Source organism: Nonomuraea sp. NPDC001684, assembly GCF_053596515.1.
The window spans coordinates 1-53,776 of the sequence record NZ_JBSFGJ010000004.1; the positions used below are offsets into that span (position 1 = coordinate 1).

Genomic DNA, 53,776 nt, shown 5'->3' on the forward strand with positions numbered 1-53,776 from the left:
GCCCCGCGTACCAACATGGCCACCCCGGTCTTCGACGGCGCGCACGAGGAGGAGATCGTCGGCCTGCTCGGCAACACCATCGCCAACCGTGACGGTGACCGCATGGTGCAGCAGAGCGGCAAGGCGCGGCTGTTCGACGGCCGTTCCGGCGAGCCGTTCCCGTACCCGATCTCGGTCGGCTACATCTACATCCTCAAGCTGCTGCACCTGGTCGACGACAAGATCCACGCCCGGTCGACCGGCCCGTACTCCATGATCACGCAGCAGCCGCTGGGCGGTAAGGCCCAGTTCGGCGGCCAGCGCTTCGGTGAGATGGAGGTGTGGGCGCTGGAGGCCTACGGCGCCGCCTACGCCCTGCAGGAGCTGCTGACCATCAAGTCCGACGACGTGCTGGGCCGGGTGAAGGTCTACGAGGCGATCGTCAAGGGCGAGAACATCCCCGAGCCGGGCATTCCGGAGTCCTTCAAGGTCCTCATCAAGGAAATGCAGTCGCTGTGCCTCAACGTCGAGGTGCTCTCCAGCGACGGTATGTCCATCGAGATGCGCGACACCGACGAGGACGTCTTCCGCGCGGCGGAGGAACTCGGTATCGATCTGTCCCGGCGTGAGCCGAGCAGCGTGGAAGAAGTCTGAGGGGGAGATCGCACACAATGCTAGACGTCAACTTCTTCGACGAGCTCAGGATCGGTCTTGCGACCGCCGACGACATCCGTCAGTGGTCGCACGGCGAGGTCAAGAAGCCCGAGACCATCAACTACCGGACTCTCAAGCCGGAAAAGGACGGACTCTTCTGCGAGAAGATCTTCGGTCCGACCCGCGACTGGGAGTGCTACTGCGGCAAGTACAAGCGCGTCCGGTTCAAGGGCATCATCTGTGAGCGCTGCGGCGTCGAGGTGACCCGGGCCAAGGTGCGTCGTGAGCGGATGGGCCACATCGAGCTGGCCGCGCCCGTCACGCACATCTGGTACTTCAAGGGCGTGCCGTCGCGCCTCGGCTACCTGCTCGACCTGGCCCCGAAGGACCTGGAGAAGGTCATCTACTTCGCGGCCTACATGATCACGCACGTCGACACCGACATGCGTGAGCGTGACCTGCCCTCGCTGGAGGCGAAGATCTCCGTCGAGCGGCAGCACATCGAGCAGCGCCGTGACGCCGACGTCGAGTCCAGGCAGAAGAAGCTCGAGTCCGACCTGGCCGAGCTGGAGGCCGCCGGCGCCAAGGGCGACCAGCGGCGCAAGGTCCGCGAGGGCGCCGAGCGCGAGATGCGCCAGCTCCGCGACCGTGCCCAGCGCGAGCTGGACCGGCTCGACGAGGTCTGGAGCCGCTTCAAGAACCTCAAGGTCCAGGACCTTGAGGGCGACGAGCTGCTCTACCGCGAGATGCGCGACCGCTTCGGCCGCTACTTCAAGGGCGGCATGGGCGCGCAGGCGATCCAGGACCGCCTGATCAGCTTCGACCTCGACGCCGAGGCCGAGAACCTGCGCGAGACCATCCGCAGCGGCAAGGGCCAGAAGAAGGCCCGCGCCCTCAAGCGGCTCAAGGTCGTGTCGGCGTTCCTGAACACCACCAACTCGCCGCGCGGCATGGTGCTCGACTGCATCCCGGTCATCCCGCCGGACCTGCGCCCGATGGTGCAGCTCGACGGTGGCCGGTTCGCGACCTCCGACCTCAACGACCTGTACCGCCGGGTCATCAACCGGAACAACCGCCTCAAGCGTCTGCTCGACCTCGGCGCCCCCGAGATCATCGTGAACAACGAGAAGCGGATGCTCCAGGAGGCCGTCGACGCGCTGTTCGACAACGGCCGTCGCGGTCGCCCGGTGACCGGCCCCGGCAACCGGCCGCTGAAGTCCCTCAGCGACATGCTGAAGGGCAAGCAGGGTCGTTTCCGCCAGAACCTGCTGGGCAAGCGAGTCGACTACTCCGGCCGTTCGGTCATCGTCGTCGGCCCGCAGCTCAAGCTGCACCAGTGCGGTCTGCCCAAGCAGATGGCGCTGGAGCTGTTCAAGCCGTTCGTGATGAAGCGGCTCGTGGACCTCAACCACGCGCAGAACATCAAGTCGGCCAAGCGGATGGTCGAGCGCGCCCGCCCCGTCGTGTGGGACGTGCTCGAAGAGGTCATCACCGAGCACCCGGTGCTGCTCAACCGCGCTCCGACGCTCCACCGTCTGGGCATCCAGGCGTTCGAGCCGCAGCTGGTCGAGGGCAAGGCCATCCAGATCCACCCGCTCGTCTGCACCGCCTTCAACGCGGACTTCGACGGCGACCAGATGGCCGTGCACCTGCCGCTGTCGGCTGAGGCCCAGGCCGAGGCACGCATCCTGATGCTCTCGACCAACAACATCCTCAAGCCGGCCGACGGCAAGCCCGTGACGATGCCCACCCAGGACATGGTCATCGGCCTCTACTGGCTGACCACCCAGAAGGAAGGCGCAACCGGCGAGGGCCGCGTGTTCGGCTCGATCGCCGAGGCACAGATGGCCTTCGACCGCCGCGAGCTGGAGATCCAGGCGAAGATCCAGATCCGGGTCAAGGACGTCCTGCCGCCGCGTGACTGGGTCGCGCCGGAGGGCTGGGAGCAGGGTGACCCGATCCGGCTGGAGACGACGTTCGGGCGGTGCCTGTTCAACCAGACGCTCCCCGAGAGCTACCCGTTCGTCAACTTCCAGGTGGGCAAGAAGCAGCTGTCCACGATCGTGAACGAGCTGGCCGACACCTACCCCAAGGTCGAGGTCGCCAACTCGCTCGACGCGCTCAAGGACGCGGGCTTCCGCTGGGCGACCCGCTCCGGCGTCACGATCTCGATCGAGGACGTCGTCGCGCCGCCGAACAAGACCGACATCATGGAGAACTACGAGCGCCGGGCCGACAAGGTCCAGCGCGAGTACGAGCGTGGTCTGATCACCGACGAGGAGCGCCGTCAGGAGCTCATCGAGATCTGGACCCACGCCACGGCCGACGTCGAGACCGACATGGTCAACGCCTTCCCGGCGACCAACCCGGTCTGGATGATGGTCAACTCGGGCGCCCGTGGTAACAAGATGCAGGTCCGGCAGATCGCCGGTATCCGTGGCCTGGTGTCCAACACCAAGGGTGAGACGATCCCGCGGCCGATCAAGGCCTCCTTCCGCGAGGGCCTGTCGGTGCTGGAGTACTTCATCTCCACCCACGGTCAGCGAAAGGGTCTGGCCGACACCGCCCTGCGGACCGCCGACTCGGGTTACCTGACCCGTCGTCTGGTGGACGTCGCCCAGGACGTCATCGTGCGTGAGATCGACTGCGGCACCGACCGCGCGGTCCCGCTGCACGTCGGCGAGCGCGACGCGTCGGGCAACCTGGTCAAGGCGGAGAACGCCGAGTCCAACGTGCACGGCCGCATCATGGCCGAGGACGTCGAGGTCGACGGCAAGGTCATCGTCCCGGCGGGTGTCGACATCAACGACATCCACGTGACGAAGCTGGTCGAGGCCGGCGTCGAGACCGTCCGCACCCGCAGCGCGCTCGTCTGCGAGGCCAAGATCGGTGTCTGCGCGACCTGCTACGGCCGCTCGCTGGCCACCGGCAAGCTCGTGGACGTCGGCGAGGCGGTCGGCATCATCGCCGCCCAGTCGATCGGTGAGCCCGGCACGCAGCTGACGATGCGTACGTTCCACACCGGTGGTGTGGCCGGCGCCGACATCACCCACGGTCTGCCCCGTGTCACGGAGCTGTTCGAGGCGCGCATCCCCAAGGGTGTCGCCCCGATCTCCGAGGCCGAGGGCCGGGCCCGGATCGACGAGACCGACAAGACCAGGAAGATCGTCATCACCCCCGACGACGGGTCGGAGGAGATCGCCTACCCGGTCTCGATGCGTTCGCGCCTGCTCGTCCAGGACGGTCAGCGCGTGACGGTCGGCCAGCAGCTGATCGCGGGTGCGGTCAACCCCAACGAGGTGCTGCGCATCCTCGGCCCGCGGGCCGTGCAGCTGCACCTGGTGGCCGAGGTCCAGCAGGTCTACCGGTCGCAGGGTGTGTCGATCCACGACAAGCACATCGAGATCATCGTGCGGCAGATGCTCAAGCGCGTGAACGTGCTGGAGTCCGGTGACACCGACCTGCTGCCCGGTGAGCTGGTGGAGCGTCCGCGCTTCGAGCAGATGAACCGCGAGACGGTGGCCGAGAGCGGCTCGCCGGCCGCGGGCCGTCCGGTGCTCATGGGCATCACGAAGGCGTCGCTGGCCACCGAGTCGTGGCTGTCGGCGGCCTCCTTCCAGGAGACGACCAGGGTCCTGACGGACGCGGCGATCCACGCCAAGTCCGACTCGCTCCTGGGCCTGAAGGAGAACGTCATCATCGGTAAGCTCATCCCGGCCGGTACGGGCATGCCCCAGTACCGCAACATCCGGGTCGAGCCGACCGAGGAGGCCAAGGCCGCCATGTACACCGTCGGCGGTTACGACGGTTCCGCGGCCGACTACACCTTCGGCACGGGCAGCGGCGAGGCCGTCCCGCTGGAGGAGTACGACTTCGGTCAGTACAACCGCTAGCAGTTTCGCAGGCGCCGCGCCCGGGTCTCTCTCCGAAGAGGGCCCGGGCGCGGCGCTTTTCCGGCCGTACGCGCTGCCGTAGACGCTCCCAGACGCCCTGTGGGGGTGGGGCGGGCCCGGGGGAGACGGTCCGCCGGCCTGACGGTCTGTGGGCCGATTGGGGGGCTCCCCGGCGAATCGGCACACGTCGGTCCCCAGGCCCGGTATCATTGCCGCGGCGCTTCGGATGGGCTGGATGAGACAGGCCCCGGTGGCACGGAGCGGCGAGGCCGACAGGCGTTGCCGTGCCGTTTTGACGTGTCGGCTGGGCCTGGGTAGTCTTGAGCATCGTGCCCGTCTCTAGCGGGCTTTCGGCTGTGCGCTCATATCCATAGGGAGAGCGTCGGCTGGACTCTCAGGCTCGCAAGTCTCCGTGGCTGTGTCTGTGTGAATAGCGCGACACGCCCGACCGCGGGGGCACCGAGACGAGGAAAACCAGCAGGTCATGACACCGGCAGAACCTGCGAAATGCAAGACCCAATGACGTAACACCGGCCAAGGCACGAAACGGAGTGGCAGTGCCCACTATTCAGCAGTTGGTCCGCAAGGGCCGGCAGGACAAGGTCTCCAAGACCAAGACTCCTGCCCTCAAGGGGAGTCCGCAGCGGCGCGGTGTGTGCCAGCGCGTTTACACCACGACCCCGAAGAAGCCCAACTCGGCACTGCGCAAGGTGGCCCGCGTTCGGCTCACGAACGGCATCGAGGTCACGGCTTACATCCCCGGTGTGGGCCACAACCTGCAGGAGCACTCCATCGTGCTCGTGCGTGGCGGTCGTGTGAAGGACCTGCCTGGTGTTCGCTACAAGATCATCCGCGGTTCGCTCGACACCCAGGGTGTCCGCAACCGCAAGCAGGCCCGCAGCCGCTACGGCGCGAAGAAGGAGAAGAGCTAACAATGCCTCGTAAGGGTTCTCCTGGCCGTCGTCAGCTCATGTCTGACCCGGTTTACAGCTCGCCGCTGGTGACCGCCCTGATCAACAAGGTGCTCCTTGACGGCAAGCGCTCCATCGCGCAGTCGATCGTCTACGGCGCCCTCGAAGGCTGCAGGGAGAAGACGGGCAACGACCCGGTCGTCACCCTCAAGCGCGCGCTTGACAACGTCAAGCCCACCCTCGAGGTCCGCAGCCGTCGTGTCGGTGGCGCGACCTACCAGGTGCCGGTCGAGGTGCGCGCCGCGCGCAGCACCACCCTGGCCCTGCGCTGGCTGGTGCAGTACTCCCGCGCCCGCCGCGAGAAGACCATGACCGAGCGCCTCATGAACGAGCTCCTCGACGCCAGCAACGGCCTCGGGGCGAGTGTCAAGAAGCGCGAGGACACCCACAAGATGGCCGAGTCCAACAAGGCCTTCGCCCACTACCGCTGGTAACCCGGCGGGTTCGACGAGACGACGAGGACGCGAGTTAAAGTGGCCGCTACGACCGCTCTTGACCTGGCCAAGGTCCGCAACATCGGGATCATGGCCCACATCGACGCGGGCAAGACCACCACGACCGAGCGCATCCTGTTCTACACCGGCATCAACTACAAGATCGGTGAAGTCCATGAGGGCGCTGCCACCATGGACTGGATGGAGCAGGAGCAGGAGCGCGGCATCACGATCACGTCTGCCGCGACGACCTGTGAGTGGATCGGTCACACCATCAACATCATCGACACTCCGGGTCACGTCGACTTCACCATCGAAGTGGAGCGCTCGCTCCGCGTCCTCGACGGTGCCGTCGCCGTGTTCGACGGTGTCGCCGGTGTCGAGCCGCAGTCGGAGACGGTGTGGCGGCAGGCTGACCGGTACGAGGTCCCGCGCATCTGCTTCGTGAACAAGATGGACCGTGTCGGCGCGGAGTTCCACCGCTGCGTCGAGATGATGGTCAGCCGCCTGGGCGCGACCCCCGCTGTGATCCAGCTTCCGTGGGGTGTCGAGGCCGACTTCAAGGGCGTCATCGACCTCATCAAGATGAAGGGGCTCATCTGGAGCGCCGACGCGGCCAAGGGCGAGATGTACGACACCGTCGACATCCCGGCCGACCACGCCGACGCCGCCCGCGAGTGGCGTGACCGCCTCATCGAGACGGTCGCCGAGAACGACGACGAGCTGATGGAGCTCTTCCTGGAGGGCACCGAGCCCACCGAGGAGCAGCTGGTCGCGGCCATCCGCCGCGCCACGCTGAGCAGCGCCATCAACCCGGTGCTGTGCGGCACCGCGTTCAAGAACAAGGGCGTCCAGCCCCTGCTCGACGCGATCGTCGCCTACCTCCCCGCCCCGACCGACATCCCGGCGTTCAAGGGTTACGCGGTCGGCAACGAGGAGAAGGTGATCGAGCGTCACGCGGACCCGGCCGAGCCGTTCTCCGCGCTGGCCTTCAAGATCGCCAGCGACCCGCACCTGGGCAAGCTCACCTACATCCGCATCTACTCCGGCACCCTCGACACCGGTTCACAGGTCGTGAACTCGGTGAAGGGCAAGAAGGAGCGGATCGGCAAGATCTACCAGATGCACGCCAACAAGCGCGAAGAGCGCCCGCAGGCGATCGCCGGTCAGATCGTCGCCGTCATGGGTCTGAAGGACACCACGACCGGCGACACCCTTGCCGACCCGGCCAACCCGGTCGTGCTCGAGTCGATGACGTTCCCGGCTCCGGTCATCAACGTCGCCATCGAGCCCAAGACCAAGGGCGACCAGGAGAAGCTGTCCACCGCCATCCAGCGGCTGGCCGAGGAGGACCCGTCCTTCCAGGTCCGTCGTGACGAGGAGACCGGCCAGACGGTCATCTGGGGCATGGGCGAGCTTCACCTGGAGATCCTCGTCGACCGTATGCGTCGCGAGTTCAAGGTCGAGGCCAACGTGGGCCGCCCGCAGGTGGCCTACCGCGAGACCATCCGCCGCAAGGTGGAGAAGGTCGACTACACCCACAAGAAGCAGACCGGTGGTTCCGGTCAGTTCGCGCGGGTGATCATCGACCTGGAGCCGCTGGGCGAGGGCAACGACGGTTACGAGTTCCAGAACAAGGTCTCCGGTGGCCGCGTCCCGAGGGAGTACATCCCCTCGGTCGACGCCGGCGCCCAGGAGGCCGCCGAGTTCGGCGTGCTGGCCGGTTACCCGATGGTGGGCGTGAAGGTTACGCTGACCGACGGTGCCGCCCACGACGTCGACTCCTCGGAAATGGCGTTCAAGATCGCCGGCTCGATGGCCTTCAAGGAGGCCGCGCGCAAGGCGGACGCCGTTCTTCTCGAGCCGATGATGGCCGTCGAGGTCACCACGCCCGAGGACTACATGGGTGACGTCATCGGTGACCTCAACGGTCGCCGCGGGCAGATCCAGGCGATGGACGAGCGGGCCGGCGCCCGTGTCGTCCAGGCGCTCGTGCCGCTGTCTGAGATGTTCGGCTACGTGGGTGACCTGCGTAGCAAGACGCAGGGGCGCGCGAGCTACAGCATGCAGTTCGACTCCTACGCGGAGGTGCCTCCGGGCATCGCCAAGGAGATCGTCGCGAAGGCCCGGGGCGAATAACTTCCCGGTCCCTGGCGGGGTGGTGTGAGCCACCCCGCCGCCTAGGGGTCTGGGATCTCCCGGGCCCGAGTGTGTAGACAAGTCAGTCAGATTCTCAAGGAGAGAACCAGTGGGCAAGGCCAAGTTCGAGCGGACTAAGCCGCACATGAACATCGGCACCATTGGACACATCGACCACGGCAAGACCACGCTGACCGCGGCGATCACCAAGGTGCTTCACGACCGTTTCCCCGAGCTCAACAAGGCGACCCCGTTCGACAAGATCGACAAGGCGCCCGAGGAGAAGGCTCGCGGTATTACGATCTCCATCGCGCACGTCGAGTACCAGACCGAGAAGCGTCACTACGCTCACGTTGACTGCCCCGGTCACGCCGACTACGTGAAGAACATGATCACCGGTGCCGCTCAGATGGACGGCGCGATCCTCGTGGTCGCCGCCACCGACGGCCCGATGCCGCAGACGAAGGAGCACGTCCTCCTGGCCCGCCAGGTCGGCGTCCCCTACATCGTCGTGGCGCTGAACAAGGCCGACATGGTCGACGACGAGGAGATCCTCGAGCTCGTCGAGCTGGAGGTCCGTGAGCTCCTGTCCGCGCAGGAGTTCCCCGGCGACGACCTGCCCGTCGTCCGCGTCTCCGCCCTCAAGGCTCTCGAGGGTGACGAGAAGTGGGCCGACAGCATCATCGAGCTGATGAACGCGGTGGACGAGAACGTCCCCGAGCCTCCCCGTGACACGGAGAAGCCGTTCCTCATGCCCGTCGAGGACGTCTTCTCGATCACCGGTCGCGGCACCGTCGTCACCGGTCGTATCGAGCGCGGCATCGTCAAGGTCAACGAGCAGGTCGACATCATCGGCATCAAGCCGGAGAAGACGACGACCACCGTCACCAGCATCGAGATGTTCAACAAGATGCTCGACGAGGGTCACGCGGGCGACAACGCCGCCCTGCTGCTCCGCGGCATCAAGCGCGACGACGTCGAGCGCGGCCAGTGCATCATCAAGCCGGGCACGACGACCCCGCACACCGAGTTCACCGGCCAGGTCTACATCCTGTCCAAGGACGAGGGCGGCCGCCACACGCCGTTCTTCAACAACTACCGCCCGCAGTTCTACTTCCGTACGACTGACGTGACCGGTGTGGTGAACCTCCCCGAGGGCACCGAGATGGTCATGCCGGGCGACAACACCGAGATGCGCGTTGAGCTGATCCAGCCCATCGCCATGGAGGAAGGCCTCAAGTTCGCGATCCGTGAGGGTGGCCGCACCGTCGGCGCCGGCCGGGTTGTGAAGATCATCAAGTAGCTCGACCGTCGGGGCGGCGGTCGGCCCCACATTCAGGGCCGACCGCCGTACCGCGTCAAGGGCCTCGCGTAAAGCGCCGTGATCCAGCAGTCACTTCGGCCATAGTGACCGAAGTAACTGCCGGATCACGGAAGAAAAGACAGATCAACAGTGTCTGTCTCGTGGGGTCACGCAGGGTCAGACCTGCAGCAACACAGCGGCACAAGGCCGCACGATACTTTTTCAGACGACAGCGAAGGACACCGAGGCCACTATGGCGGGACAGAAGATCCGCATCCGGCTTAAGGCCTATGACCACGAGGTCATCGACAGCTCGGCCAAGAAGATCGTCGAGACGGTGACGCGGACTGGCGCGAAGGTCGCGGGCCCGGTGCCGCTGCCGACCGAGAAGAACGTGTACTGCGTCATCCGCTCGCCGCACAAGTACAAGGACAGCCGCGAGCACTTCGAGATGCGCACGCACAAGCGGCTGATTGACATCATCGACCCGACCCCCAAGACGGTTGACTCGCTCATGCGGCTCGACCTCCCCGCGGGTGTCGACATTTCGATCAAGCTCTGAGGGAACGCACTGACATGGCTAAGACGATCAAGGGCGTCCTGGGCAAGAAGCTCGGCATGACCCAGGTCTTCGACGCGGACAACCGGATGGTTCCGGTGACCGTGGTCGAGGCCGGTCCGTGCGTGGTGACCCGGGTCCGCACCGCAGACAAGGACGGCTACTCCGCCGTTCAGCTCGGCTTCGGGCAGGTCGACCCCCGGAAGGTCAACAAGCCGCTCGGCGACTACCTGCGTAAGCACGACATCACCCCGCGCCGTTACTTCGCGGAGATCCGCACCGACGACGCGAGCGACTACACCCTGGGCCAGGAGCTGCTGGCCGACACCTTCGAGGCCGGCCAGTTCGTCGACGTGACGGGCAAGAGCAAGGGCAAGGGCTTCGCCGGTGTCATGAAGCGGCACGGCTTCGGTGGTCTGGGCGCGTCGCACGGTACGCAGCGCAAGCACCGCTCGCCGGGTTCCATCGGTGGCTGCGCCACCCCGGGCCGCGTATTCAAGGGCCTGCGCATGGCCGGTCGGATGGGTAACGTCCGCACCACTGTGCAGAGCCTCAAGGTTCACTCCGTCGACGCCGAGAACGGTCTCATCCTGATCAAGGGTGCGATCCCCGGCGCGAACGGCAGCCTGGTCCTCGTCCGCACCGCTGCCAAGAAGGGGGCTGCCAAGTGAGCACCACTATTGACGTCCTCGACGCCAGCGGCGCCAAGGCCGGCACCGTCGAACTGCCCGAAGACGTCTTCGGCACGACGGTCAACGTTCCGCTGATCCACCAGGTGGTCGTGGCCCAGCTCGCCGCTCGCCGGCAGGGCACCCACAAGGCCAAGACCCGTGGCGAGGTCAGCGGTGGCGGCAAGAAGCCGTACCGCCAGAAGGGCACCGGCCGCGCCCGTCAGGGCTCGACCCGCGCGCCGCAGTTCACCGGCGGTGGCACCGTCCACGGGCCCGTGCCGCGTGACTACTCGCAGCGCACGCCCAAGAAGATGAAGGCCGCCGCGCTCCGCGGCGCCCTGTCCGACAGGGCCGGTGGCGGTCGCGTCCACGTGGTCAGCACGCTGGTGACGGGGGAGACCCCCAAGACCAAGGCTGCCCTGGACGCCCTGCGCAAGATCACTCAGGCTCCCCGCGTGCTCGTCGTCGTCGACGAGGCCGACGAGCTGACCTGGATGAGCCTGCGTAACGCTCCCGAGGTCCACCTGCTGGACGCCGGGCAGCTCAACACCTACGACGTGCTCGTGCACGACGACGTGGTCTTCACCCAGGAGGCGTACGACCAGGTCGTCGCGCGGCTGAGCCAGGGCGGGAAGGAAGACGCCTGATGGAGAAGATCGCCGACCCGCGCGACATCATCATCAAGCCGGTCGTCTCTGAGAAGAGCTACGGCCTGATCGATGAGAACAACAAGTACACGTTCCTGGTGAAGAAGACCGCGAACAAGACCCAGGTCAAGATCGCCGTTGAGCAGATCTTCGGGGTCAAGGTCACCAGCGTGAACACCATCAACCGGACGGGCAAGCGCAAGCGCACCCGCACCGGTTTCGGCAAGCGTCCCGACACCAAGCGCGCGATCGTGAGCCTGGTCGAGGGCGATCGGATCGACATCTTCGGTCAGATCGGCTAGCAGCGCCATAGATAGGAAGCGGACCGAAAGGTCTGCGAGGGACGAGACCGTCGCATTTCGGTGCGGCGGGCTCGCCCATGTAACCGACGAAGGATGAACGAAAAAGATGGGCATCCGTAAGTACAAGCCGACGACTCCGGGTCGCCGCGGGTCGAGTGTCTCGGACTTCTCCGAGATCACCCGCAGCACTCCCGAGAAGTCGCTGCTTGCGCCCCTTCACAGCAAGGGCGGCCGGAACGTACACGGCCGGGTGACCGCGCGCCACCAGGGCGGCGGACACAAGCGCGCCTACCGGATCATCGACTTCCGTAGGCATGACAAGGACGGCATCCCGGCGAAGGTCGCTCACATCGAGTACGACCCCAACCGCACCGCCAACATCGCTCTGCTCCACTACGCCGACGGTGAGAAGCGCTACATCATCGCGCCGACCGGCCTCAAGCAGGGCGACCGAATCGAGAACGGCCCCGCTGCCGACATCAAGCCGGGCAACTGCCTGCCGCTGCGCAACATCCCGACCGGTACCTTCATCCACGCGGTGGAGCTCCGTCCGGGCGGCGGCGCGAAGCTCGGTCGTTCCGCGGGCGCCCAGATCCAGCTGCTCGCCAAGGAAGGCCAGTACGCCACCCTGCGTATGCCGTCCGGTGAAATGCGCATGGTCGACGTGCGCTGCCGGGCGTCGGTCGGCCAGGTCGGCAACGCCGAGCAGGCCAACATCAACTGGGGCAAGGCCGGCCGTATGCGGTGGAAGGGCAAGCGCCCGACCGTCCGTGGTGTCGCCATGAACCCCGTTGACCACCCGCACGGTGGTGGTGAGGGCAAGACGTCCGGCGGTCGCCACCCGGTGAACCCCAAGGGCAAGCCCGAGGGCCGCACCCGCCAGGCCAACAAGTCCAGCGACCGGCTGATCATCCGTCGTCGGAGCAAGAGGAAGAAGCGGTAGGAGCAGCCGAAATGCCACGTAGCCTTAAGAAGGGTCCCTTCGTGGACGACCACCTTCAGAAGAAGGTGGACGCCCAGAACGAGAAGGGCACCAAGAACGTCATCAAGACGTGGTCGCGGCGCTCCATGATCGTTCCCGACATGCTCGGGCACACGATCGCCGTGCACGACGGCCGCAAGCACGTCCCGGTGTTCGTCACCGAGTCGATGATCGGCCACAAGCTCGGAGAGTTCGCCCCCACGCGGACGTTCCGCAGCCACGTCAAGGAAGACCGGCGCAGCCGGCGATAGACGCCTTCAGAAGCATTTAGAGGAGTAAGCGATGGAAGCCAGGGCTCAGGCGCGGTTCGTCCGTGTCACGCCCCTCAAGGCCCGCCGCGTGGTGGACCTTATTCGCGGGCTGCCCGCTTCGGAGGCGCAGGCCGTGCTGCAGTTCGCTCCCCAGTCGGCGAGCGAGCCGATCTACAAGGTGCTCAGCAGCGCCATGGCGAACGCCGAGCACAACTTCAACCTCGACCCCAGCACGCTCGTCGTGAGCCGCGCCTGGGTCGACGAGGGCCCGACGCTGAAGCGGTTCCGCCCGCGTGCACAGGGTCGCGCCTATCGGATCAACAAGCGGACGAGCCACATCACCGTGATCGTGGAATCCCGCGAGCCGAAGGGAAGGACCCGATAGTGGGCCAGAAGGTTAACCCGCACGGGTTCCGCCTCGGCATCACGACCGACTTCAAGAGCCGGTGGTACGCCGACAAGCTGTACAAGTCGTACGTCGCCGAGGACGTGGCGATCCGCCGCATGCTGCAGAAGGGCATGGAGCGGGCCGGCATCTCCAAGGTCGAGATCGAGCGCACCACGGACCGTGTGCAGGTGGACATCCACACCGCGCGTCCGGGCATCGTGATCGGCCGCCGCGGCGCCGAGGCGGACCGCATCCGCGGTGACCTCGAGAAGCTGACCAAGAAGCAGGTCCAGCTCAACATCCTCGAGGTCAAGAACCCGGAGATCGACGCCCAGCTCGTCGCTCAGGGCGTCGCCGAGCAGCTGTCCAGCCGTGTCTCGTTCCGCCGCGCCATGCGCAAGGCGATGCAGTCGGCCATGAAGTCCGGCGCCAAGGGCATCCGTGTCCAGTGCGCCGGTCGTCTGGGCGGCGCCGAGATGTCGCGGTCGGAGTTCTACCGTGAGGGTCGCGTGCCGCTGCACACCCTCCGCGCGGACATCGACTACGGCTTCTACGAGGCCCGTACCACCTTCGGCCGCATCGGCGTGAAGGTCTGGATCTACAAGGGCGAGGCTCCGACCAGCCGCGCCGAGCGTGAGGCGGCTGCCGCCGGCGCTCGTGCCGGCCAGCGTCGCGAGCGTGACGACCGTCGTGGTGGCGGCGGCGACCGTCCGCGTCGTGGCGGCGGTGACCGTCCGCGTCGTGGCGGCGGCCGTGGCGACCGCGCCCCCCGTACCGAGGCAGCTTCGCAGGCTGCCCCTGAGACCGGCCCGGCTGCGCAGCCGGGTGCTGAAGGGAGCTGACCATGCTGATCCCGCGCAGGGTCAAGCACCGCAAGCAGCACCGGCCTGACCGCAGCGGAGCCGCCAAGGGCGGCACCAGGGTCGTGTTCGGCGAGTTCGGCATTCAGGCTGTTGAGCACTCCTACGTGACCAACCGCCAGATCGAGTCCGCTCGTATCGCCATGACCCGTCACATCCGCCGTGGCGGCAAGGTGTGGATCAACATCTACCCCGACCGTCCGCTCACCAAGAAGCCGGCCGAGACCCGCATGGGTTCCGGTAAGGGTTCGCCGGAGTGGTGGATCGCCAACGTCAAGCCCGGACGCGTGATGTTCGAGCTGTCCGGCGTGGCGGAGTCGGTCGCGCGTGAGGCGCTCACCAGGGCGATCCACAAGCTGCCGATGAAGTGCAAGATCGTTAAGCGTGAAGTGGGTGAGGCGTGATGGCTAAGGGCCTGACCGCCGGCGAGCTGCGAGTGGAGGACCAGGACACCCTGGTCCAGAAGCTCAAGGAAGCCAAGGAGGAGCTGTTCAACCTCCGCTTCCAGGCAGCGACCGGTCAGTTGGAGAGCCACGGGCGGCTGCGCGCCGTCCGCCGCGAGATCGCCCGTATCTACACCGTGATGCGCGAGCGTGAGCTCGGCATCGTCACGGTCGAGAAGGAGACGAGCGATGGCTGAGACCGAGACCACCGGAACCACCGAGGCGAACGACGCGCGGAACTTCCGCAAGGTCCGTGAGGGCCTGGTCGTCAGCGACAAGATGGACAAGACCGTCGTCGTCGCCGTCGAGGACCGCGTCAAGCACCGTCTGTACGGCAAGGTCATCCGCCGTACGACCAAGTACAAGGCACACGACGAGGCCAACGCCTGCGGCGTCGGCGACCGCGTGCTGCTCATGGAGACCCGCCCCCTCTCCGCCACCAAGCGGTGGAGGGTCGTGGAGATCCTCGAGAAGGCCAAGTAAGGCTCTTCTCGGATATACCGCGCCTCGTGGGGGCCTCAGGGCCCCCATGACGGCGTCCAAGGACGCGAGGTCCTCCGGGCCTCGCGTCGCCTGCGGTGCGGCCCCTTCGTGGACTGTGGCCGTGGGAACAAGACAACGACAGGTTCCGCCAGGCTCAGAGATGAGAACCGGCGCGACTAACAGGAGTTCAAGTGATCCAGCAGGAGTCGCGGCTCAAGGTCGCCGACAACACTGGTGCGAAGGAGATCCTTTGCATCCGTGTTCTCGGTGGCTCGGGCCGACGCTACGCCGGTATCGGCGACATCATCGTCGCCACTGTCAAGGACGCGCTGCCGGGCAGCACGGGCGTCAAGAAGGGCGACGTGGTCAAGGCCGTCGTCGTCCGCACGGTCAAGGAGCGCCGCCGGCCCGACGGCTCCTACATCCGCTTCGACGAGAACGCCGCCGTCATCATCAAGGACAGCGGTGACCCTCGTGGCACTCGTATCTTCGGCCCGGTCGGCCGCGAGCTGCGCGACAAGAAGTTCATGCGCATCATCTCGCTCGCCCCGGAGGTGCTGTAATGCCGAAGCTGCATGTGAAGAAGGGTGACCTGGTTCAGGTCATCGCCGGCAAGGACAAGGGTGCCAAGGGTCACGTCATCGCCACGTACCCGCGCGAGGACCGCGTGGTGATCGAGGGCGTCAACATGATCAAGAAGCACACCAAGGAGTCTCTCCAGGGTCCGCGTGGCGCCAAGACCGGCGGCGTGCAGACGATGGAGGGCCCCATCCACGTGTCCAACGTGAAGAAGCTCAAGGACGAGAAGCCCGCCGACAAGAAGGCCGACAAGGCCGAGGAGACGGGTGAGGACAGCTGATGACCGCCACGACCACTGAGACCGAGCGCCCGACGCCGCGACTCAAGACGAAGTACCGCGAGGAGATCGCGGCCCAGCTTCGCGAGCAGTTCGGCATCGAGAACGTCATGCAGATCCCGGCCCTGACCAAGATCAAGGTCAACATGGGTGTCGGTGAGGCGGCTCGCGACTCCAAGCTCATCGAAGGCGCCGTACGCGACCTCACCGCGATCACCGGCCAGAAGCCGGCCGTCGTTCGGGCGCGCAAGTCCATCGCGCAGTTCAAGCTGCGTGAGGGCATGCCGATCGGCGCGCACGTCACGCTGCGCGGCGACCGTATGTGGGAGTTCCTCGACCGCCTGCTGGCGCTGGCGCTGCCCCGTATCCGGGACTTCCGCGGCCTGTCGCCGAAGCAGTTCGACGGCAACGGCAACTACACGTTCGGTCTGACCGAGCAGGTCATGTTCCACGAGGTCGACCAGGACAAGGTCGACCGCCCGCGGGGCATGGACATCACGGTCGTGACCACCGCGACGAACGACGACCAGGGCCGGGCGCTGCTGAAGCTCCTCGGCTTCCCGTTCAAGGAGGCCTGATCCAATGGCGAAGAAGTCGCTGATCGCCAAGGCGGGGCGCAAGCAGAAGTTCGAGGTCCGGGCCTACACCCGGTGCTCGCGTTGCGGTCGTCCGCGCGCGGTGTACCGCAAGTTCGGTCTGTGCCGCGTGTGCTTCCGCGAGATGGCGCACCGGGGCGAGCTGCCCGGCATCACCAAGTCGAGCTGGTAGATACTCTGGGGGGCGGCTCCGCGTCGTCCCCCGGAGTCCATGTTCAGAAGAAGACAGGACGCTTCGCGTCCATGACCGCGCCGAAGGTCCACCGGCAGAGCGCTGCTTGGCCGACTGGAAACCGCGGCGAGGAAGGCCACTGGCCATGACGATGACCGACCCCATCGCAGACATGCTGACGCGTCTGCGCAATGCGAACTCGGCGTACCACGAGAGCGTGTCGATGCCGTATTCGAAGATCAAGGCGCACATCGCCGAGATCCTCCAGCAGGAGGGTTACATCCAGTCCTGGGCCGTCGAAGACGCCAAGGTCGGAAAGAACCTCGTGGTGGAGCTCAAGTTCGGGCCTACCCGTGAGCGTTCGCTCGCGGGCCTGCGCCGGGTTTCCAAGCCCGGTCTGCGGGTTTATGCGAAGAAGGACAACCTGCCTCGAGTTCTGGGCGGGCTGGGCGTCGCGATCATCTCGACGTCCGCCGGTCTCATGACTGACAAGCAGGCCGGCAAGCGTGGCGTGGGCGGCGAAGTCCTCGCCTACGTCTGGTAGAGGGGAGGAATCACAGCATGTCGAGAATCGGACGGCTGCCCATCCCTGTGCCCAGTGGCGTAGACATCACGATCACCGGCCAGGATGTCCAGGTCAAGGGCCCGAAGGGCACGCTTTCTCACACGGTCGCGGACCCGATTACGGTCGGTCGTGACGACGACGGCGCCATCGCCGTCTCCCGGCCCAACGACGAGAACAAGGTCCGTGCGCTGCACGGCCTGTCCCGGACGCTGATCGCCAACATGGTGCAGGGCGTCACCCAGGGGTACACGAAGTCCCTGGAGATCGTCGGCGTCGGTTACCGCGTCCAGGCCAAGGGCCCGACGCAGCTGGAGTTCTCGCTGGGCTTCAGCCACCCGGTCATCGTCGACGCCCCCGAGGGTGTCTCCTTCCGCGTCGAGAAGCCGACCCTGTTCCACGTGGACGGCATCGACAAGCAGAAGGTCGGCGAGGTCGCGGCCAACATCCGCAAGTTGCGCAAGCCTGACCCGTACAAGGGCAAGGGCGTGCGTTACCAGGGCGAACAGATCCGCCGCAAGGTCGGAAAGGCTGGTAAGTAGGCATGGCTCCGAAGACTGCGTTCAGCAAGCACACGGCTGCCCGCACCGTCTCGCGGGCTCGCCGTCACCGCCGCGTCCGCAAGTTCGTCGTCGGTACGGCCGAGCGTCCGCGCCTGGTCGTCAACCGTTCGACCCGTCACATGTTCGTCCAGATCGTGGACGACTCCGTCGGTCACACGCTGGTGAGCGCCTCCACCATGGACGCCTCGCTGCGCACCCTTGAGGCCGACAAGACGGAGAAGGCCAAGAAGGTCGGCGAGCTCCTCGCTCAGCGGGCCAAGGAAGCCGGGATCACCAAGGTCGTCTTCGACCGCGGTGGCAACCGCTACGCCGGTCGCATCGCGGCTCTGGCGGACAGCGCCCGCGAAGGCGGGCTGGAATTCTGATGGCAACTGAGAAGAGGAACCACTGATGGCTGCAGCTCCGCGTCGCGGTGGCGGCACCGGTGGCGAGCGGCGGGACCGTCGTGACGATCGCCGCGGTGGCGCCGCCGACAAGGGCGTCTCGTACATCGAGCGCGTAGTGAAGATCAACCGAGTGGCCAAGGTCGTGAAGGGTGGTCGTCGCTTCAGCTTCACCGCCCTCGTCGTCGTCGGTGACGGCAACGGCCTGGTCGGCGTCGGTTACGGCAAGGCCAAGGAAGTCCCCGCGGCCATCGCCAAGGGCGTCGAAGAGGCCAAGAAGCACTTCTTCAAGGTGCCCCGCATCCAGGGCACCATCCCGCACACCGTGCAGGGCGAGGAGGCGGCCGGTGTCGTCTTCCTGCGTCCGGCGTCGGCCGGTACCGGCGTCATCGCCGGTGGCCCGGTGCGCGCGGTCCTGGAGTGCGCCGGCATCCATGACGTGCTGTCCAAGTCGCTGGGCTCGGACAACCCGATCAACATCGTGCACGCCACCGTGGCGGCTCTGAAGGGCCTTTCCCGCCCCGAGGAGATCGCCGCCCGCCGTGGCCTGCCGATCGAGGACGTGGCTCCGGCCCGCATGCTCAAGGCTCAGCGCGAGGGCATCGCCGAGGCCGCGGCCGCGAAGGCGGTGAGCTAGTCATGGCACGCCTGAAGATCACTCAGGTTCGCTCGAAGATCGGTGGCAAGCAGAACCAGCGTGACTCGCTGCGTTCGCTTGGCCTGAAGCGAATCGGCGATGTCGTCGTCAAGGAGGACCGTCCCGAGATTCGCGGGATGGTGTCCGTGGTGACGCACCTCGTCGAGGTGGAAGAGGTCGACTAGTCATGACTGACAAGGCTCCGCTCAAGATTCACGACCTGCGTCCTGCTCCGGGTGCCAACAAGTCCAAGATCCGCAAGGGTCGGGGCGAGGCGTCCAAGGGCAAGACGGCCGGTCGCGGCACCAAGGGCAGCCACGCCCGTACCACGGTTCCCCTCGGCTTCGAGGGTGGCCAGGTGCCGCTGCAGAGGCGTCTGCCGAAGCTCAAGGGCTTCTCCAACGCCCTGTTCAAGACGACCTACCAGGTCGTCAACCTGGACAGGCTCGGCGAGCTGTTCCCCGAGGGTGGCGACGTCACCGTCGAGGCCCTGGTGGCCAAGGGCGCCGTTCGCAAGAACCAGCTCGTGAAGGTGCTCGGCACCGGCGAGATCTCCGTCGCTGTGAACGTTACGGCTCACGCCTTCTCGTCCGCCGCGAAGGAGAAGATCGCCGCCGCCGGTGGTTCCGTTACCGAGCTGTAGCTCCGCTATGACGAGGCGTGGGGGTTCCGACAATGGGCCCCCACGCCCTTAGTGCGTTAGAGTTCGGCGAGACGGCAGGATTCTGTCCGGCTCGTTTGACTTGAGACTTGACATGGCAGATCCCCGCACCACCGCATACTCACATCGCCATAAAGGCGCGCAGGAGGGACCGTGCTGACCGCGTTTACCCGGGCGTTCCGGACACCGGACCTGCGCAAGAAGTTGCTCTTCACCCTGGGCATCATCGCGCTGTTCCGTCTCGGCTCGGTTCTTCCGACTCCGGGAGTTCACGTCCAGAACCTCGCGGCCTGTTTCGATCAGGCCCGTAACGGAGCCACCGGCAACATCTATGGGATGGTGCAGCTGTTCGGTGGTGGTGCGCTCCTGAAGCTGTCGGTGTTCGCGCTGGGCATTATGCCGTATATCACCGCGAGCATCATTCTTCAGCTGCTCGTCGTGGTGATTCCACGTCTTGAGGCTCTCAAGAAGGAAGGCCAGGCGGGCCAGGCCAAGATCACGCAGTATACGCGTTATCTGACCATCGGCCTCGGCATCCTCCAGTCGACCGCCTTCATCGCGCTCGCGCGGTCCGGCCAGCTCTTCCCCAACTGCCAGCAGGACGTCCTGCTCGACCCCGACAACATCTTCGGCATCGTCACGATGGTCATCATCATGACGGCCGGCACGTCGGTGATCATGTGGCTCGGTGAGCTCATCACCGACCGCGGCGTCGGCAACGGCATGTCCATCCTGATCTTCACCCAGGTCGTCGCGGTCTTCCCGTCCGAGCTGACCAACATCTTCCAGGCGAACAAGTTCACCTTCGCGGTCGTCATGGTCGTCGGTGTCTTCATGATCGCGGCCGTGGTCTTCGTCGAGCAGGCGCAGCGCCGCATCCCGGTCCAGTACGCCAAGCGCATGGTGGGCCGCAGGATGTACGGCGGCACCTCGACGTACATCCCGCTCAAGGTCAACCAGGCCGGCATCATCCCGGTCATCTTCGCCTCGTCGCTGCTCTACCTGCCGCAGCTGCTGACCTCGCTCTTCCCGACCTCGAACAACGCGGTCGTGCAGTGGATCTCCCAGTACCTGGTCAGGGGCGACCACCCGGTCTACATGATCACGTTCTTCGTGCTGATCGTCTTCTTCACGTACTTCTACGTGTCGATTACGTTCAACCCCGCTGAAGTCGCCGACAACATGAAGAAGTACGGTGGGTTCATTCCGGGCATCCGTCCCGGCCGTCCGACGGCTGAATACCTGAACTTCGTGCTCACCCGTCTGACCGCGCCCGGCGCGCTCTATCTGGGTCTGATCTCCATGATCCCGATCGTCGCGCTGGCGGTGGCCGGGGCTAGCCAGAACTTCCCGTTCGGAGGGACGAGCATTCTGATCATGGTTGGTGTCGGCCTGGACACGGTGAAGCAGATCGAGAGCCAGCTCCAGCAGCGTAACTACGAAGGTTTCCTGCGGTAGTGCGTCTCGTTCTCGTCGGGCCCCCCGGAGCGGGTAAGGGGACACAGGCCCAGTACATCGCATCGAACCTGTCCATCCCGAAGATCTCGACAGGTGACATCTTCCGTGCCAACGTCTCGGGCGGCACGGACCTCGGCAAGCTGGCCAAAACCTACATGGACCGTGGCGATCTCGTGCCCGACGAGGTCACCATCGCCATGGTCCGCGACCGACTGTCCGAGGACGACGCGCAGGACGGGTTCCTGCTCGACGGCTTCCCGAGGAACGTCGCGCAGGCGGAGATCCTGCGCGACATGCTCAAGGACTGGGGTCTGGAGCTCGACCTGGTGCTGGAGCTGGTCGTGGACGACGACGAGGTCGTCCGGCGGCTGGCGGGGCGGCGCACGTGCAGCCAGTGCGGCCGTATCTGGCACGTGGAGTTCGACGACAAGAAGGACGACAAGTGCGACGCCTGCGGCGGCGCGCTGTTCCAGCGGGACGACGACAAGGAAGAGACCGTCAGGCACCGCCTGGAGGTCTACCAGGAGCAGACCGCGCCGCTGGTCTCGTACTACGTCGACGAGGGCATCCTCGTGGGCGTCGACGCGACCGGGCCGGTCGAAGAGGTGACGCAGCGGGCCATGGAGGCGATCCGCCCGTACCTGGGATGACGCCGGACACGATCTCCTGCGAAGGTGGCACGGATCTCCGTGCCACCTTGCTTTTTTGTGTGCGGCTATTGTGGGGGAATTGGGGCTCCCACGAGGCCCGTCAGAAACCCCGGGGGGTGCCGAACAATGTTCAAGAGAAACCGACACGGAATCCAGATCAAGTCGCCCGAGCAGCTGGAGAAGATGCGGGCCGCCGGCCTGGTGGTCGGGCGCACGCTCGATCTGCTGAAGCGCTCCGTCGAGCCGGGCATGACGCCGCTCGACCTCGACTCCATCGCTGAGAAGGCGATCAGGGACGAAGGCGCGATCCCGTCGTTCAAGGGATACCAGGGCTTCCCCGCGACGATCTGCGCATCCGTCAACGACGAAGTGGTGCACGGCATCCCCACGGACGCCCGCAAGCTGCGCGAGGGCGACGTCATCTCCATCGACTGCGGCGCGATCCTGGAGGGCTGGCACGGCGACTCCGCCGTCACGGTGCCGGTCGGCGAGGTCGACCCGAAGCTGACCGAGCTGATGCGGGTCACCGAGGAGGCCATGTGGCGCGGCATCGCCGCGCTGAAGGTCGGCCGCCACCTGTCCGACATCGGCTACGAGATCGAGCGCTACGTCAAGACTCAGGGCCGCTTCGGCATCCCCCCGGAGTACGGCGGCCACGGCATCGGCACCGAGATGCACATGGACCCGTGGATCGCCAACCACGGCAAGCCGGGCCGCGGCCCGCTGCTGGAGGAGGGCATGTGCCTGGCCATCGAGCCCATGGTGAACCTGGGCACCGAGCGCACCCGCGTGCTGTCCGACGACTGGACGGTCGTGACGATCGACGGGAAGGCCTCGGCGCACTTCGAACACAGCGTCGCGGTGACACATAATGGACCTTGGGTGCTTACCGCCCTGGACGGTGGCGAAGAGCGCCTGAGTCACCTTCAGCCCTGACCCCCGGGAGTGGTGGAATGGCGAACAGCCCCGAGATGCGTGCCTCGGACGTCGACCGCGATCGGGTGGCCGCCATCCTCCGGGAGCACACCGCGCAGGGCCGCATCACGATGGACGAGTTCAACGAGCGGCTCGAAGAGCTCTACAAGAGCAAGACCTACGGTGACCTGGCCAAGCTGACCGCCGACCTGCCCGACGTCGACCTGCGCCACCGGCCGGCGAAGTCCGAGGCGGCGCCCGCGACGCGCGGCAACCTGCATCCGGGCATGCGTGCGGCCTGGGGCGCCTGGGCCACGGCCAGCGCCATCAACTGGGTGATCTGGCTGATCGTGAGCGTCTCGTCCGATCACATGATCTATCCGTGGCCGCTGTGGGTCATGGGGCCCTGGGGCGCGATCCTGCTGATGAGCACGATCTTCGGGAACGGGCCGAAGCGCAGTTAGCCCGGAGCCGTGTGTGCCGTAATGCACTGTGTGTATTCCTCCGCAGTGCGGGGCGGCGCTGGTTCCTAGCGTGTGCCGTGTCGGGAACACGACTCACGGAGGAATCAGATGCGCAAGGTCCTCGCAGCCGCCGCCCTCGCCGGCTCGATCGCCGTCACCGGTCTCGCCGTCGCCCCCGCCGCCCAGGCGGCCTCGTCCGGGGGGTGGGGCACGTTCTACGCGGCCAACCACAAGGCATACACGCACGGCAGCACGTACCGGTCGCACGGCAAGGTCTACACCCACTGGTACGGCAAGGAGGCCACGCCGAAGTTCGGCTACGTGTGGTTCCGGTACTACGCGAACGGCAGCTGGCACCAGTTCTCCCGGAAGTGGGACGGGAGCCACGACGAGACCTGGTCCGGCCGGGGGATCAGGAAGATCTACACCTGGACGTGCTGGGGCGGCTCGTCCACGTACTGCGGTGACCGGCACCGCATCTACTAGGAGCACTCCGCGAAGGGCTCGCCGGTCCGCCCGGCGGGTCCTTCGGTGTGCGGTCGAAGGAGTATGGGCCGTGGGGTAGACTCTTACATGGTTGTGTCAGGACACCTGGCACGCGTTTCGCGTTTTGGGCTCAGGTGTCGTACACTCCTTAGTCGGCTCACTATGACTATCACGCGTCGGCGGTCTTTGCCGATCGCCGCTCTCTTCGAAGCGTGAGGTCGCGGCTGCTTAGTGAACCGGAGCCTCAGACGACCGATCAGTGAAACGCGAGGGATTTTGGCCAAGAAAGACGGCGCCATCGAGATCGAGGGCACTGTGGTTGAGTCGCTCCCGAACGCCATGTTCCGGGTGCAGCTCGACAACGGCCATAAGGTCCTGGCCCACATCAGCGGACGGATGCGGATGCACTACATCCGAATTCTGCCGGACGACAGGGTAGTCGTTGAACTGAGCCCCTACGACCTGAGTCGCGGGCGGATCGTCTACCGATACAAGTAAGACGTCTGAGGAACACGAAGGACAATGAAGGTAAAGCCGAGCGTCAAGAAGATCTGCGACAAGTGCAAGGTGATTCGCCGGCACGGTCGCGTCATGGTGATCTGCGACAACCTGCGCCACAAGCAGCGTCAGGGTTAGTCGTACGCAAGGTTTCTCCGAGTCCGCCCCGATTTAGGGAGCGGGCTCGACGCATGAGGAGCCCGCGACAGTAATCGCGTCTCACACCTGGGCCGGCGGAGCGATCCGTACCACTCAGGAGACCCCCGGTCGGAGGCCGGGGCCCTCACCCCGGGCATGGGGAGGGGTAGTGCGGCGCAAGACCTCCGCCCAAAAGAAGGAGAATGCCCGACCATGGCTCGCCTGGTTGGCGTCGACCTCCCCCGCGAGAAGCGGCTGGAGATCGCTCTCACCTACATCTACGGAATCGGCCGCACCCGCGCCCAGGAGATCCTCCAGGCGACCGGTGTCAGCGGCGACCTCCGCGTGCACCAGCTCTCCGACACCGAGCTCGTCCCGATGCGTGACTACATCGAGGCGAACTTCAAGATCGAGGGTGACCTGCGCCGCGAGGTCCAGGCCGACATCCGTCGCAAGATCGAAATCGGTTGCTACCAGGGCATCCGGCACCGCAAGGGCCTTCCGGTCCACGGTCAGCGCACGCAGACCAACGCGCGTACCCGTAAGGGCAAGAAGAAGACCGTCGCCGGTAAGAAGAAGCCCGGTAAGAAGTAGTCCACAGCCGCGGACCGAAGATCTCAGGAGTAATGGCAAACAATGCCTCCTAAGAGCCGTCAGGGTGCCCCGAAGAAGGTGCGCCGCAAGGAAAAGAAGAACGTCGCTCACGGGCACGCCCACATCAAGAGCACGTTCAACAACACGATCGTCTCGATCACCGACCCGAACGGGAACGTGATCTCCTGGGCCAGCGCCGGCCACGTGGGTTTCAAGGGCTCCCGTAAGTCCACCCCGTTCGCCGCCCAGATGGCCGCCGAGAACGCCGCCCGCCGCGCCATGGAGCACGGCATGCGCAAGGTCGACGTGTTCGTCAAGGGTCCCGGCTCCGGCCGCGAGACCGCGATCCGCTCCCTCCAGGCCACCGGCCTCGAGGTGGGTTCGATCCAGGACGTCACGCCGGTCCCGCACAACGGCTGCCGTCCGCCGAAGCGCCGCCGCGTCTGAATTTCCCCAGGAGATATTGAGAAATGGCTCGTTACACGGGCGCGGACTGCAAGCTCTGCCGTCGCGAGAAGACCAAGCTCTTCCTCAAGGGCAGCAAGTGCGAGTCCGCCAAGTGCCCCATCGAGATCCGTCCTTACCCGCCGGGTGAGCACGGCCGCGGACGCCCCAAGGAGTCCGAGTACCAGCTTCAGCTTCGCGAGAAGCAGAAGACCCGTCGCATCTACGGCGTCCTCGAGAAGCAGTTCCGCAACTACTACGAGGAGGCCGCGGGCAAGAGCGGCAAGTCGGGTGAGGTGCTGCTCCAGATCCTGGAGAGCCGTCTCGACAACGTCGTCTACCGCGCCGGCTTCGCCCAGTCGCGTGACGCCGCCCGCCAGCAGGTGCGCCACGGCCACATCCTGGTGAACGGCAAGAAGGTCGACATCCCGTCGTACCGCGTTCGCGAGCACGACATCATCGAGGTCCGCGAGACCAAGCGCAACCTGCTGCCCTACGAGGTCGCTCGGGCGACCGCGGGCGAGCGCACGGTTCCCGCGTGGCTCGGCGTCGTGCCGGAGAAGCTCCGCGTCCTGGTCCACCAGCTGCCGGTTCGCCAGCAGATCGACACCCAGGTCCAAGAGCAGCTCATCGTCGAGTACTACTCCAAGTAGTCACTGACGTCCTAGTTCGGGTGCGGATTTCCGTACCCGAACTAGACTGTTTATCGGAGTGGCGTCATATAGCGGGCGCCACACGACAAGGGGAGAACCCACCATGCTGATCGCTCAGCGCCCGACTCTTCTCGAAGAGTCGATCGACGAGACCCGGTCCCGGTTCGTCATCGAGCCGCTGGAGCCGGGCTTCGGCTACACCATCGGCAACTCGCTGCGTCGCACGCTGCTGTCGTCCATCCCGGGCGCGGCCGTGACGAGCATCCGCATCGAGGGCGTGCTGCACGAGTTCTCGACCGTTCCCGGGGTCAAGGAAGACGTCACCGACATCATCCTGAACCTCAAGGAGCTGGTCGTCTCCTCCGAGCACGACGAGCCGGTCGTGATGTACCTGCGTAAGCAGGGCCCGGGTGAGGTCACCGCCGCCGACATCGCGCCTCCGGCCGGTGTCGAGGTGCACAACCCCGAGCTGCGCATCGCCACGCTCAACGGCAAGGCGAAGCTGGAGATGGAGCTGACCGTCGAGCGCGGTCGCGGCTACGTCTCCGCCGCCCAGAACAAGCAGCCGGGCCAGGAGATCGGGCGCATCCCGATCGACTCGATCTACTCCCCGGTGCTCAAGGTCACCTACAAGGTCGAGGCGACCCGAGTCGAGCAGCGCACCGACTTCGACCGTCTCATCCTCGACGTCGAGACCAAGCCCGCCATGAAGCCCCGCGACGCGGTGGCCTCGGCCGGCAAGACCCTCGTCGAGCTCTTCGGCCTGGCCCGTGAGCTCAACGTCGAGGCCGAGGGCATCGACATCGGCCCGTCGCCGACCGACGCCGCCCTGGCCGCCGACCTGGCGCTGCCGATCGAGGAGCTGAACCTGACCGTTCGCTCCTACAACTGCCTCAAGCGCGAGGGCATCCACACCGTGGGTGAGCTCGTCGCCCGCAGCGAGCAGGACCTTCTCGACATAAGGAACTTCGGGGCCAAGTCGATCGAAGAGGTCAAGCAGAAGCTGCACGAGATGTCGCTGGCGCTCAAGGACTCCCCGCCCGGGTTCGACCCGAGCGCGGTGGCCGGCGGCGGCTACGACGACGACGACAGCGCGTACGTCGAGACCGAGCAGTACTGAGCCTCGTGCGGAGACCCGTCTCCGCACGTGCCCCGCACGCGCCGAGTGGCCCAGCCGCTCGGCGCGTGACGAACGTAACGGCCCAGTCGTGGTGACTGCGGCCGGCCCGACTCCGGTACCTGGTACGGCCGGGGCGGGTTAACCCAAGAGGAGAAAGCAATGCCCAAGCCCACCAAGGGTGCACGTCTTGGCGGCAGCCCGGCGCACGAGCGGCTGATCCTGGCGAACCTCGCCACGGACCTGTTCCGCCACGGCAAGATCCGCACGACGGTCGCCAAGGCCAAGCGCCTTCGTCCGCTGGCGGAGCGCCTGATCACCAAGGCGAAGAAGGGCGACATCCACAACCGTCGCCAGGTCCTGACCGTGGTCAAGGACAAGGGCGTGGTTCACCACCTGTTCACCGAGATCGCGGTGACGTTCGCCGAGCGTCCGGGTGGTTACACCCGGATCACCAAGGTCGGCGCGCGTAAGGGCGACAACGCTCCGATGGCCGTCATCGAGCTGGTGTCCGAGCCGCTGAACGGTGTCACCACCCGCCGTACCGAGGCTCCGGCCGCCGCTGCCGCTCCGGCTCCGGCCGCCGAGGAGACCGAGGCCGCCGAGACCGAGGCGCCCGAGGCCACCGCCGAGGAGACCCCGGCTGCCGCCGAGGAGGCTCCGGCCGCCGAGGCCGAGGCGAAGAAGGACGAGGCCTGATCTCTCAGGCTGGTTGAATCGGGCCCGGACCCCCTTCGCGGGGGTCCGGGCCCTTTTCCGTGAACGCGAAAGGGACGATCGTGCTACGGCTCCGCCTGGATCTGGCATACGACGGGACCGACTTCTCCGGATGGGCGAGGCAGCCCGGTCGCCGTACGGTCCAGGGTGAGATCGAGCTGGCGCTCACCAGGATCCTGCGCCTGGGCGAGCCCGCCGCGCTGACCGTGGCCGGGCGTACGGACGCGGGCGTGCACGCGCGCGGCCAGGTGGCGCACGTGGACGTGCCGACCGCGTCGTTGGCCGAGCTCGACGGCAACCGCGGGCCCCTGGAGCTCGATGAGCGGCTCTCTGCGCTCGTCCGGCGGCTGGGTGGGATCCTGCCGCTGGATGTACGCGTTCATCGGGTCTCGGTGGCTTCTGAGGGCTTTGACGCCCGTTTCTCCGCGATGTTCCGGCGGTACGCGTACCGGGTGTGCGACACGGCGGGCGGGGTCGATCCGCTGCGGCGGCACGAGGTGGTCTGGCACAGCCGTCCGCTGGACCTCGACGCCATGAACGAGGCGGCCCGGCGGCTGGTGGGCGAGCACGACTTCGCGGCGTTCTGCAAGAAGCGCGAGGGCGCCACGACGATCAGGGAGCTGCAGCGCCTGGAGTGGACGCGCGAGGCGGACGGCGTGCTGGTGGCCGCCGTCGTGGCGGACGCGTTCTGCCACTCGATGGTCCGGGCGCTGGTGGGCTCACTGCTGGCCGCGGGCGACGGGCGGCGGCCGGTGGAGTGGCCCGGCCAGGTGCTGACCCGGGCCGTACGGGACTCCGGGGTGCACGTCGCGCCCGCGCACGGGCTGTGCCTGGAGGAGGTGGGCTACCCGGCGGCGGACGAACTCGCCGCGCGGGCCGCCGCCACCCGGCGGGTCCGCACGCTCTCAGCCCTTGGTGACGCGGCGCTCCAGGACGAGTGAGGTCTGGTCCCGGAACGCCCCGCTGACCTTGGCCAGCGTCTTGTCGCCGGCGTCCGGGGTGTGGCCGTCGGCGTGGGTGGCGTAGCTGAAGACGATGTACCTGCCCCACACCAGGCCGGCCGCGTAGCCGCCGGCGATGGACACCCGCTCGCCCCCGCTTCCCTTCGCACCCGGCAGCGCGCGGAACCAGACGTTGCGCGGGAGGTTCTTGGCCAGGTCGGTCTGGACGGCGTCCTCCTTGGTCGGCAGCACCGCGATGCCGGTGGTCACGGCGTAGCGGCGCTTGCTGTCGACGAAGGTGGCCCGGATGATCCGGCTGCACTTCCGCTCGCGCAGCGCGTCGGCGAACGCGCCGGTCGCCGCCTTGTCGCAGCTCGTCTCGGTGTCGGTCTTGACCCTGGTGAACGTCGTGCCGGCGGCGGAGACCTTCTTCTTCGGGAACGCCTCCGTCAGGGACATCTTCTTCGGGTCGGTCTCCTCCGAATTGAGCATGGACGCCCCCGGCACGTCGGCGGGCGGGCTGGTGGTCAGCTCCGAGGTGGGCAGCAGCGTGGGCGGGGCGGGGGTGGCGCCTGCGGTCGTGGCGGCCGGCGGGGCGGTGTTCAGCGCGCGGTAGGCGAAGAAGCCGCCGGTCGCGACGCCGGCCAGGGCCAGGGCGCCGAGGGTCACGAGCAGGGCTCGCTTGCTCTTGCCGCGGGCCGGGGGCGGTGGGGGCGGGATCTGGAACGGGGGCTGCCTGAACGCGCCGGGTGGGAAGGTGGGCGTGCCGTGGGGCGGGGTGGGGAGGTCCAGGGCGGTGCCGGGCCTCTTCGTCCACAGGTCCTGGTTGAAGGGCAGGTCGGGGAGTTTGTCCTGGGTGGGGGACGGGTCCTGACGCGGCTCTGGTGAAGGCTGGGGCTTGGCCTGCCTGTCGTCCTGGCTCTGTTCTGCTGGGTGGGTGTTCTGTGCGGGCGCGTCGGAAGAGTGGCCGGTTGCGCGGTGCGTCGCCTCGTCGGGGCTTTCGTCCGGGTGCCTGTCCTCCGGGCGCTTCTCCTCGGCGGGGGGCATGGGGGGCCATACGGGGACGTCGCCCGGCTCCGGGGGGCGGCCCGTCGGGTTGGTGGGGTGGGGTTCGACGTAGTGGGCCGTCCGCATGGGGCCGGTGGGCTCCTCGCGGGGGTCGGACGCGCGCATGCCCTGAGGCGGGGTGTCCAGGGCTGCCGGGTCGTGCTCCTCGTGGGGAGGGGGCGGGGTGGCGTGCTGCTGGACGGTGGCGGCGGCGTCGCGCTTGGCGGCCTCGGGGTCGAAGTAGTGGGCCGCCTTGGGGATGCCGCCCGGACGGGTGGCATCGGGGTCGTACGAACCGGCATCGGGCTCGTATGACCCGGCATCGGGCTCGTACGAACCGGCGTCCGGCTCGTATGAACCGGCCTCGGGGGCGAAGCGTCCGGCGTCGGGGCCGAACTGTGCGGGCTCGGAACCGAACCGTGCGGCGTCAGGGCCGTCGTGTGGTGCGGCGTCCGGGGTGTCGAGGGCGTCGGCGGGGTACGGCGGGTGGCTGGGGGCGTACGGGGCGGCGTCCTGGTCGTACGGCGTGGCGGGGTCGTGGGGGAACGCCGGTGCGGTGGCGTTCGGGTCGGCGGGCACGCCGGAGGCGGCGGTGCCGGTCGCGGCGGTCGACGGGGTGACCGGCGGCTCTGTGGGGCGGCCGACCTGGGTGGTCGGGAATCGGGCGGTGGGGTCGCCAAGGGCCGGGTCGTCGGTGTCCGGCTCGGCTACGAGTTCGCCCGTGGCGGCGGGCCAGGGAGGCATGACGTGCGGGTCGGCGACCGGGGCGGGCCACACCTGAAGGCCCGCGGCGGCGGCCGTGAACGCGGGAGGCGGCTCCCACGGCGGCGCACCCGGTACGACCGGCCCTGGCTGCTCCCACGGCGGCGCACCCGGCGCGGCCGACTGGCCTCGCCAGGCGGGAGGGTCTTCCTCCGGGACGGCGGCCCACTGGCCAGGGGCAGGGGTCCAGGAGGCGTCGTCCTCTGGCTGCGAGCCCTGGGCGGGGTTGCCCCCTTGGTGCTGGTTCCAGCTGGCGTCGTTCACGGGCTGTGGGCCCCAGGTGGCTTCGGTGGCGTTTCTGGGGGTCCAGGCGGCTTGGTCGGGGGTTTGGGGAGCCCAGGCGGGTGTGTCGGTGGTGCCTGCGCTCGGCCCGGTCTCGCTGGACGGCCTGGGGCCCCAGCCGGCTTCGGTTGGGGTGCCGAGGGGGCGTCCGGGGTCGGTGACGGCTCTGGGCGGCGTGGCGGCCTGGTCGGGGGCTTGGGGGGCCCAGGCGGGCTGGGCGGACGACCGGGACGGCTCGCCGGCTGCGTCGGAGATCTGGGGGGCCCAGGCGGGCCTCGTCGGGGCGTCAACAGCCCACTCGGGGGCACCGGCAATCCCCGCGGGGTCGGAAGCCGAGACGGGCCTTCCGGGCATGTGGGACGTGGAGGCAGGCGTTCCCGAGGTGCCGGGGGCGGAGGTGGGGGCTCCCGGGTTGGGGCCGGGCAAGGGTGTGCCGGGGATGCCGGAACCGGAGGCCGCGGGGCCCGAGGCCGAGGCTGGGGTGGGGGGAGCGCCGGTGGGAGCTGGGGAAGCGCCGGTGGGGGTGTTCGGCGTGCCGGTTGGCCAGGGGCCGGTGTCTCTGCGGGGGACCCGTATGGCGGCGACGGTGTCTTCGTCGATACTCGGGCCCTGGGGGGCGCCGGCCTCGGGAGGCGCGAAGGGGGCGCCGGTGGTGGGGACGGGCGCTCCGTAGGGGGCGTGATGCCCAGGGACGTTGAAGGGGCCAGAAGCTTCGGAGGAGCCCCCCGCGCGGTGGCCGGAGGTCGCGGAAAGGGCACTGGGCCCTGAGGCGGCGTTTGGGGCCGCGGGCCCTGAGGCGGCGCTTGGCGAGCGAAGCCCGGAGGACGCGCCTGGGGCATGGGGTCCGGAGGAGGCGACTGGGGTGCCGAAGGGGGTGCCGAAGGGGGTGCTGATGGAGGGGTGGGGAGCGGAGGCGGGGGAGGTCGGGGATGGTGGAGCGGTGGTGTCGGGGGCGTCGTCGGCGAACCAGTCGTAGGGGGCCGAGTCGTCGTCGGCCACCTCCCACGGCTGTACGCCGGTGGACGTCTCCTCGGGCTCCGGTGGAGTGCCACCTGGAACCCGCGTCTCGTCGCCGGTCGGCTCACCTGACGGAGAGAACGCCGACGGGACGCCGCTGCCGATGCGGCCGAAACTCGGCGGTGGCATCGGTGATGCGGTCGTACGGTCGGCTTCCCTGCGATCGTGCTCAGACCCGGGTTCCTGGCCACGCATGAGGCGAGCCTAGCGAGAGTAGCGAGATCGTTATGTCGGTATGGGGGTTCCCCACGGGATCCGCTGCCCTCTTTGGGGGGTTATCGGGTGAGATGCCGGTTCAGCTGAGCGCGCTCCCCGTCATCGAACGGTTGTCCAGAGCCTTGAAGACGGTCGCGTCGCTGAGGTCCTTGATGGCTTCGAGGATGCGCTTCGATTCCTTCTTGTCCGGCTTGCTGCCGTCCTTGTTCTGGAACCACACCATGATCGCGTAGTGGCCGTGGGCCGAGATCTTGGCGCCGCCGCTGCCCGAGCCGAGCATCTTGGTGACGCTGTCCTTGCCGGCCAGCGGCTTGACGTAGTTGCTCGCGTCGCCGACCTTGGCCACCTTGCTGGCGGTGCCGCTCGTCTTGAGGTTGGCCACGCCGATCGTGCCGATCACCTTGCCGGACTTGTCGCGGAAGCTGGCCCGGAGGAGCTGGGTGCACTTGCCCGACTTGAGTGCCTTCTGGAGCTTGTCGCCCAGGGCGCCGTCGGTGCACTTCTTGTCCTTGCTGGTGACCGTCATCTCGTACGAGCGGCCCGAGACGTTGATCTTCTTGGTCGAGCCGAAGATCTCCTTGACCGTGATCGGGTCGGGGTCGGTCTTGCGCTCGGCGGCGAAGCCGTACTTGCCGGGCGGGGCAGAGGGGAGCGGCGCGGAGGTCCTGGTGGGGGCGCCGGCCTCGGCGGTGCTGGGGCCGTCCGCGTTCCACATCAGCGCCAGTCCGCCGCCGAGCAGGCCCAGCAGCAGGACGCCGCCGATCGCGAAGTACAGCGGGGCGCGCGAGCGCCGGCCCTCGTCGTAGGGGCTCCAGCCGACCCGGCTCTGCTGTGGCTGCGGCGGCTGCTCGGACTCCGCCGCCTGCCCTGACTGGCCCGGCTGTCCCGGCTGTCCCGGCTGCGCCGACTGCTCGGACTGCGACGAATACGGCGGCTGACCGAACGACCCCGACTGGCCGAACGACCCGGACTGGCCGAACGATCCGGACTGACCGAACGGCCCCGGCTGGCCGGGCTGCTCGGGCGGCAGGAACTGGCCGGTGCGGGCGGACTGCGGCGGCTGCGAAGGCCCAGGGAAAGGGGACTGCGAGGACGGAGCCTGCGAGGACGGCGGCGGCGGGAACGGAGACTGCTGAGTGGTCTCGCTCTCGGCGGCGCGCTCCCTGCGCAAACGGCGGGGACCGCTGTCCATGCCACGTTCCTCATTGCCGTTGGAAACCATGCGGAGACATTACCGTGATGTTCGTCATTGAGTTCCGAAGTCCTGGGTCCACCATGGGCCGTCCGGTCCGGCGGCGACGCCGACGCCGATGGCCTTGAGGGTGCAGTCCAGGATGTTCCTGCGATGGTCGCGGCTGTCCAGCCAGCCGCGTACGGCCTGCTCGGGCGTGCTGTAGCCGTTGCCGATGTTCTCGGCGGCGCCCCAGTGGTAGCCGGCGCGGTCCATGCGGTCCCAGGGGGAGGCGCCGTCGGGGGAGTTGTGGGCGAGCTGCCCGGTGCGCGCCATCTCCAGCGAGTGCTCGCGCGCCGAGCGTCCCAGCCTGCCGTCCACCCGCAGCGGCCCGCAGCCGTGCTCGGCGCGGGCGGCGTTGGTGAGCGTGACGACCCGGGCGGCCATGCCGGGGATCACCTTGGCCTGGTCGCCGCCGCCGGTGAACACCTGGGTGGGGTCGTCCGCGGCGTCGAAGCCGGCGATCTGCCCTTCGGGGGTCTTCGTGGGCCTCGGGGTGGACCTGCCGCGCGGCGTCCTGACCGTGCTGGCCTGTCGCGGGATGCGGTCCAGCTCGGGCCGGGCCTTCTGCCCTGCGGTGGGCGCGGGACGCGCGGTGGCCGCGGCCGGCGGGGCGGTCTCGTTGAGGTAGATGTGGGCGGTGGGCTCGACGTCGTCGGACAGCCGGCCGAGCAGCACGCCGGTGAACAGCGCGGCCATCAGGCAGGCCAGCACGCCCAGGCTGTTCCGGCGCCGCGCGCCCCGCTGGGTTTGCCGGGTGTGAGAGTTCCGCCACATACCGCAGCTAACGATAGAGATGTCGGGTACTGGGAAAGAAGGGATCCCAGGGAAACGAAATGGAACCGTTCTGCTGTCAGGTAGACTCGTGCAGGGTTACCGGTCTTTTGACCTGCGCGCCGATAGGCGGGTAACCTAATCGTTCGTTGTGTGCATAGGTCCAGCGTGACCGATGCGCGGCGCGTCCGGCGTCATCTCCCATCGTCAAGCCCATCGGGCTCGGGAGACGGAAGGTCCGGGCTGCCGTGTGCCCGCACCGACCGACCCATGTAGCTGTCGCATCCGACAGCGCCGAAGACGCGAGCAAAAGAAGGCTACGACCGTGCGCACGTACTCACCGAAGCCCGCCGACGTCCAGCGTCAGTGGTACGTCATCGACGCGACCGATGTCGTGCTGGGCCGGCTGGCCAGCCACGTCGCGAACCTGCTCCGCGGCAAGCACAAGCCGATCTTCGCCAACCACGTCGACACCGGTGACTTCGTCATCGTCATCAACGCCGACAAGATTGCGCTGAGCGGTAACAAGCGTGAGCAGAAGAAGGCGTACCGTCACTCGGGCTACCCGGGCGGTCTGCGTTCCGTCACCTATGGCGAGCTCATGGACAAGCGGCCGGAGAAGGCCGTCGAGAAGGCCGTCAAGGGCATGCTGCCGAAGAACTCCCTCGGCCGGAAGATGGCCAAGAAGCTGAAGGTCTACGCGGGTTCCGACCACCCGCACCAGGCCCAGCAGCCGGTGCAGTTCCAGATCACCCAGATCGCCCAGTAGTAGTTCGAAAGAGTTAGAGGAGAACCGTGGCTGAGCCCACCGGTGTCGAGACGGTCGTCGAGACCGAGCTGGAGGAATTCTCCGGCGAGGACTTCCCGTCCGAGTACACCACCGAGTCCGCTGCCAGCGCTGACGCGCCCGTGCGCAAGCCCGTCACCACGGGTAACTCGTACGGCACCGGTCGCCGCAAGGAGGCGATCGCCCGCGTGCGCATCGTCCCCGGCACCGGCAAGTGGACGATCAACGGTCGTTCGCTGGACGTCTACTTCCCGAACAAGGTCCACCAGCAGATCGTCAACGAGCCCTTCGTGGTCCTCGGCGCCGAAGAGGCGTTCGACGTCATCGCGCGCATCGACGGCGGCGGCGTCACCGGCCAGGCCGGCGCGCTGCGCATGGGCCTGTCCCGCGCCCTGGCGATCCTGGACGTCGACGTCAACCGCCCGCCGCTGAAGAAGGCCGGCTTCCTCACCCGTGACGCCCGCGCCACGGAGCGGAAGAAGTACGGCCTCAAGAAGGCCCGCAAGGCTCCGCAGTACAGCAAGCGCTAAATTGGCGCGCCTTTTCGGCACCGACGGGGTACGTGGGGTCGCTGGTCGCGACCTCACGGCCGAGCTCGCCATGGACCTGTCCGTGGCGGCCGCCCATGTACTCGGTGATGCGGGCGCGTTCGCGGCCACGGGACGTCGTCCCGTGGCCGTCGTGGGCCGGGACCCGCGAGCCTCCGGGGAGTTCCTGGAGGCCGCAGTGGTCGCCGGCCTCGCGGCGTCCGGAGTGGATGTGCTGCGCCTCGGCGTGCTGCCCACCCCGGCCGTCGCCCATCTCACCGCCGCGCTCGGCGCCGACCTCGGCGTCATGCTGTCCGCCTCGCACAACGCGGCGCCGGACAACGGCATCAAGTTCCTGGCCAGGGGCGGCTTCAAGCTGTCCGACGCGGTCGAGGACGAGATCGAGCGACGGCTCGGTGAGAGCTGGTCCTTCCCCGTCGGTTCGGGGGTCGGCCGCGTGCGCGACGCGTACGGCGAGGCCGACCGCTACATCTCGCACGTCCTGACCACGATGACCGCCGCGCTCGACGGCCTGCACGTCGTGGTCGACTGCGCGCACGGCGCCGCCCACATGGTCGCGCCCGAGGCGCTGGTGCGGGCGGGCGCCCGGGTCGAGGCCATCGGAGCCAGACCCGACGGGCTCAACATCAACGCCGGGCACGGCTCCACCCACCTGGACAAGCTCCAGCAGATAGTCGTGTCCAGGGGCGCCGATCTGGGCGTGGCCTACGACGGCGACGCCGACCGCTGCCTGGCGGTCGACCACACCGGCACGGTCGTCGACGGCGACCAGATCATGGCGGTGCTCGCCGCCGCCATGCACGGCGACGGCCTGCTGTCCAAGGACACCGTGGTCGCGACCGTCATGTCCAACCTGGGCTTCAAGCTGGCGATGCGCGAGAGCGGCATCACCGTGATCGAGACCGCGGTCGGCGACCGTTACGTCCTCGAACGCATGAAGTCCGACGGGTTCAACCTGGGCGGCGAGCAGTCCGGTCACGTCATCATGCTCGACCACGCCACCACGGGCGACGGCCTGCTCACCTCGCTCCACCTGCTGGGCGTGGTGGCCAAGTCGGGCGTCCCGCTGAAGGAGCTGGCCTCGGTGATGACCCCGCTGCCGCAGATCCTGATCAACGTCAAGGACGTCGACAAGGGCAAGGCGTCGGTGCCCGAGCTCATCGCCGCCGTGGCCGAGGCCGAGGCGGAGCTGGGGGAGACCGGCCGGGTGCTGATCCGGCCGAGCGGCACCGAGCCGATGATCCGGGTGATGGTGGAGGCCGCCTCCGAGGAGCACGCCAACCAGGTGGCGGGCCGCCTGGCCGACGTGGTCCGTACGGCCTGCGCCTCCTGACGCGCCTGGGCGGGTACGGCCTCGTGCCGTACCCGCCGGGCCGCTACTCGTCGCCGGTGAGGGCGAACGCCCGCAGCCTGCGTCCGGCCCAGAAGACCGCGCCCACGCTCACGACGACCAGCGCCGGCACGGCGAAGCCCATCGCGACCTTCGCCCCCAGGAAGGGCGAGTCGGAGATCTGGTCGGCGATGGCCATGGCCCACTCCTGGATGGAGAACTTGCCCGCCCCCTCGATGACGCTCACCACGGTGACCTCCCAGACGAGGGCGTAGATGACGCCGATCGTGACCGCGTGCTTGGTCACGACCCCGAGGAGCAGGAAGAGCGCGGCGTAGGCGATGCCGGCGATCAGGGCGCCGAGGGCGAAGCCGGCCGCGATGCCGTCCTCGCCGCCCACCAGGATCCAGGCCGCCACGTACGTCGGCAGGGCCCCGAACACGGCCATGAGCGAGGCCGCCACCCCGAACTTGGTCAGCGCGATCACGGGCCTGGAGATGGGCTTGGACATCAGGTGGATGACGGTGCCGTCGTCGATCTCCGGCGCGATGACGCCGGTGCCCGCGATGACCCCCAGCAGCGGCAGCATCGCCTTGATGGCGAAGTCCTTCATCAGGTCCACGGCCAGCTTCTGGTCGGCGCCGGTCGCCACGCGCAGCAGCACGGCCAGGGCGATCAGGGCCAGCGGGAGCAGCAGGAGCAGGATGATGCGGCGACGCCCGAGCAGTGAGCGGTACGTGATGCCCGCGACCACGGTGTTCATTCAGGTGCTCCTGTTGATCAGGTAGGCGAAGACGCTCTCCAGGTCCTCGTCGGCGGGGGAGACCTGGTGCAGGCGCACACCCTCGTCGCGGGCGACGCGGGGGAGCAGCCGGGCGAAGCGCCGCAACTCGGTCGCCTGGACCTCCAGGCCGTCCGGGCGGAGCGTGATGCCGCCGGCCGACTCGTCGCGGATCAGGGCCGCGGCTAGCTTCCTGTCGTCGCTGGACCGGATGACGAACAGGTGGGGCCTGTCGGTCATCAGGCGCCTGATCTCGCGGAAGTTGCCCGAGGCGGCGTGCCGGCCGGACACCAGGACCTCGATGTGCTGGGCGACCCGCTCGACCTCCTCCAGGATGTGCGAGCTGAACAGGATCGTCTTGCCGGCGGTGCCCATGGCGCGGATGAGGTCCATCAGGTGGAGGCGCTGGCGCGGGTCCATGCCGTTGAACGGCTCGTCGAGCAGCAGCACGGCCGGGTCGTGGACGAGGGCGGCGGCCACCTTGACCCGCTGGCGCATGCCCTTGGAGTACGTCTCCACCCGGCGGTCCTTCGGCTCCTCCATCTCGACCGTGGCCAGGGCCTTGCGGGCGGCCTCGACGGGGTCGGGGAGGCCGTGCAGGCGGGCGGCGGACAGGACGAACTGCCAGCCGGTGAGGAAGCCGTACACACCCTCGCGTTCCGGGACCAGGCCGATATTTCGGTAGATGTGGTGGTTCTTCCAGACCTGGGTGCCGTCCAGCGTGACCGAGCCGCCGGACGGCGCCAGGAACCCGGCCATCATGTGCAGCAACGTCGACTTGCCCGCGCCGTTGGGCCCGAGCAGGCCGGTGACGCCGGGGCCGATCGTCATGGTCACGTCGTTGACCGCCACCACGTTGCCGTACCAGCGGGACACCTGGGAGAGCTCGATCTTCATCGCGAGGCCGCCTTCCTGTAGCGCAGCGCGAGAGCGGCCAGGCCGACGCCGATCAGCACCACCAGGATCGCCGCCGAGGCGGGACCGCTCGGGTACGGGCCGTCGGCGTGGGACGGGGTGCCGAACAGCCACGACTGCACCGAGTCGACCAGCCAGAACGGGTTCATCAACCAGGCCCAGGCGGCCCCCGACTCGTTCCCGGTGTTGAGCATCGTGCCGTAGAGCAGCGGCACCGACGCCGAGGACAGCAGGTAGACCGTGATCACCGAGGCCACCCCCAGCCCGCGCCGCGGCGTGAACGAGGCGAGGGCCAGGCCGAACGCCGACAGCAGCAGCGCCAGCACCAGCGCCATGAGCAGCGCGCCGAAGTACTCGCCGGTGGCGGGCGGCCCCGGCATGTCCACGACCAGCTCGCCGATCCACAGCAGCGTCAGGGGCCCGCCGACCAGCAGGAACAGCGCGGCGGTCATCGCGATCACCTTGGCGGTCACGTACTGGAAGACCGAGATCGGCCGCGACAGGTACAGGGGCAGCACGCGGTGGCGCAGGTCGGGGGCGACGACCGTGGGGGCCTGGGAGGCCAGGAAGATGGCCACCACGGCCTGCATGACGACGGCGAACCCGCTGTAGGGGATGCCGCGCTGCTTGGCCAGCGCCATGAACGCGATCGACACCACCATGGGCAGCAGCATGATGACGACCAGCGCGAACGGCACGATCTTGCTGCGCGCCGGACGGCCGAGGCCGAAGACGCCGCGCAGGCTGTGGACGGTGAGCGCGCGGGTGGCGTACGCGCCGCCCATGCGGGGGCCGTCGTAGTGCCGGTAGCCGATGTCGTAGATCTCAGACATTGGCCGCCTCCTCCCTGAAGACGTCCTCGATGCGGTGGCGTCCCTGTTCGAGGCGGATCAGGCACAGGTCGAGGTCGACGGCGGCGTCGCGGACGGCGTCGTAGGTCTCGGGCCCGAGCACCTTGACCACCAGCAGGCGGCCCTGCTGGGAGACGGTCTGGCCGGTCTCGGTCAGCCGCCGGGCCAGGGGCTCCAGGCCGTCCTCGACCTCGACCGTGACGGTCTGGGTGGCCTGGGTGAACTCCGAGATCGCCGACGAGCGCAGCAGCCGGCCGCCGTCGATGACGATCACGTGGTCGCAGATGCGTTCCAGCTCGCCCAGCAGGTGGGAGGTGACCAGCACGCTGATGCCGAACTCGGTGCCGATGCGCCTGATCAGCGTCAGCATCTCGTCGCGGCCGCGCGGGTCGAGCCCGTTGGTGGGCTCGTCCAGGAAGACGAGCTTGGGGTCGTGCACGAGAGCCTGGGCCAGCTTGACCCGCTGCTTCATGCCGGTGGAGTAGCCGCCGATCGGGCGGTAGCGCTCTTCGGCCAGGCCCACGTGGCGCAGCACGTCGGCGGCGCGCTCGCGGGCGGCCGTGCGCGGCAGCCCGGAGATCCTGGCGAGGTGGACGACCAGCTCGGTCGCGGAGACGTCGGGAGGGAGGCATTCGTGCTCGGGCATGTAGCCGACGAGCCGGCGGATCTCGGCGCCCTGCGCGGTCACGTCGAGGTCGAGCACCCGCGCGGCGCCCTGGCTGGGCGGCAGCAGGCCGAGCAGCATCTTGATCAGTGTCGACTTGCCCGCGCCGTTCGCCCCCACCAGCCCGGTGACGCCGGATCCCACGGTCACCGTGAGCCCGTCGACCGCGGTGACGGTGGGGAAACGTTTGGTCAGCCCCTCGGTGGCGAGGATGTGCATGTGGCGGACCCTACCGGGCGCGGGGTGGGCCTGGCCTCGTTCACACGGATGAACGCTGTCCTACTTGAGGCCAGAATTTCCGCTGGACCACGAGCGTGGCGGTGCCCGAGATGACCATGCCGAGGATGTTCACCGCGAGCTGCGAGACCGACCCCGCGACCTCCGCCCAGTCGCCGAGTCCCAGCGCGACGGCGAGGTAGCCGGCCGCCGGGACCGTGGTGACCGAGATGAACACGCCGATCAGCGCCGAGGACTTGCCCGCCGTCACCGACAGGACCCCCGCCGCCCCCGCCAGCAGCGCCACGATGAATGACCACTTGTCCGGCTTGACGATGAACTGCACCTCCGCGTTCACCTTCAGGTTGCCGATGTCGATCCAGCCCAGCCAGTTGGAGACCAGCGCGCAGGCGAAGGTGATGGCGATGGCGACGGTGAAGCCGATGACCAGGGTCCGCAGAGCGGTGGTGATCAGGCGTCCGCGCCGGCCCAGCAGGCCGAAGCAGATCGCGGCGATCGCGCCGAACTCCGGGCCGAGCACCATCGCGCCGACGATCAGGATGGGCGAGTTCTGCAGCACGCCGATGCCCGCGAGCTGCGTCGCGATGGCCAGGAAGGCCAGGTAGGCCCAGGTGATGCGGGAGTCGCTGGAGACCCTGTGGGCCAGTTCCTCCCACACCACCGCGTCGTCGGGATCGCCGGGCGCCTCCTCGACCGCCGCCGTGGCGGCCCGGGACAACGACAGGTCCACCTGCTCGATGGCGATCGAGCCGACGTCCTCCACCCACTTGAGCCGGCTGATCACCTCGTTGGCCGCCTCGCGGGCGGCGTCGCAGAGGACGACGTCGCCCGCCGGCTCGCGGGCCGCCCCGGGCAGCACGATGACGTTGGTGACGCCCGTGCACTCCTGCAACAGCGCGACGGCCTCGTCGGTGCGGTCGGCAGGGATGATCAGTCGGAGATGCAGCACTCCGCCATTGTTGTCCATCGGACATTGACGTCGCGTTGACCGCCGTACGCGAGGCTGCCTCACATGACTCGCTTCAGATGCCACGATCATGGTGAGGACTGCTGGTTCGCCGACATCGACGACCAGGAGTGCGCGGGCCGGTTCGCCGCCTATGTCTTCGACGAGGTGTTCAGGTCCGGCGAAGCCGTACCCGCCTGACCGCGTGGTCGGCGCCCTTCTGCAGGACGAGGTCGGCGCGTCCCCTGGTGGGGGCGATGTTCTCGACCAGGTTGCGCTCGTTGATGTCGCGCCAGACGTTGACCGCGAAGTCCGTGGCCTGCTCGTAGGTGAGCTCGGCGATGTACTTGAAGTAGGACTTCGGGTCCTCGAAGGCCGTGCGGCGCAGCTTGTGGAACCGTTCGACGTACCAGGTGCGGATGTCCTCGACCTTGGCGTCCACGTAGATGGAGAAGTCGAAGTAGTCGTTGACGGCCAGGGACGTGGGAGGGGCGGGCTGGAGCACGTTCAGCCCCTCGATGATCAAGATGTCTGGATTTTTCACGACCTGGCGGGCGCCGGGGACGATGTCGTACTCCAGATGGCTGTAGACCGGCGCGTACACCTCGGGAGCGCCCGCCTTGACCTCCGCCACGAACCTGACCAGCGCGCGCCGGTCGTAGCTCTCCGGGAAGCCCTTGCGCTGCATGATGCCCTTGGCCTCCAGCACCGCGTTGGGGTAGAGGAAGCTGTCGGTGGTGATCAGCTCCACGTGCGGGTGCTCGGGCCAGCGGGCCAGCAGGGTGTGCAGCAGCCGCGCCGTGGTCGACTTGCCGACCGCGACGCTCCCGGCGATGCCCAGGATGTACGGCACGCGCGTCCCCGCGTCGCCGAGGAAGGCGCTCAGCACGCTGCTGCGCTGCTTGGACCCGGTGAAGTGCAGGTTGAGCAGCCGGGTCAGGGGGAGATAGATGTCGGTGACCTCGGTGAGGTCGATGGGGTCATCGACGCCGCGCAGGTCTTCCAGCTCGTCTGCGGTGAGAGTCAAGGGCGTGTTCTTGCGGAGTTCGCTCCACTGCTCCCTGCTCAGTTCCACGTAGCCGTTGTTCACCTAGGCAGCGTAGCGATGGGGGACAAATGCGATCATGGGCGGGTGGCGCGCGGCGGACATCCACAGCCTGTGGATAAAAACGTGGGATTACCAAAGCATGATTCCGGGAAGAAAGACCGGTCCTGACGATCCGGGCGTGCCGGAACCGGCGGGCGGCTACTGTTCCGGACGTAGCCTCCCGGGAGGTCTTGTGGATCGCCGTCGCTTCCTCGCCAACGTGCTGGCCGTGGCCGGGCCCTTCACCGGGGTCGCCTGCGCCGGGGCCAGGGGCGGCGTCCGGCCCGCCGTCGGCTACGGGCCGCTGCGACCGGTCGCCGACCTGCGTGACGGCAAGGTGCGCCTGCACCTTCCCGACGGTTTCCGGTACCGCTCGTTCAGCGCCGCGGGCGAGAAGTTCACCGACGGCTCCACCGTCCCTGGCCGGCACGACGGCATGGCGGCCTTCAGCGGCCCCAAGGGCAGCACGATCCTCGTGCGCAACCACGAGGTCACCGGCCCGGTCGGCGCGTTCGGCGACAAGGAGACCGCCTACGACCCGGCGGCCGGCGGCGGCACCTCGACCCTGCACGTCACCCGCCACGGCGAGGTGCTCAGCAGCGGCCCCTCGCTCAACGGCACCATGACCAACTGCTCCGGCGGCCCGATGCCCTGGCGGGCCTGGGTGAGCTGCGAGGAGACGGTCAACGGCCCCGACGTGGGCGACGACCCGTCCGGGAGCGACAACACCAAGCTCAAGCGCAGGCACGGCTACCTGTTCGAGGTGCCGGTCGGCGGGGTCGCGAGCGCGCGCCCGATCAGGTCGGCCGGCCGCTTCCCGCACGAGTCGGCCGCCTTCGACCCCGCCGCCGGAGCCGTCTACCTCACCGAGGACAACTTCTCCTTCCCCTCCGGCTTCTACCGCTACCTGCCGCCCAAGCACCCGATGCGGGAGGGCCGGCTGCTCGACGGCGGCCGGCTGCAGATGCTCGCCGTCGACGGCGTCGAGCGCGCCGACCTGTCGCGCGGGCAGCGGGCGGGGGCCTCCTACGCCACGCGCTGGGTGGACATCGACGAGCCCGACCCCCGCTTCACCGGCAGGCCGCCGTACGAGGAGGCCGTCCAGGCGGTCGGCCGGCAGGGGCGCGCGGGCGGCGCGGCGATCTTCGCCAGGCTGGAGGGCGCGGTCTTCCACCAGGGCGTGGTGTACTTCGTCTCCACCCAGGGCGGGGCCACCGCGCCGGGCGACCGGCCGCCTCCCGGCTTCGGCGACGGGCGGGGCCAGGTGTGGGCGTACGAGACGTGGAGCGGGCGGCTGCGGCTGGTCTACGAGTCGCCGCGCTCGTCGGCGCTCGACCTGCCCGACAACGTGACCGTCAGCCGGCGCGGCACGCTGGTGCTCTGCGAGGACGGCGACGGCGACAACTTCCTGCGCGGCCTCACCAGGACGGGCGAGATCTTCGACTTCTGCCGCCTGCAGCCGATCCCCGGCGATCCGGGCGCCGAGTTCGCCGGCTCGACGTTCGGGCCGGGCGGCCAGACGCTCTACGTCAACGTCCAGGCCGTCCAGGGGCGGTCGTTCGCCATCTGGGGGCCGTGGGAGCGCGGCCTGTTCTGAGTAGCCTGGGACGATGATCCTGGGTATCGGAGTGGACATCGTCGACATCGCCCGCTTCGAGGCGGCTCTCGAACGTACCCCGCAGCTGCGCGAGCGGCTGTTCACCGACCTCGAACGGCCGCTGCCGGCGCACTCGCTGGCCGCCAGGTTCGCCGCCAAGGAGGCCGTGGCCAAGGCGCTCGGCGCGCCCAGGGGGCTCGGGCACCTGGAGGCCGAGGTGCGCTGCGACGAGCTGGGCAAGCCCGAGCTGCACGTGTCGGGCAAGGTCGCCGAGGTGGCCTACGGCCTCGGGGTCAAGCGCTGGCACCTGTCGCTCAGCCATGACGGGGGCGTCGCCGTGGCCTATGTGATCGCGGAGGGATAGTTTCGGATCATGCGCGCCAGGGAGTGCCCTCGCGTGGAGCAGCGACCGGAGCGGGGGAAGGCGGCGGCATATGGCGACCGAGCAGCCGAACGGAGTGAGGCCATGAAGACCGCCTACACCGCCGACCAGATCCGGGACGCCGAGCGCACGCTGATGGCGCGCCTGCCCGAGGGCGCCCTCATGCAGCGGGCCGCCCACGGTCTCGCCGCCGCCTGCGCCGACCTGCTGGGCCGGGTGTACGGCGCCCGCGTCGTGCTGCTGGTCGGCAGCGGCGACAACGGCGGCGACGCCCTCTACGCCGGCGAGCGCCTGGCCCGCCGGGGAGCCCGGGTCGAGGCGGTCCTGGCCGGCGCGAAGACGCACGAGGGCGGCCTGCGCGCCTTCCTCGACGCCGGAGGCCGCGTGGCCGGCCCGTCAGCGGTCCAGGAGGTCCAGGACGCCGACCTGATCGTGGACGGGCTGGTGGGCATCGGGGCCGCGGGCGCGCTGCGCGAGCCGTACGCCCGGCTGGCCGAGGAGGCGAACGCGGCCCACGGCACGATCGTCGCGGTCGACGTGCCGAGCGGCGTCGAGGCGAGCACCGGGCGGGTCGCGGGCGCGGCGGTGCGGGCGCGGGTGACGGTGACGATGGGGGCCTGCAAGACGGGGCTGCTGGTCGATCCGGGCGCCGCGCACACGGGCCGGGTCGAGCTGGTCGACATCGGGCTCGGCCCCTTCCTGCCCGACCCCGACGTCGCGGCGCTGACCCGCGTGGACGTGGAGGACCTGCTGCCCAGGCCCGGCAATGAGTCCGACAAATACCGCAGGGGCGTGCTCGGGGTGGCCGCGGGCAGCGACCTGTACACCGGCGCGGCCGTGCTGGCCGTGGGCGGCGCGCTGCGGGCGGGCGCGGGCCTGGTCCGCTACGCGGGCACCCACGAGCCGGTCCAGCAGGTGCGCGCCCACTGGCCGGAAGCGGTGATCACGCCGCTCGACCGGCCGTCCGTCGAGGACGTGGGCCGCGTCCAGGCGTGGCTGCTCGGGCCGGGGCTCGGCACCGGCGACTGGGCGCACGAGCTGGCCGCCCGCGTGCTGGCCTCGGACGTCCCGGTGCTGATCGACGCCGACGGGCTCACCCTGGTGGCCCGCGACCGGTCGTTGCTGCGCAGGCGGGCGCCCGTGCTGATCACGCCGCACGCGGGCGAACTGTCGCGGCTGATCGGCGTGAGCCGCGACGACATCGAGGCCGCCCGGCTGGAGCACGCCCGCCGGGCCGCGGCCGAGCTGGGCGTGACCGTGCTGCTCAAGGGCTCGACCACGGTGGTGGCCGAGGAGGCCAGGCCGGTCCGCGTCAACGAGACCGGCACGTCGTGGCTGGCCACCGGAGGCACCGGCGACGTGCTCTCGGGCGTGGCGGGCGCGCTGCTGGCCCAGGGGCTGTGCTGTTACGACGCGGGCTCGGCCGGCGCGTACGTGCACGGGCTGGCCGGCCGGCTGGCCGCCCGCGGCGCCCCGCTCACCGCGGCCGGGGTGGCGGCGGCCGTCCCTGAGGCCATCCGGTCCGTCCACGGCGAATCCCGTCCCTGAGGCCGTCCGGTCCGTCCACGGCGAACGCCGTCGCTGAGCGGCGCGAACCGCGCTCGACCACCCGTCTGAGCTGCCACACTGGAGAGATGTACTCCTCGATGGCCACCCCCGCCGAGGCGCGGGTCGACCTGTCCGCGATCCGGCACAACGTGGCCCTGCTCAAGGAGCGGGCGGACGGCGCCGAGCTGATGGGGGCCGTCAAGGCCGACGCCTACGGCCACGGGCTGGTGCCCTCGGCCAGGGCCGTCCTAGAGGGCGGCGCGTCCAGGCTGGGCACGGCCTTCGTCGCCGAGGCGCTGGCGCTGCGCGAGGGCGGCGTCACCGCGCCCGTCCTGGCCTGGCTGATCACGCCCGGCGAGCCCCTCGACCGGGCCGTGGCCCAGGACGTCGAGCTGTCGGCCGCCCACGAGGGCCTGCTCGACGAGATCGCGGCCGCCGCCCGCCGCGTGGGCCGTCCGGCCAAGCTGCACCTGGAGGCCGACACCGGCATGAGCAGGGGCGGCGCGCCGCTGGCCGCCTGGCCGGGCCTGCTGAGCAGGGCGCTCGCGCTGCGGGCGGAGGGCGTCGTCGAGATCGTCGGCCTGTGGTCCCACTTCGCCTGCGCCGACCTGCCCGGCCATCCCTCGGTCGAGCAGCAGCTGGAGGCGTTCGAGAGCGCGCTGAAGCAGGCCGAGCAGGCGGGCGCCGCCGGGTCGTCGGTGATCAGGCACCTGGCCAACTCGGCCGCCGTCCTGACCCTGCCGGCCGCCCGCTTCGACCTGGTCAGGCCGGGCATCGCCATGTACGGCCTGAGCCCCGTCCCCGAGCTGGGCGACTTCGGGCTGCGTCCGGCCATGACCCTGACGGCCAGGATCGCGCTCGTCAAGCGGGTCCCTCAGGAGTCGGGCGTCTCCTACGGTCACCTCTACGTCACCGACCACGAGACCACCCTCGGCCTCGTGCCGCTCGGCTACGCCGACGGCATACTCCGGCACGCGTCGGGAAGAGCCGAGGTGCTGGCGGGCGGGCGCCGCCGGAAAGTGGCGGGCCGGGTGTGCATGGACCAGTTCGTGATCGACGTCGGCGACGACCCCTTGTCGCCGGGCGACGAGGTGGTGCTGTTCGGTCCCGGCGACGGGGGCGAGCCGACCGCCCAGGAATGGGCGGATACCCTCGGCACGATCACGCATGAGATCGTGACCAGGATCGGTTCCCGGGTGCCACGGGTCCACCAGCATGTGACGGCGGGCACTCCGGAGCGGCCATGAGCGGAGAAGGATCGGGGACATGACGACGACAACACGGCGGCGCAGGGTCGGAATCGCCGGCGCGATCGTCGGAGCGGCGTCGGCCGGTGTCGCGGCGGCGGCTCTGGCCAAGCGCTACGCGGTCGGCCGGATCAGGCTGCGGCACGACGAGGAGGCCAGCGAGCCGTTCGGCGAGCTGCGCGGCAGGGAGCGCACGCTCGTCACCTCCGACGGGGTGGCGCTCCACGTCGAGATCGACGGCCCCGAGGACGCGCCGCTGACGATCGTGATGTGCCACGGCTACTGCCTCAACCTCGAATCGTGGCACTACCAGCGCAAGGAGCTGCGCGAGAACCACCGCCTGGTGCTGTGGGACATCCGCTCCCACGGCCGCTCGCAGCGCGGCACGGCCGACGACAGCACGATCGACCGGCTGGGCCAGGACCTCGCCGAGGTGATCGAGGAGTTCGTGCCCGGCCCGTGCGTGGTGGTCGGCCACTCGATGGGCGGCATGACGATCATGGCGCTCGCCGACAGCCGTCCTGAGCTGTTCGGCGACAAGATCCGGGCGGTCGCCCTCATCGCGACCTCGGCGGGCAAGCTGGCCGAGCTGACGCTGGGGCTGCCGGCGATGGTGTCCAAGGCCGTGCACAAGGTGGCGCCGTCCACGGTGTCGCTGCTGGGCAGGAAGGGCGCGCTGGTCGACAGGACCCGGCACGCGGGCAGCGACATCGCGTTCCTGATCACCCGCTACATGGGCTTCGGCGACTCCGCGAACGTGAGCCCGACCGTGGTCGACTTCGCCGAGTCGATGATCAGGCAGACCCCCACCGAGGTGTTCGCCGCCTTCTACCCGGCCCTGATGAACCATGACAAGTTGTCCGCGCTGCACGTCCTCGACCCGGTCCCGACCGCCATCGTCTACGGCGAGCGCGACTGGCTGACCCCGCCCGACCACAGCAGGGCCATCGCGGCGGCGCTGCCCAAGGCGCAGGTCACCGAGATCCCCGACACCTCCCACCTGATCCAGCTGGAGCGCCCGGGGATCGTCAACGACGCGCTGCGCGACCTGATCAAGCGAGTGGAGTTGTAGTGCGACTGGCGACAGCGGAGGACATGCGGGCCTACGGCGCCCGCCTGGCGGCCCACCTGCGGCCCGGTGACCTGATCGTGCTGTCCGGGCCGCTCGGCGCGGGCAAGACCACGCTCGTCCAGGGCATCGCCGAAGGTCTCAAGGTACGCGGGCCGATCACCTCGCCCACCTTCGTGATCGCCAGGGTGCACCCGTCGCTGCAGCAGGGCCCGCCGCTGGTGCACGCCGACGCCTACCGCCTCGGCGGCGACCTGGAGGTCGACGACCTCGACCTCGACGCCTCGCTGGAGGAGTCGGTCACCGTGGTCGAGTGGGGCGAGGGCCTGGTCGAGGGGCTGGCCGAAGACCGGCTGGAGATCCACATCGACCGGGAGACCGGCGACGACGCCCGCCTGGTGACCCTGCGCGGAGTGGGCGACCGGTGGGCCGACACGCCGTCTGATCCGGCCTAAGGCTAAAACCTCCGTCAATTTCCGGCAAAGCTGTCACCCTTGACGTACCGGACCGATGACATAAATCATGATCGTTGGTCAGGGATTTGCCCAGAATTTCTGGGTATCAGGAGGGGCGACATCCACATTTTTGGTGGATGCTGGGTGCAAGACGGCAAAGTGGGGTGCGGCGGTGCTCAGGGTCAGGCGAGTCGCGTACGCGGGTGCCATCATGGTGGTCGGGCTGACCGGGTGTGCGGCCTCGGCCGAGACCACACCGACAGGCACACCGACGGCCACAGCCACGACGTCCACCACCGCCACCACCACGGCCACGACCACGACCACCGCGACCGCCCCGCCCACCAAGAGGCCGAGCATCGCGGTCCAGGTCAACCCCGACCGGGTCACCGCGGGGGAGACGTCCAAGGTGTGGATCCTGGCCAACTGCCCGCTGCCGTCCGGCGGACCGGCCCACACCGGCACCGCGACCTCGCGGGCGTTCCTCAACGGCGTCCCGCTCAACCCCGTGCCGGCCGGCTCGGCCACGCCGACCGCGACCAGCAGCCCGGCGAACGGCTCGCCCTGGGTCCGCGGCGAGGCGACGGTCTCCGGCACGGTCAAGCGCGGCTCGTACACCGTCGACGTCAAGTGCGACGGCACCAACGACGTCGGCAAGGCCACGCTCAAGGTGGCCAGGGCCGAGGCCGACCCGACCGGCGTGCCCACCAAGGCGCCCAAGGCGGGCGGCGGCGGCACCTTCGGCCGTGACGTCGACGACGAGTCCTCGATCCCGCTCGGCCCGGCCGGCGCGCTGGTGGCCCTGGTCCTCGTCGGCGGCGCGGTCGTGATGGTCAAGCGGCGCAGCCGGGCCTGATCGATGGCACGTCCAGGACGGGTGGTGCTCGCGGGCGCCGTCACGGGCCTGCTGCTGGTCGCCTTCGGCAAGAGCATGCAGAACTCCTCCACCCCGGCGGCGAGCGTGGTGCCCAAGAGCATCGACATCCCGTCGCTCGACCTTGAGGCCCCGCTGATGAAGCTCGGGCTGAGCAAGGACGGCGAGGTCGAGCTGCCGCCGTACGAGAAGCCGAAGATGGCGGGCTGGTACAGCGGCAGCGCGGTGCCCGGCGAGAAGGGCGCCTCGGTGATCATCGGCCACGTCGACACCAAGACCGCCCCCGCCGTGTTCTACAAGCTCAGGCAGTTACGCAAGGGCGAGACCGTCAAGGTGGAGCGCAGCGACGGCAAGGTCGTCAGCTTCAAGGTGGACGCCATCGAGCAGGTCTCCAAGGACCACTTCCCCGCCCGGCGGGTGTACGTCGACGACGGACTGAAACTCGTCACCTGCGGCGGTAAGTTCGACTACGCCAGAGGCGAATATGTCGACAACATCATCGTCTACGCGTCCCGAGCCTGATCATGGAACGATGAGCACTGACCTCAACCCGCCGGCGTCCGGCGCCCGCGTGCCCTGGCAAGAGGTTCACCCGCTGGTGCGCGAGGCGGTCGAGGGCTTCCTCGGCGGCCGCGTCGTGGAGGCCGTCACCCAGGAGGGCGGCTTCTCCCCGGCGGCCGCGGTGCGCCTGCGGACCGATGACGGCCGGCGCGCGTTCGTCAAGGCCGTCGGCCCCGAGCCCAACCCCGACAGCGTGCGCATCTACCGCTCCGAGCTCAGGAACGCCGCCGCGCTCCCCGAGTCGGTCCCCGCGCCGAAGCTGCTGACGGCGTTCGAGCTGGAGGGCTGGGTCGCCCTGGTCTTCGAGGACGTCGAGGCCGCGCACCCCCAGATGCCGTGGCGGCGCGACGAGCTCGACCGGGTCTTCACGGCCCTGAAGGAGATGTCCGCCGCGCTCACCCCGTCGCCGATCGAGGCCCGCACGATCGGCGAGGTCATGGGCGACTCCTTCCAGGGGTGGCGCAGGCTGCTCGGCGAGGACACCGCCGGGCTCGACCCGTGGGCGCTGCGCCACCTGCCCGAGCTGGCCGAGCTGGAGTCCGGCTGGGAGGCGGCGGCGGCCGGCGACACCCTCGTCCACGCCGATCTGCGGGCCGACAACATCCTGCTCACGCCCGACCGTGTCTATGTGGTGGACTGGCCGTGGGCCTGCCTGGCCGCGCCCTGGTACGACCAGGTGGCCATGCTGCCGTCGGTCGGCATGCAGGGCGGCCCCGCGCCCCACGAGCTGTTCGACGATCCCGACCCGGCGGTCACCGCGGTCGTCGCGGCCCAGACCGGCTACTTCGTCCGGAACGGCCGGCTGCCCGATCCGCCCGGGCTGCCCACGCTCAGGGCGTTCCAGCGGGCGCAGGGAGTGGTCGCGCTGGAGTGGCTGAAACGGCGTACCGGCTGGGTGTGACCCGTCCGGCGGGTAGGCTAAACAGTCGTGCTGGTCCTGGCCTTTGATACCGCGACGCCCGCCGTCACCGCCGCCCTCCACGACGGTGAGCGGGTGCTCGCCGAGTCCACGACGATCGACGCCCGCCGCCACGGCGAGTTGCTCGTCCCCACCATCGAACGCGTGCTGACCGAGTCGGGCGCCGCCCTGCGCGACGTGACGGCCGTCGTCGCGGGCAGCGGCCCCGGGCCTTACACGGGCCTGCGCGTGGGGCTGATGACCGCCCAGGGGCTCGCGACGACGCTCGCCGTGCCCGCGTACGGCATCTGCACCCTCGACGCGGTCGCCTACGGCAGCGGGCTCGGCGAGCCGTTCCTGGTCGCCACCGACGCCCGGCGCAAGGAGGTGTTCTGGGCGCGCTACCAGGACATGCGCACCCGTGCCGGCGGCCCGTTCGTCGACCGGCCCGCCGACGTGCCCGTCGAGGGCCTGCCGGTCGTGGGCGCCGGCGCCGGGCTCTACCCCGACGTCCTGGGCCGCCACGACGCCCCGCCCTACCCCTACGCGGGCGCGCTGGCCGCGCTGGCCGCCGAGCGGCTGGCCGCGGGCGTCCCGCTCGACCCGCCGCGGCCCATCTACCTGCGCAGGCCCGACGCCGTGGTGCCGGGCGCGCCCAAGAGGGTGACGGCGTGAGACTGCGGCCGATGACCCAGGCCGACCTGCCCGCGGTCATGGCGATCGAGCAGGCCACGTTCCCGCTCGACGCGTGGAGCGAGGGCATGATGCGCGGCGAGCTGGCCGACATGCCGCGGTCGCGCCACTACGTGGTGGCCCTGGCCGACGACGAGATCGTCGGCTACAGCGGCATCGCGGTCGCGTCCGACCAGGCCGACGTGCAGACCATCGCCGTGCTGGAGAAGCACCAGGGCACCGGCATCGGCAGCGCGATGCTGACCGAGCTGCTGGCCGAGGCGCGGCGCAGGGGCGCGCGCGAGATCTTCCTGGAGGTACGCGCCGACAACCCGCGCGCCCAGGCGGTCTACCGGCATTTCGAGTTCGAGGAGATCGGCATCCGCCGCCGCTACTACGACGACGGCACCGACGCGATCATGATGAGAAGGAAGCTGGATGGCTGACGCACCCCTGGTCCTGGGCATCGAGACGTCGTGCGACGAGACCGGCATCGGCATCGTCAGAGGCCACACGCTCCTCGCCAACACCATCGCCTCCAGCATGGACGAGCACGCCCGATACGGCGGCGTGGTGCCCGAGGTCGCCTCCCGCGCCCACCTGGAGGCCATGACGCCCACGGTCGAGGCGGCGCTGGCCGAGGCGGGGCTCAAGTTCTCCGACATCGACGCCATCGCCGTCACCGCCGGGCCCGGCCTGGCCGGGGCGCTGCTGGTGGGCGTGGCCGCCGCCAAGTCGTACGCGCTGGGCCTCGGCGTGCCGCTCTACGGCGTCAACCACCTGGCCGCCCATGTGGCCGTCGACCAGCTCGAACACGGGCCGCTGCCCAAGCCGTGCATCGCCATGCTGGTCTCCGGCGGCCACTCCTCGCTGCTGCTGGTGCCCGACGTGGCCGAAGACGTCATCTCGCTCGGCTCGACCGTCGACGACGCGGCCGGCGAGGCGTTCGACAAGGTGGCCCGGGTGCTCGGGCTGCCCTTCCCCGGCGGCCCGCACATCGACCGGGCCGCCCGCGAGGGCTCCGGCACGGCCGTCACCTTCCCCCGGGGCAAGATCGACGACGGCACGCTCGACTTCTCCTTCTCCGGGCTCAAGACGGCCGTCGCCCGCTGGGTCGAGGCGCGCGAGGCGTCCGGGCAGTCGATCCACGTGCCCGACGTGGCCGCCTCCTTCCAGGAGGCCGTGGTCGACGTGCTGACCCGCAAGGCGTTGCAGGCGTGCAAGAAGTACGACGTGCACGACCTGCTGATCGGCGGCGGCGTGGCGGCCAACTCGCGGCTGCGGGCGCTGGCCCAGGAGCGCTGCGACGCGGCGGGCGTGCGGCTGCGGGTGCCCCGGCCGGGGCTGTGCACCGACAACGGGGCCATGGTCGCGGCTCTGGGATCCGACCTGGTGGCGGCGGGGGTCACCCCCTCGACCCTGGAGATCCCGGCGGACTCGTCGCTGCCGATCACGACGGTCCACGTCTGAGCCCTGGCGGGGCCGGAGGCCGGCGGTGAGGCGCGGGAGGTGCCCCACCGCCGGGCGGGTCAGTCTTTGGTCCTGGTGGGCCGGAGCAGGGCCTCGGCCAGCGCCAGCATGGTCTCCTCCAGCGCGGCCAGCCGCTTGGTGAGGTCGTCGGTGGCCGGCTGCACGATGCCGCTGACCGTCTCGCTCAGCTCGTCGCGGTCGGGCCGGGAGCGCACCAGCTCGGTCAGCGCGTCGGCGGCGGCCGACAGGCGGTCGGCCTGCGCGCCGGCCTGCGACTCGATGAGCTCGCCGACCCGCTCGGGGATGGCCAGGGCGGCCGGGAGCTGGCTGACGTGCTGGTTCATGGCCTCGATGCGGTCGTCGACCGACTCCAGGTGCTCGCCGGCCTGATCGGCGCGGGCGGCCAGGCCGTTGAGGTGGGTGTCGAGGCCGTTGAAGCGGCTGTCGAGCCCGCTGAACTGGCCGTCGAGGGTGTCGAACCGGGTGATCAGGTGCTCCTCCGCCTCGACCAGCCGCTCGTCGATCGACTCCATCTGGTTGTCGAGCTTGTTGAAGCGACCCTCGCTGCGCACGGCGGTCTCGGCCAGACGCTGGTCGGTGGCCGAGGCGCGGTCGTCGAGCGCGCTCAGGCGGCCGTCGAGGGCGTCGAAGCGGTCGTCGTGGCGGACGAGGTGGCCGTCGATGGCGCCCATGCGCTTGCCGAGGCCGCCGAGCTGGCCGTCGACCGAGGTGAGGCGCTTGTCGACGCCGCTGATGCGGCCGTCGACGCCGTCGAGCCTGGTGTCGATGTCGGCCAGGCACTCGTCGGCCGACTCCAGCCGGCCGTCGAACCCGGTGAGCCGGGTGTCGAGCCCCATGAGCCGGCCCTCGACCCGGTCGAGCCGGGAGTCGACGCCGTCGAGCCGCCCGCTGAGCCGCAGCTCGCTCTCCCCGAGCTGGACGGCGAGGTGCTGGTCGGCCTCGTCGAGGCGGGCGGTGAGCCGCTGCTCGACGTCGGCCAGCCGGACCGTGAGCCGCTGGTCGCCCTCGTCGAGCTTGGCGGCCAGGCGCTCGTCGGCGCGGTC

66 protein-coding genes (1 of these 66 cut by a window edge) are annotated in these 53,776 nt (G+C 69.0%); 56 read left to right on the top strand and 10 right to left on the bottom strand.

Annotated elements, in window-relative coordinates:
• The 40 genes from ACWCSD_RS01640 to truA all read left to right on the top strand — a co-directional run.
• On the top strand, positions 1-633 hold a 633-nt coding region (locus tag ACWCSD_RS01640; protein ID WP_449912430.1), incomplete at its 5' end, for a DNA-directed RNA polymerase subunit beta.
• Positions 634-650: 17 nt separating this feature from the next.
• Positions 651-4,526: a DNA-directed RNA polymerase subunit beta' gene (locus ACWCSD_RS01645; RefSeq protein ID WP_357982792.1), complete on the top strand. Its 3,876-nt coding sequence runs from the start codon at positions 651-653 to the stop codon at positions 4,524-4,526.
• Between the two features lie 557 nt (positions 4,527-5,083).
• Entirely contained in the window at positions 5,084-5,458 is a 375-nt protein-coding gene (gene rpsL / locus ACWCSD_RS01650) for a 30S ribosomal protein S12 (RefSeq protein WP_020542315.1), read from the top strand.
• 2 nt (positions 5,459-5,460) lie between these two features.
• Entirely contained in the window at positions 5,461-5,931 is a 471-nt protein-coding gene (gene rpsG, locus ACWCSD_RS01655; RefSeq protein ID WP_043623423.1) for a 30S ribosomal protein S7, read from the top strand.
• A 90-nt stretch (positions 5,932-6,021) separates the two neighbouring features.
• On the top strand, positions 6,022-8,070 hold the full coding sequence (fusA, locus tag ACWCSD_RS01660) for an elongation factor G (RefSeq protein ID WP_387669283.1): 2,049 nt from the start codon (positions 6,022-6,024) through the stop codon (positions 8,068-8,070).
• Between the two features lie 109 nt (positions 8,071-8,179).
• Positions 8,180-9,373 (top strand): elongation factor Tu, encoded by a 1,194-nt coding sequence (gene tuf / locus ACWCSD_RS01665; protein ID WP_352327252.1) that lies wholly within the window; start codon positions 8,180-8,182, stop codon positions 9,371-9,373.
• 253 nt (positions 9,374-9,626) lie between these two features.
• Positions 9,627-9,935: a 30S ribosomal protein S10 gene (gene rpsJ / locus ACWCSD_RS01670; RefSeq protein WP_012887830.1), complete on the top strand. Its 309-nt coding sequence runs from the start codon at positions 9,627-9,629 to the stop codon at positions 9,933-9,935.
• Between the two features lie 14 nt (positions 9,936-9,949).
• Positions 9,950-10,603 (top strand): 50S ribosomal protein L3, encoded by a 654-nt coding sequence (gene rplC, locus ACWCSD_RS01675; RefSeq protein ID WP_358282128.1) that lies wholly within the window; start codon positions 9,950-9,952, stop codon positions 10,601-10,603.
• Entirely contained in the window at positions 10,600-11,250 is a 651-nt protein-coding gene (gene rplD / locus ACWCSD_RS01680) for a 50S ribosomal protein L4 (RefSeq protein WP_352362901.1), read from the top strand. Before rplC ends, rplD begins: the two co-directional genes overlap by 4 nt.
• Positions 11,250-11,552 carry a 50S ribosomal protein L23 gene (gene rplW / locus ACWCSD_RS01685; protein ID WP_352327250.1) on the top strand — a complete coding sequence of 101 codons (303 nt, stop codon included), beginning with the start codon at positions 11,250-11,252 and terminating at the stop codon, positions 11,550-11,552. Before rplD ends, rplW begins: the two co-directional genes overlap by 1 nt.
• A gap of 106 nt (positions 11,553-11,658) precedes the next feature.
• A complete protein-coding gene (gene rplB / locus ACWCSD_RS01690; protein ID WP_125644676.1) occupies positions 11,659-12,495 on the top strand; it encodes a 50S ribosomal protein L2 in 837 nt (278 codons plus the stop codon).
• Positions 12,496-12,506: 11 nt separating this feature from the next.
• Positions 12,507-12,785, top strand: a complete 279-nt coding sequence (gene rpsS / locus ACWCSD_RS01695) for a 30S ribosomal protein S19 (protein ID WP_030451498.1) — start codon at positions 12,507-12,509, stop codon at positions 12,783-12,785.
• Positions 12,786-12,816: 31 nt separating this feature from the next.
• Complete coding sequence (gene rplV / locus ACWCSD_RS01700; RefSeq protein WP_080043235.1) at positions 12,817-13,170, top strand: 50S ribosomal protein L22; 354 nt, start codon at positions 12,817-12,819, stop codon at positions 13,168-13,170.
• Entirely contained in the window at positions 13,170-14,015 is an 846-nt protein-coding gene (gene rpsC, locus ACWCSD_RS01705; RefSeq protein ID WP_352362898.1) for a 30S ribosomal protein S3, read from the top strand. Before rplV ends, rpsC begins: the two co-directional genes overlap by 1 nt.
• Positions 14,016-14,017: 2 nt before the next feature.
• The gene (rplP, locus tag ACWCSD_RS01710; protein ID WP_125644673.1) at positions 14,018-14,437 is read left to right on the top strand and encodes a 50S ribosomal protein L16; all 420 of its coding nucleotides are present in this window, start codon (positions 14,018-14,020) and stop codon (positions 14,435-14,437) included.
• Positions 14,437-14,673 carry a 50S ribosomal protein L29 gene (rpmC, locus tag ACWCSD_RS01715; RefSeq protein WP_080047279.1) on the top strand — a complete coding sequence of 79 codons (237 nt, stop codon included), beginning with the start codon at positions 14,437-14,439 and terminating at the stop codon, positions 14,671-14,673. The genes rplP and rpmC overlap by 1 nt, the downstream gene beginning before the upstream one ends.
• Positions 14,666-14,959: a 30S ribosomal protein S17 gene (rpsQ, locus tag ACWCSD_RS01720; protein WP_357982781.1), complete on the top strand. Its 294-nt coding sequence runs from the start codon at positions 14,666-14,668 to the stop codon at positions 14,957-14,959. Before rpmC ends, rpsQ begins: the two co-directional genes overlap by 8 nt.
• A gap of 191 nt (positions 14,960-15,150) precedes the next feature.
• Positions 15,151-15,522 carry a 50S ribosomal protein L14 gene (gene rplN, locus ACWCSD_RS01725; protein ID WP_090769698.1) on the top strand — a complete coding sequence of 124 codons (372 nt, stop codon included), beginning with the start codon at positions 15,151-15,153 and terminating at the stop codon, positions 15,520-15,522.
• Positions 15,522-15,818 (top strand): 50S ribosomal protein L24, encoded by a 297-nt coding sequence (gene rplX / locus ACWCSD_RS01730; protein ID WP_449912437.1) that lies wholly within the window; start codon positions 15,522-15,524, stop codon positions 15,816-15,818. Before rplN ends, rplX begins: the two co-directional genes overlap by 1 nt.
• Entirely contained in the window at positions 15,818-16,393 is a 576-nt protein-coding gene (gene rplE / locus ACWCSD_RS01735) for a 50S ribosomal protein L5 (protein WP_352327490.1), read from the top strand. Before rplX ends, rplE begins: the two co-directional genes overlap by 1 nt.
• Before the next feature lie 4 nt (positions 16,394-16,397).
• The gene (locus ACWCSD_RS01740; RefSeq protein ID WP_020542298.1) at positions 16,398-16,583 is read left to right on the top strand and encodes a type Z 30S ribosomal protein S14; all 186 of its coding nucleotides are present in this window, start codon (positions 16,398-16,400) and stop codon (positions 16,581-16,583) included.
• A 145-nt stretch (positions 16,584-16,728) separates the two neighbouring features.
• Positions 16,729-17,127, top strand: coding sequence for a 30S ribosomal protein S8 (rpsH, locus tag ACWCSD_RS01745; RefSeq protein WP_125644666.1), 399 nt, complete (start codon positions 16,729-16,731; stop codon positions 17,125-17,127).
• Between the two features lie 17 nt (positions 17,128-17,144).
• Positions 17,145-17,687 carry a 50S ribosomal protein L6 gene (gene rplF / locus ACWCSD_RS01750; RefSeq protein WP_352327491.1) on the top strand — a complete coding sequence of 181 codons (543 nt, stop codon included), beginning with the start codon at positions 17,145-17,147 and terminating at the stop codon, positions 17,685-17,687.
• A 2-nt stretch (positions 17,688-17,689) separates the two neighbouring features.
• Positions 17,690-18,073: a 50S ribosomal protein L18 gene (gene rplR / locus ACWCSD_RS01755; RefSeq protein ID WP_125644663.1), complete on the top strand. Its 384-nt coding sequence runs from the start codon at positions 17,690-17,692 to the stop codon at positions 18,071-18,073.
• Positions 18,074-18,098: 25 nt separating this feature from the next.
• Positions 18,099-18,728 (top strand): 30S ribosomal protein S5, encoded by a 630-nt coding sequence (rpsE, locus tag ACWCSD_RS01760; protein ID WP_049572667.1) that lies wholly within the window; start codon positions 18,099-18,101, stop codon positions 18,726-18,728.
• Positions 18,729-18,730: 2 nt separating this feature from the next.
• Entirely contained in the window at positions 18,731-18,913 is a 183-nt protein-coding gene (gene rpmD, locus ACWCSD_RS01765; RefSeq protein WP_080043226.1) for a 50S ribosomal protein L30, read from the top strand.
• Positions 18,914-18,915: 2 nt separating this feature from the next.
• The gene (gene rplO / locus ACWCSD_RS01770; protein ID WP_352327492.1) at positions 18,916-19,371 is read left to right on the top strand and encodes a 50S ribosomal protein L15; all 456 of its coding nucleotides are present in this window, start codon (positions 18,916-18,918) and stop codon (positions 19,369-19,371) included.
• Positions 19,372-19,542: 171 nt separating this feature from the next.
• On the top strand, positions 19,543-20,847 hold the full coding sequence (secY, locus tag ACWCSD_RS01775; protein WP_449912441.1) for a preprotein translocase subunit SecY: 1,305 nt from the start codon (positions 19,543-19,545) through the stop codon (positions 20,845-20,847).
• Entirely contained in the window at positions 20,847-21,497 is a 651-nt protein-coding gene (locus ACWCSD_RS01780; protein ID WP_352327494.1) for an adenylate kinase, read from the top strand. Before secY ends, ACWCSD_RS01780 begins: the two co-directional genes overlap by 1 nt.
• A gap of 126 nt (positions 21,498-21,623) precedes the next feature.
• On the top strand, positions 21,624-22,433 hold the full coding sequence (gene map / locus ACWCSD_RS01785) for a type I methionyl aminopeptidase (RefSeq protein ID WP_352362891.1): 810 nt from the start codon (positions 21,624-21,626) through the stop codon (positions 22,431-22,433).
• A gap of 17 nt (positions 22,434-22,450) precedes the next feature.
• Positions 22,451-22,876: a DUF1707 SHOCT-like domain-containing protein gene (locus tag ACWCSD_RS01790; RefSeq protein ID WP_449912444.1), complete on the top strand. Its 426-nt coding sequence runs from the start codon at positions 22,451-22,453 to the stop codon at positions 22,874-22,876.
• A gap of 108 nt (positions 22,877-22,984) precedes the next feature.
• The gene (locus tag ACWCSD_RS01795; protein WP_397165063.1) at positions 22,985-23,362 is read left to right on the top strand and encodes a hypothetical protein; all 378 of its coding nucleotides are present in this window, start codon (positions 22,985-22,987) and stop codon (positions 23,360-23,362) included.
• Positions 23,363-23,638: 276 nt separating this feature from the next.
• Entirely contained in the window at positions 23,639-23,860 is a 222-nt protein-coding gene (infA, locus tag ACWCSD_RS01800; protein ID WP_012887858.1) for a translation initiation factor IF-1, read from the top strand.
• A gap of 24 nt (positions 23,861-23,884) precedes the next feature.
• Positions 23,885-23,998 carry a 50S ribosomal protein L36 gene (gene rpmJ / locus ACWCSD_RS01805; protein ID WP_003956441.1) on the top strand — a complete coding sequence of 38 codons (114 nt, stop codon included), beginning with the start codon at positions 23,885-23,887 and terminating at the stop codon, positions 23,996-23,998.
• Between the two features lie 213 nt (positions 23,999-24,211).
• Positions 24,212-24,592 carry a 30S ribosomal protein S13 gene (gene rpsM, locus ACWCSD_RS01810; RefSeq protein WP_125644650.1) on the top strand — a complete coding sequence of 127 codons (381 nt, stop codon included), beginning with the start codon at positions 24,212-24,214 and terminating at the stop codon, positions 24,590-24,592.
• Between the two features lie 42 nt (positions 24,593-24,634).
• Positions 24,635-25,039, top strand: coding sequence for a 30S ribosomal protein S11 (gene rpsK / locus ACWCSD_RS01815; RefSeq protein WP_020542285.1), 405 nt, complete (start codon positions 24,635-24,637; stop codon positions 25,037-25,039).
• A gap of 23 nt (positions 25,040-25,062) precedes the next feature.
• Complete coding sequence (rpsD, locus tag ACWCSD_RS01820; RefSeq protein ID WP_352327498.1) at positions 25,063-25,689, top strand: 30S ribosomal protein S4; 627 nt, start codon at positions 25,063-25,065, stop codon at positions 25,687-25,689.
• 103 nt (positions 25,690-25,792) lie between these two features.
• Positions 25,793-26,809 (top strand): DNA-directed RNA polymerase subunit alpha, encoded by a 1,017-nt coding sequence (locus tag ACWCSD_RS01825; RefSeq protein ID WP_043623495.1) that lies wholly within the window; start codon positions 25,793-25,795, stop codon positions 26,807-26,809.
• A gap of 159 nt (positions 26,810-26,968) precedes the next feature.
• Positions 26,969-27,505, top strand: a complete 537-nt coding sequence (gene rplQ / locus ACWCSD_RS01830) for a 50S ribosomal protein L17 (protein WP_449912447.1) — start codon at positions 26,969-26,971, stop codon at positions 27,503-27,505.
• Positions 27,506-27,585: 80 nt separating this feature from the next.
• Positions 27,586-28,464 carry a tRNA pseudouridine(38-40) synthase TruA gene (gene truA / locus ACWCSD_RS01835; protein WP_449912449.1) on the top strand — a complete coding sequence of 293 codons (879 nt, stop codon included), beginning with the start codon at positions 27,586-27,588 and terminating at the stop codon, positions 28,462-28,464.
• On the opposite strand, the gene ACWCSD_RS01840 is transcribed toward truA, so the two are convergent.
• From ACWCSD_RS01840 to ACWCSD_RS01850, 3 genes are all read right to left on the bottom strand, one after another.
• Positions 28,429-30,537 carry a hypothetical protein gene (locus tag ACWCSD_RS01840; RefSeq protein ID WP_449912451.1) on the bottom strand — a complete coding sequence of 703 codons (2,109 nt, stop codon included), beginning with the start codon at positions 30,535-30,537 and terminating at the stop codon, positions 28,429-28,431. The two genes, truA and ACWCSD_RS01840, sit on opposite strands and share 36 nt — an antisense overlap.
• 1,330 nt (positions 30,538-31,867) lie before the next feature.
• Positions 31,868-32,980, bottom strand: a complete 1,113-nt coding sequence (locus tag ACWCSD_RS01845; protein ID WP_449912453.1) for a hypothetical protein — start codon at positions 32,978-32,980, stop codon at positions 31,868-31,870.
• Positions 32,981-33,034: 54 nt separating this feature from the next.
• The gene (locus ACWCSD_RS01850; RefSeq protein ID WP_364338135.1) at positions 33,035-33,796 is read right to left on the bottom strand and encodes a CAP domain-containing protein; all 762 of its coding nucleotides are present in this window, start codon (positions 33,794-33,796) and stop codon (positions 33,035-33,037) included.
• A 322-nt stretch (positions 33,797-34,118) separates the two neighbouring features.
• On the opposite strand from ACWCSD_RS01850, the gene rplM reads away from it, so the two are divergent.
• The 3 genes from rplM to glmM are packed head-to-tail and all read left to right on the top strand — an operon-like array spanning position 34,119 to position 36,461.
• Positions 34,119-34,562, top strand: a complete 444-nt coding sequence (gene rplM, locus ACWCSD_RS01855; RefSeq protein ID WP_352328322.1) for a 50S ribosomal protein L13 — start codon at positions 34,119-34,121, stop codon at positions 34,560-34,562.
• 26 nt (positions 34,563-34,588) lie between these two features.
• Positions 34,589-35,110, top strand: coding sequence for a 30S ribosomal protein S9 (gene rpsI / locus ACWCSD_RS01860; protein WP_125644639.1), 522 nt, complete (start codon positions 34,589-34,591; stop codon positions 35,108-35,110).
• Between the two features lies 1 nt (position 35,111).
• Positions 35,112-36,461 carry a phosphoglucosamine mutase gene (glmM, locus tag ACWCSD_RS01865; RefSeq protein WP_358282147.1) on the top strand — a complete coding sequence of 450 codons (1,350 nt, stop codon included), beginning with the start codon at positions 35,112-35,114 and terminating at the stop codon, positions 36,459-36,461.
• A gap of 43 nt (positions 36,462-36,504) precedes the next feature.
• Here glmM and ACWCSD_RS01870 read toward each other — a convergent pair whose 3' ends face one another.
• Genes ACWCSD_RS01870 through ACWCSD_RS01890 form a run of 5 tightly spaced genes read right to left on the bottom strand, consistent with a single transcriptional unit; the run spans position 36,505 to position 40,855 of the window.
• The gene (locus ACWCSD_RS01870) at positions 36,505-37,221 is read right to left on the bottom strand and encodes an ABC transporter permease subunit (RefSeq protein WP_449912457.1); all 717 of its coding nucleotides are present in this window, start codon (positions 37,219-37,221) and stop codon (positions 36,505-36,507) included.
• On the bottom strand, positions 37,222-38,136 hold the full coding sequence (locus ACWCSD_RS01875; RefSeq protein ID WP_352362865.1) for an ABC transporter ATP-binding protein: 915 nt from the start codon (positions 38,134-38,136) through the stop codon (positions 37,222-37,224).
• Positions 38,133-38,987: an ABC transporter permease gene (locus tag ACWCSD_RS01880; protein WP_397165075.1), complete on the bottom strand. Its 855-nt coding sequence runs from the start codon at positions 38,985-38,987 to the stop codon at positions 38,133-38,135. Before ACWCSD_RS01880 ends, ACWCSD_RS01875 begins: the two co-directional genes overlap by 4 nt.
• A complete protein-coding gene (locus ACWCSD_RS01885) occupies positions 38,980-39,888 on the bottom strand; it encodes an ABC transporter ATP-binding protein (protein ID WP_352362861.1) in 909 nt (302 codons plus the stop codon). Before ACWCSD_RS01885 ends, ACWCSD_RS01880 begins: the two co-directional genes overlap by 8 nt.
• Positions 39,889-39,928: 40 nt before the next feature.
• Positions 39,929-40,855, bottom strand: a complete 927-nt coding sequence (locus ACWCSD_RS01890; protein ID WP_449912460.1) for a DUF389 domain-containing protein — start codon at positions 40,853-40,855, stop codon at positions 39,929-39,931.
• 63 nt (positions 40,856-40,918) lie between these two features.
• On the opposite strand from ACWCSD_RS01890, the gene ACWCSD_RS01895 reads away from it, so the two are divergent.
• A complete protein-coding gene (locus ACWCSD_RS01895; protein WP_352318657.1) occupies positions 40,919-41,053 on the top strand; it encodes a hypothetical protein in 135 nt (44 codons plus the stop codon).
• Here the strand turns inward: ACWCSD_RS01895 and coaA are convergent.
• On the bottom strand, positions 41,025-41,927 hold the full coding sequence (gene coaA / locus ACWCSD_RS01900; RefSeq protein WP_352362923.1) for a type I pantothenate kinase: 903 nt from the start codon (positions 41,925-41,927) through the stop codon (positions 41,025-41,027). The genes ACWCSD_RS01895 and coaA overlap by 29 nt on opposite strands.
• Positions 41,928-42,132: 205 nt before the next feature.
• Here coaA and ACWCSD_RS01905 point away from each other — a divergent pair, with 205 nt between their 5' ends.
• The 12 genes from ACWCSD_RS01905 (at position 42,133) to tsaD (ending at position 52,712) form a co-directional block, all read left to right on the top strand.
• Positions 42,133-43,536: a PhoX family protein gene (locus tag ACWCSD_RS01905; RefSeq protein WP_449912463.1), complete on the top strand. Its 1,404-nt coding sequence runs from the start codon at positions 42,133-42,135 to the stop codon at positions 43,534-43,536.
• A gap of 13 nt (positions 43,537-43,549) precedes the next feature.
• Complete coding sequence (locus tag ACWCSD_RS01910; RefSeq protein WP_352318661.1) at positions 43,550-43,900, top strand: holo-ACP synthase; 351 nt, start codon at positions 43,550-43,552, stop codon at positions 43,898-43,900.
• A gap of 102 nt (positions 43,901-44,002) precedes the next feature.
• Positions 44,003-45,466 carry an NAD(P)H-hydrate dehydratase gene (locus ACWCSD_RS01915; protein ID WP_449912464.1) on the top strand — a complete coding sequence of 488 codons (1,464 nt, stop codon included), beginning with the start codon at positions 44,003-44,005 and terminating at the stop codon, positions 45,464-45,466.
• Positions 45,467-45,564: 98 nt separating this feature from the next.
• The gene (gene alr, locus ACWCSD_RS01920; protein ID WP_397165376.1) at positions 45,565-46,713 is read left to right on the top strand and encodes an alanine racemase; all 1,149 of its coding nucleotides are present in this window, start codon (positions 45,565-45,567) and stop codon (positions 46,711-46,713) included.
• A 19-nt stretch (positions 46,714-46,732) separates the two neighbouring features.
• On the top strand, positions 46,733-47,785 hold the full coding sequence (locus ACWCSD_RS01925; protein WP_387669239.1) for an alpha/beta fold hydrolase: 1,053 nt from the start codon (positions 46,733-46,735) through the stop codon (positions 47,783-47,785).
• Positions 47,785-48,237 carry a tRNA (adenosine(37)-N6)-threonylcarbamoyltransferase complex ATPase subunit type 1 TsaE gene (gene tsaE, locus ACWCSD_RS01930; RefSeq protein WP_397165083.1) on the top strand — a complete coding sequence of 151 codons (453 nt, stop codon included), beginning with the start codon at positions 47,785-47,787 and terminating at the stop codon, positions 48,235-48,237. Before ACWCSD_RS01925 ends, tsaE begins: the two co-directional genes overlap by 1 nt.
• A gap of 211 nt (positions 48,238-48,448) precedes the next feature.
• A complete protein-coding gene (locus ACWCSD_RS01935) occupies positions 48,449-49,093 on the top strand; it encodes a hypothetical protein (RefSeq protein ID WP_449912467.1) in 645 nt (214 codons plus the stop codon).
• Between the two features lie 3 nt (positions 49,094-49,096).
• On the top strand, positions 49,097-49,633 hold the full coding sequence (locus ACWCSD_RS01940) for a class F sortase (protein WP_352318670.1): 537 nt from the start codon (positions 49,097-49,099) through the stop codon (positions 49,631-49,633).
• 10 nt (positions 49,634-49,643) lie between these two features.
• On the top strand, positions 49,644-50,573 hold the full coding sequence (locus ACWCSD_RS01945; protein WP_387669235.1) for an aminoglycoside phosphotransferase family protein: 930 nt from the start codon (positions 49,644-49,646) through the stop codon (positions 50,571-50,573).
• Positions 50,574-50,600: 27 nt separating this feature from the next.
• A complete protein-coding gene (gene tsaB, locus ACWCSD_RS01950; protein WP_387669233.1) occupies positions 50,601-51,245 on the top strand; it encodes a tRNA (adenosine(37)-N6)-threonylcarbamoyltransferase complex dimerization subunit type 1 TsaB in 645 nt (214 codons plus the stop codon).
• Positions 51,246-51,256: 11 nt separating this feature from the next.
• The gene (gene rimI / locus ACWCSD_RS01955; protein ID WP_358283889.1) at positions 51,257-51,688 is read left to right on the top strand and encodes a ribosomal protein S18-alanine N-acetyltransferase; all 432 of its coding nucleotides are present in this window, start codon (positions 51,257-51,259) and stop codon (positions 51,686-51,688) included.
• On the top strand, positions 51,681-52,712 hold the full coding sequence (gene tsaD / locus ACWCSD_RS01960) for a tRNA (adenosine(37)-N6)-threonylcarbamoyltransferase complex transferase subunit TsaD (protein WP_352318676.1): 1,032 nt from the start codon (positions 51,681-51,683) through the stop codon (positions 52,710-52,712). Before rimI ends, tsaD begins: the two co-directional genes overlap by 8 nt.
• Before the next feature lie 59 nt (positions 52,713-52,771).
• Here tsaD and ACWCSD_RS01965 read toward each other — a convergent pair whose 3' ends face one another.
• Positions 52,772-53,776, bottom strand: the 3' portion of a protein-coding gene (locus ACWCSD_RS01965; RefSeq protein WP_358282168.1) for a hypothetical protein. 741 nt of this gene lie beyond the right edge of the window; the window shows 1,005 of its 1,746 coding nt (coding positions 742-1,746); its start codon lies off the right edge, out of view; the stop codon is at positions 52,772-52,774.

Excerpts from the sequence above, each read along its gene's own strand:
- rpsJ (WP_012887830.1), top strand. The coding sequence starts at position 9,627 with ATGGCGGGACAGAAGATCCGCATCCGGCTTAAGGCCTATGACCACGAG.
- fusA (WP_387669283.1), top strand. The coding sequence starts at position 6,022 with ATGGCCCACATCGACGCGGGCAAGACCACCACGACCGAGCGCATCCTG.
- rplX (WP_449912437.1), top strand. The coding sequence starts at position 15,522 with ATGCCGAAGCTGCATGTGAAGAAGGGTGACCTGGTTCAGGTCATCGCC.
- rplO (WP_352327492.1), top strand. The coding sequence starts at position 18,916 with ATGACTGACAAGGCTCCGCTCAAGATTCACGACCTGCGTCCTGCTCCG.
- alr (WP_397165376.1), top strand. The coding sequence starts at position 45,565 with ATGGCCACCCCCGCCGAGGCGCGGGTCGACCTGTCCGCGATCCGGCAC.
- ACWCSD_RS01845 (WP_449912453.1), bottom strand. The coding sequence starts at position 32,980 with ATGGACAGCGGTCCCCGCCGTTTGCGCAGGGAGCGCGCCGCCGAGAGC.
- rpmJ (WP_003956441.1), top strand. The coding sequence starts at position 23,885 with ATGAAGGTAAAGCCGAGCGTCAAGAAGATCTGCGACAAGTGCAAGGTG.
- tsaD (WP_352318676.1), top strand. The coding sequence starts at position 51,681 with ATGGCTGACGCACCCCTGGTCCTGGGCATCGAGACGTCGTGCGACGAG.
- rplE (WP_352327490.1), top strand. The coding sequence starts at position 15,818 with ATGACCGCCACGACCACTGAGACCGAGCGCCCGACGCCGCGACTCAAG.
- ACWCSD_RS01945 (WP_387669235.1), top strand. The coding sequence starts at position 49,644 with ATGAGCACTGACCTCAACCCGCCGGCGTCCGGCGCCCGCGTGCCCTGG.
- rpmC (WP_080047279.1), top strand. The coding sequence starts at position 14,437 with ATGGCTAAGGGCCTGACCGCCGGCGAGCTGCGAGTGGAGGACCAGGAC.
- rpsS (WP_030451498.1), top strand. The coding sequence starts at position 12,507 with ATGCCACGTAGCCTTAAGAAGGGTCCCTTCGTGGACGACCACCTTCAG.
- rplP (WP_125644673.1), top strand. The coding sequence starts at position 14,018 with ATGCTGATCCCGCGCAGGGTCAAGCACCGCAAGCAGCACCGGCCTGAC.
- ACWCSD_RS01790 (WP_449912444.1), top strand. The coding sequence starts at position 22,451 with ATGGCGAACAGCCCCGAGATGCGTGCCTCGGACGTCGACCGCGATCGG.
- ACWCSD_RS01915 (WP_449912464.1), top strand. The coding sequence starts at position 44,003 with ATGAAGACCGCCTACACCGCCGACCAGATCCGGGACGCCGAGCGCACG.
- rplQ (WP_449912447.1), top strand. The coding sequence starts at position 26,969 with ATGCCCAAGCCCACCAAGGGTGCACGTCTTGGCGGCAGCCCGGCGCAC.
- ACWCSD_RS01925 (WP_387669239.1), top strand. The coding sequence starts at position 46,733 with ATGACGACGACAACACGGCGGCGCAGGGTCGGAATCGCCGGCGCGATC.
- ACWCSD_RS01870 (WP_449912457.1), bottom strand. The coding sequence starts at position 37,221 with ATGAACACCGTGGTCGCGGGCATCACGTACCGCTCACTGCTCGGGCGT.
- rplF (WP_352327491.1), top strand. The coding sequence starts at position 17,145 with ATGTCGAGAATCGGACGGCTGCCCATCCCTGTGCCCAGTGGCGTAGAC.
- ACWCSD_RS01825 (WP_043623495.1), top strand. The coding sequence starts at position 25,793 with ATGCTGATCGCTCAGCGCCCGACTCTTCTCGAAGAGTCGATCGACGAG.
- rpsQ (WP_357982781.1), top strand. The coding sequence starts at position 14,666 with ATGGCTGAGACCGAGACCACCGGAACCACCGAGGCGAACGACGCGCGG.
- ACWCSD_RS01645 (WP_357982792.1), top strand. The coding sequence starts at position 651 with ATGCTAGACGTCAACTTCTTCGACGAGCTCAGGATCGGTCTTGCGACC.
- ACWCSD_RS01895 (WP_352318657.1), top strand. The coding sequence starts at position 40,919 with ATGACTCGCTTCAGATGCCACGATCATGGTGAGGACTGCTGGTTCGCC.
- rpsH (WP_125644666.1), top strand. The coding sequence starts at position 16,729 with ATGACGATGACCGACCCCATCGCAGACATGCTGACGCGTCTGCGCAAT.
- rplW (WP_352327250.1), top strand. The coding sequence starts at position 11,250 with ATGGAGAAGATCGCCGACCCGCGCGACATCATCATCAAGCCGGTCGTC.
- ACWCSD_RS01935 (WP_449912467.1), top strand. The coding sequence starts at position 48,449 with ATGGTGGTCGGGCTGACCGGGTGTGCGGCCTCGGCCGAGACCACACCG.
- rpsG (WP_043623423.1), top strand. The coding sequence starts at position 5,461 with ATGCCTCGTAAGGGTTCTCCTGGCCGTCGTCAGCTCATGTCTGACCCG.
- rplV (WP_080043235.1), top strand. The coding sequence starts at position 12,817 with ATGGAAGCCAGGGCTCAGGCGCGGTTCGTCCGTGTCACGCCCCTCAAG.
- ACWCSD_RS01880 (WP_397165075.1), bottom strand. The coding sequence starts at position 38,987 with ATGTCTGAGATCTACGACATCGGCTACCGGCACTACGACGGCCCCCGC.
- rpsK (WP_020542285.1), top strand. The coding sequence starts at position 24,635 with ATGCCTCCTAAGAGCCGTCAGGGTGCCCCGAAGAAGGTGCGCCGCAAG.
- rplB (WP_125644676.1), top strand. The coding sequence starts at position 11,659 with ATGGGCATCCGTAAGTACAAGCCGACGACTCCGGGTCGCCGCGGGTCG.
- rplC (WP_358282128.1), top strand. The coding sequence starts at position 9,950 with ATGGCTAAGACGATCAAGGGCGTCCTGGGCAAGAAGCTCGGCATGACC.
- ACWCSD_RS01885 (WP_352362861.1), bottom strand. The coding sequence starts at position 39,888 with ATGCACATCCTCGCCACCGAGGGGCTGACCAAACGTTTCCCCACCGTC.
- ACWCSD_RS01940 (WP_352318670.1), top strand. The coding sequence starts at position 49,097 with ATGGCACGTCCAGGACGGGTGGTGCTCGCGGGCGCCGTCACGGGCCTG.
- rimI (WP_358283889.1), top strand. The coding sequence starts at position 51,257 with ATGACCCAGGCCGACCTGCCCGCGGTCATGGCGATCGAGCAGGCCACG.
- ACWCSD_RS01795 (WP_397165063.1), top strand. The coding sequence starts at position 22,985 with ATGCGCAAGGTCCTCGCAGCCGCCGCCCTCGCCGGCTCGATCGCCGTC.
- rpsE (WP_049572667.1), top strand. The coding sequence starts at position 18,099 with ATGGCTGCAGCTCCGCGTCGCGGTGGCGGCACCGGTGGCGAGCGGCGG.
- ACWCSD_RS01740 (WP_020542298.1), top strand. The coding sequence starts at position 16,398 with ATGGCGAAGAAGTCGCTGATCGCCAAGGCGGGGCGCAAGCAGAAGTTC.
- map (WP_352362891.1), top strand. The coding sequence starts at position 21,624 with ATGTTCAAGAGAAACCGACACGGAATCCAGATCAAGTCGCCCGAGCAG.
- rplR (WP_125644663.1), top strand. The coding sequence starts at position 17,690 with ATGGCTCCGAAGACTGCGTTCAGCAAGCACACGGCTGCCCGCACCGTC.
- rpsM (WP_125644650.1), top strand. The coding sequence starts at position 24,212 with ATGGCTCGCCTGGTTGGCGTCGACCTCCCCCGCGAGAAGCGGCTGGAG.
- rpsD (WP_352327498.1), top strand. The coding sequence starts at position 25,063 with ATGGCTCGTTACACGGGCGCGGACTGCAAGCTCTGCCGTCGCGAGAAG.
- ACWCSD_RS01910 (WP_352318661.1), top strand. The coding sequence starts at position 43,550 with ATGATCCTGGGTATCGGAGTGGACATCGTCGACATCGCCCGCTTCGAG.
- ACWCSD_RS01875 (WP_352362865.1), bottom strand. The coding sequence starts at position 38,136 with ATGAAGATCGAGCTCTCCCAGGTGTCCCGCTGGTACGGCAACGTGGTG.
- ACWCSD_RS01850 (WP_364338135.1), bottom strand. The coding sequence starts at position 33,796 with ATGTGGCGGAACTCTCACACCCGGCAAACCCAGCGGGGCGCGCGGCGC.
- rpmD (WP_080043226.1), top strand. The coding sequence starts at position 18,731 with ATGGCACGCCTGAAGATCACTCAGGTTCGCTCGAAGATCGGTGGCAAG.